34 protein-coding genes and 1 rRNA gene (1 of these 35 running past the window's edge) are annotated in these 57,671 nt (G+C 40.2%); 21 read left to right on the forward strand and 14 right to left on the reverse strand.

All coding sequences use genetic code 11. From position 1 onward, the window contains the following. Positions 1–6 precede the first annotated feature (6 nt). Positions 7–118: ribosomal RNA gene (gene rrf, locus J4N25_RS19675) — 5S ribosomal RNA — on the forward strand. 453 nt (positions 119–571) lie between these two features. On the opposite strand, the gene J4N25_RS19680 is transcribed toward rrf, so the two are convergent. From J4N25_RS19680 to J4N25_RS19690, 3 genes are all read right to left on the reverse strand, one after another. Further along, positions 572–2,965, reverse strand: a complete 2,394-nt coding sequence (locus J4N25_RS19680; RefSeq protein WP_207423517.1) for a TonB-dependent receptor — start codon at positions 2,963–2,965, stop codon at positions 572–574. 80 nt (positions 2,966–3,045) lie between these two features. Beyond that, the gene (locus J4N25_RS19685) at positions 3,046–5,208 is read right to left on the reverse strand and encodes a cation:proton antiporter (RefSeq protein ID WP_207423518.1); all 2,163 of its coding nucleotides are present in this window, start codon (positions 5,206–5,208) and stop codon (positions 3,046–3,048) included. A gap of 3 nt (positions 5,209–5,211) precedes the next feature. Next, positions 5,212–5,739, reverse strand: coding sequence for a hypothetical protein (locus tag J4N25_RS19690; RefSeq protein ID WP_207423519.1), 528 nt, complete (start codon positions 5,737–5,739; stop codon positions 5,212–5,214). Positions 5,740–5,882: 143 nt separating this feature from the next. Between J4N25_RS19690 and J4N25_RS19695 the strand changes: the two genes are divergently transcribed. Beyond that, on the forward strand, positions 5,883–6,704 hold the full coding sequence (locus J4N25_RS19695; RefSeq protein WP_207423520.1) for a glycosyltransferase family 2 protein: 822 nt from the start codon (positions 5,883–5,885) through the stop codon (positions 6,702–6,704). Positions 6,705–6,821: 117 nt separating this feature from the next. Here J4N25_RS19695 and J4N25_RS19700 read toward each other — a convergent pair whose 3' ends face one another. Then, positions 6,822–8,057 carry an NADP-dependent isocitrate dehydrogenase gene (locus J4N25_RS19700; RefSeq protein WP_207423521.1) on the reverse strand — a complete coding sequence of 412 codons (1,236 nt, stop codon included), beginning with the start codon at positions 8,055–8,057 and terminating at the stop codon, positions 6,822–6,824. 151 nt (positions 8,058–8,208) lie between these two features. Between J4N25_RS19700 and J4N25_RS19705 the strand changes: the two genes are divergently transcribed. Then, on the forward strand, positions 8,209–8,673 hold the full coding sequence (locus J4N25_RS19705) for a hypothetical protein (protein WP_207423522.1): 465 nt from the start codon (positions 8,209–8,211) through the stop codon (positions 8,671–8,673). A gap of 113 nt (positions 8,674–8,786) precedes the next feature. Here the strand turns inward: J4N25_RS19705 and J4N25_RS19710 are convergent, their stop codons facing one another. Continuing rightward, on the reverse strand, positions 8,787–10,616 hold the full coding sequence (locus J4N25_RS19710) for a DNA polymerase III subunit gamma/tau (RefSeq protein WP_207423523.1): 1,830 nt from the start codon (positions 10,614–10,616) through the stop codon (positions 8,787–8,789). A 283-nt stretch (positions 10,617–10,899) separates the two neighbouring features. On the opposite strand from J4N25_RS19710, the gene J4N25_RS19715 reads away from it, so the two are divergent. Further along, positions 10,900–11,577, forward strand: a complete 678-nt coding sequence (locus tag J4N25_RS19715; RefSeq protein WP_207423524.1) for a TatD family hydrolase — start codon at positions 10,900–10,902, stop codon at positions 11,575–11,577. Positions 11,578–11,606: 29 nt separating this feature from the next. After that, entirely contained in the window at positions 11,607–12,422 is an 816-nt protein-coding gene (locus J4N25_RS19720) for a tRNA threonylcarbamoyladenosine dehydratase (protein WP_207423525.1), read from the forward strand. Between the two features lie 104 nt (positions 12,423–12,526). On the opposite strand, the gene J4N25_RS19725 is transcribed toward J4N25_RS19720, so the two are convergent. Further along, complete coding sequence (locus J4N25_RS19725) at positions 12,527–12,928, reverse strand: GtrA family protein (protein WP_207423526.1); 402 nt, start codon at positions 12,926–12,928, stop codon at positions 12,527–12,529. Positions 12,929–13,140: 212 nt separating this feature from the next. Between J4N25_RS19725 and J4N25_RS19730 the strand changes: the two genes are divergently transcribed. Next, the gene (locus J4N25_RS19730) at positions 13,141–14,481 is read left to right on the forward strand and encodes a deoxyguanosinetriphosphate triphosphohydrolase (protein ID WP_207423527.1); all 1,341 of its coding nucleotides are present in this window, start codon (positions 13,141–13,143) and stop codon (positions 14,479–14,481) included. Here J4N25_RS19730 and J4N25_RS19735 read toward each other — a convergent pair. The 3 genes from J4N25_RS19735 to J4N25_RS19745 all read right to left on the reverse strand — a co-directional run bounded on the left by J4N25_RS19735 (position 14,478) and on the right by J4N25_RS19745 (position 18,052). Continuing rightward, the gene (locus J4N25_RS19735) at positions 14,478–15,059 is read right to left on the reverse strand and encodes a chemotaxis protein CheB (RefSeq protein ID WP_207423528.1); all 582 of its coding nucleotides are present in this window, start codon (positions 15,057–15,059) and stop codon (positions 14,478–14,480) included. The two genes, J4N25_RS19730 and J4N25_RS19735, sit on opposite strands and share 4 nt — an antisense overlap. Positions 15,060–15,158: 99 nt before the next feature. Beyond that, entirely contained in the window at positions 15,159–16,550 is a 1,392-nt protein-coding gene (locus tag J4N25_RS19740; RefSeq protein ID WP_207423529.1) for a hypothetical protein, read from the reverse strand. A 245-nt stretch (positions 16,551–16,795) separates the two neighbouring features. Continuing rightward, positions 16,796–18,052, reverse strand: a complete 1,257-nt coding sequence (locus J4N25_RS19745; protein WP_207423530.1) for a PAS domain-containing protein — start codon at positions 18,050–18,052, stop codon at positions 16,796–16,798. A gap of 225 nt (positions 18,053–18,277) precedes the next feature. On the opposite strand from J4N25_RS19745, the gene J4N25_RS19750 reads away from it, so the two are divergent. Continuing rightward, a complete protein-coding gene (locus tag J4N25_RS19750) occupies positions 18,278–19,468 on the forward strand; it encodes an L-lactate MFS transporter (RefSeq protein ID WP_207423531.1) in 1,191 nt (396 codons plus the stop codon). Between the two features lie 278 nt (positions 19,469–19,746). Beyond that, a complete protein-coding gene (locus J4N25_RS19755) occupies positions 19,747–22,533 on the forward strand; it encodes a carboxypeptidase-like regulatory domain-containing protein (protein ID WP_207423532.1) in 2,787 nt (928 codons plus the stop codon). Positions 22,534–22,735: 202 nt separating this feature from the next. Here the strand turns inward: J4N25_RS19755 and J4N25_RS19760 are convergent, their stop codons facing one another. Further along, the gene (locus J4N25_RS19760) at positions 22,736–22,915 is read right to left on the reverse strand and encodes a hypothetical protein (protein ID WP_207423533.1); all 180 of its coding nucleotides are present in this window, start codon (positions 22,913–22,915) and stop codon (positions 22,736–22,738) included. A gap of 23 nt (positions 22,916–22,938) precedes the next feature. Here J4N25_RS19760 and J4N25_RS19765 point away from each other — a divergent pair, with 23 nt between their 5' ends. The 12 genes from J4N25_RS19765 to J4N25_RS19820 all read left to right on the forward strand — a co-directional run bounded on the left by J4N25_RS19765 (position 22,939) and on the right by J4N25_RS19820 (position 47,077). Beyond that, a complete protein-coding gene (locus tag J4N25_RS19765) occupies positions 22,939–26,109 on the forward strand; it encodes a two-component regulator propeller domain-containing protein (RefSeq protein ID WP_207423534.1) in 3,171 nt (1,056 codons plus the stop codon). A gap of 275 nt (positions 26,110–26,384) precedes the next feature. Continuing rightward, positions 26,385–27,935, forward strand: coding sequence for a serine hydrolase (locus J4N25_RS19770; RefSeq protein ID WP_207423535.1), 1,551 nt, complete (start codon positions 26,385–26,387; stop codon positions 27,933–27,935). A 40-nt stretch (positions 27,936–27,975) separates the two neighbouring features. Next, complete coding sequence (locus tag J4N25_RS19775) at positions 27,976–28,842, forward strand: polysaccharide lyase (protein WP_207423536.1); 867 nt, start codon at positions 27,976–27,978, stop codon at positions 28,840–28,842. A gap of 48 nt (positions 28,843–28,890) precedes the next feature. After that, positions 28,891–29,775, forward strand: a complete 885-nt coding sequence (locus J4N25_RS19780; protein ID WP_207423537.1) for a hypothetical protein — start codon at positions 28,891–28,893, stop codon at positions 29,773–29,775. Positions 29,776–29,781: 6 nt separating this feature from the next. Then, a complete protein-coding gene (locus tag J4N25_RS19785) occupies positions 29,782–30,966 on the forward strand; it encodes a chondroitinase-B domain-containing protein (RefSeq protein WP_207423538.1) in 1,185 nt (394 codons plus the stop codon). 133 nt (positions 30,967–31,099) lie between these two features. Further along, on the forward strand, positions 31,100–33,022 hold the full coding sequence (locus J4N25_RS19790) for a 7TM diverse intracellular signaling domain-containing protein (RefSeq protein WP_207423539.1): 1,923 nt from the start codon (positions 31,100–31,102) through the stop codon (positions 33,020–33,022). A 605-nt stretch (positions 33,023–33,627) separates the two neighbouring features. Continuing rightward, on the forward strand, positions 33,628–36,813 hold the full coding sequence (locus J4N25_RS19795) for a SusC/RagA family TonB-linked outer membrane protein (protein WP_207423540.1): 3,186 nt from the start codon (positions 33,628–33,630) through the stop codon (positions 36,811–36,813). A 1-nt stretch (position 36,814) separates the two neighbouring features. Then, positions 36,815–38,569, forward strand: coding sequence for a RagB/SusD family nutrient uptake outer membrane protein (locus J4N25_RS19800; protein WP_207423541.1), 1,755 nt, complete (start codon positions 36,815–36,817; stop codon positions 38,567–38,569). A gap of 29 nt (positions 38,570–38,598) precedes the next feature. Beyond that, the gene (locus J4N25_RS19805) at positions 38,599–41,646 is read left to right on the forward strand and encodes a SusC/RagA family TonB-linked outer membrane protein (RefSeq protein WP_207423542.1); all 3,048 of its coding nucleotides are present in this window, start codon (positions 38,599–38,601) and stop codon (positions 41,644–41,646) included. An 18-nt stretch (positions 41,647–41,664) separates the two neighbouring features. Beyond that, on the forward strand, positions 41,665–43,407 hold the full coding sequence (locus tag J4N25_RS19810) for a RagB/SusD family nutrient uptake outer membrane protein (protein WP_207423543.1): 1,743 nt from the start codon (positions 41,665–41,667) through the stop codon (positions 43,405–43,407). Positions 43,408–43,500: 93 nt separating this feature from the next. Beyond that, a complete protein-coding gene (locus J4N25_RS19815; RefSeq protein ID WP_207423544.1) occupies positions 43,501–45,801 on the forward strand; it encodes a glycoside hydrolase family 3 N-terminal domain-containing protein in 2,301 nt (766 codons plus the stop codon). 184 nt (positions 45,802–45,985) lie between these two features. Then, positions 45,986–47,077: an alginate lyase family protein gene (locus J4N25_RS19820; protein ID WP_207423545.1), complete on the forward strand. Its 1,092-nt coding sequence runs from the start codon at positions 45,986–45,988 to the stop codon at positions 47,075–47,077. A 1-nt stretch (position 47,078) separates the two neighbouring features. Here J4N25_RS19820 and J4N25_RS19825 read toward each other — a convergent pair whose 3' ends face one another. The 4 genes from J4N25_RS19825 to J4N25_RS19840 form a co-directional block, all read right to left on the reverse strand. Continuing rightward, positions 47,079–48,203 (reverse strand): glycoside hydrolase family 18 protein, encoded by a 1,125-nt coding sequence (locus J4N25_RS19825; protein ID WP_207423546.1) that lies wholly within the window; start codon positions 48,201–48,203, stop codon positions 47,079–47,081. 7 nt (positions 48,204–48,210) lie between these two features. Next, on the reverse strand, positions 48,211–49,419 hold the full coding sequence (locus J4N25_RS19830; RefSeq protein WP_207423547.1) for a DUF5009 domain-containing protein: 1,209 nt from the start codon (positions 49,417–49,419) through the stop codon (positions 48,211–48,213). Between the two features lie 114 nt (positions 49,420–49,533). Further along, entirely contained in the window at positions 49,534–51,414 is a 1,881-nt protein-coding gene (locus J4N25_RS19835; RefSeq protein WP_207423548.1) for a RagB/SusD family nutrient uptake outer membrane protein, read from the reverse strand. Positions 51,415–51,425: 11 nt separating this feature from the next. Then, positions 51,426–54,494, reverse strand: a complete 3,069-nt coding sequence (locus J4N25_RS19840) for a SusC/RagA family TonB-linked outer membrane protein (protein WP_207423549.1) — start codon at positions 54,492–54,494, stop codon at positions 51,426–51,428. A 616-nt stretch (positions 54,495–55,110) separates the two neighbouring features. Here J4N25_RS19840 and J4N25_RS19845 point away from each other — a divergent pair. Continuing rightward, positions 55,111–57,671: the 5' portion of a glycoside hydrolase family 2 TIM barrel-domain containing protein gene (locus tag J4N25_RS19845; protein WP_242695955.1), read on the forward strand. 127 nt of this gene lie beyond the right edge of the window; only the first 2,561 of its 2,688 coding nucleotides appear in the window; the start codon lies at positions 55,111–55,113; the stop codon falls past the right edge of the window.

Consider the following 57,671-nt stretch of genomic DNA (forward strand, 5'->3'; position numbering starts at 1 on the left):
CCTTCTTCAGGTGCCTATATCGGCGGTGTCCACCTCTTCCCATTCCGAACAGAGAAGTTAAGCCCGCCAGAGCCAATGGTACTGCAGTAAAATGTGGGAGAGTAGGTCGGTGCCAACTTTTATTCAAAAGCCCTTCAGGAAACTGATAGGGCTTTTTTGTTTTGGGGAGCTATTTGTACCATAATTTCCATGTACCAATCCAAGAAGGATATCTTCACTCCTCGAATTCCTTCAGCATCGGTCGCACATTTACTTTGTCAATATTGATATAAGTCCCTAATACTCCCTTTACCAAAACTAGTAAAAGAGTCACTGGTGACAGCCAACCCAAGTCTTTTAATGAATAGAGATTCCTTTCCTCTTGTTCGCTCGTAACAGATATAGTTTCCTTTGTATATTAATCACTACTTTAGTTTTAGTAATACTTGCAATCACTTAAACAACGGCATCGAATCTATAATTATACTGTAGTAATACCTAAATTAGCCTTTGGGCAGCGGTAGGTATGAAGACACTACATGAGGTTCAAGATGATATTCGGACACAACAGACCAGTTTTGAATACTCCTAATTAATCCTTCTTTACCCTGTTAGATTCGTCCTCTGACGCTGTTTTTCTATTCCGTTCGCCTTTTAACTTCTGATTGCCGAAGGAATAGCTAAAAGTTAGTCGGGCGTTCCGGCTTTCGTAGAACTGACGGAAGTTTACATTGATCTCCTGATATACAATAGAGCCCCGAACTTTGTCAGAAAATAGCACATCCTGGACATTCAAGCTCACCCGTCCCTTATTATCCCAGAATGTTTTCTGAATAGAAGCATTCAGGCTGCCCAGGTTTTTTATTAGGATAAACTCGTTGAGGAATTTAGTCATATAGTACCCCGATATCTCGAAGCTGATTGTCTTTGTTGGTTTATATGCTGTCTGCCAATAAGCTAACCAGTTCCATTTGCCTCTGTTAAATTCGGAACCTAAATAGTCTGCCTTGTAATGATTGTAAATGAATTGATTACCGCCGAAGCCACTTATCTTCTTACCTAGGTTCAATGGAAAATTTAATTCAAAAGCGATATTGTTAAAGGAAGCCAAATTCTCAGACGTGGTGTAGGTTAAGTTACCATTCTGTTTAGGGGCATTGTCGAAGATAACATCGTGTTTCTTGTTATAGCTGACAGAGAAGAAGGGTTGGTTATCGTAAGTAATTGAAAGCTTGTACTGATCTGCTGTTTCTGGCCTCAATTTAGGATTTCCCTGAGTATAAGTTAGAGAGTCAAGGTATTCAATAAAGGGATTTTGCTGGTTGAAGCTTGGACGATTTACTCTCCGGCTGTATTGAAGCACGGAGGCTATCTTATTATTTATATTTCTTGTAACGAACACTGAAGGAAACAACTGGACATAATTCCTGTCTAAAACCGTTCCTTTCTCGTCTTTACCTTTGGCTATGGTTTGTTCAGCCCTTATTCCAGCCTGCAGATTCCATTTGCCGAACTTCTGCTGGAAGGAGGAATAAATTGCATTTATATTCTCACTATAATCAAAATCCGTACTTCGATCCTCATCAAAAGCACCATTACTTGTATAGGTAAGGTAATTATCTATACTAGCAAGACTACTTTTAGCGCCCGCTTCTAACTTCGCATCCTTATTAATCGTTTTAACGTAATCAATTTTCATAACGCCAAGGTTTACTGGGTTCTTTACAAATTGCTCATTGTTGTACCTGCTGCCATTAGAAAGTATGTTCGTAATAATACTGTTGTTAGAACTATTGAAATTTGAATAGTCAAGATCGATGTTAAGATCTGTGCCTAAAGTATCAAAGCTGTGTTTCCAGTTAATATTTCCGGAGAAGTTTCCTCTTTGACTGTTTGTTGAATTTTCGGTTTGAAAATTACTTATCATGCTGTTATTCAGAGATGATAATTGTTCAGTAGCGTTATTTGCCCGTCGGTTACCGTCTCTTGAAAAGCCCCTTAAAATTATACCGAAAGTGTTTTTTTTATCCGAGTAAAAATCTGCTCCTATTCTGAAGTTGTGACTGCTGAATACTGTTGGGGTATAGTTAAGCTGCACAAAACGATTTGGTGAAATTATTCTGTCGAACTCGTTGTATTCGTAAAGATTTCTATGAAAGAAGCTATAGTTCCCAAACACATTTAGCTTGCCCTGACGATGATTTAGGGTAATTGAAGGACTAAGCCTGTAAAAGTTCCTATCTATGTTATAGGTGCCACGCTCATATAGTCCCATGCCACTACTTAAAGCTATCGAGCCGTTGGTTCCTAAATTGGCATTCCTTTTCAGAATAATATTTATTACTGCTCCTCCCGCCGCATCGTATTTGGCCCCGGGATTTGTGATCACCTCTATTCTATCAATATTTGCCGCGCTCAAATCTTTCAATACCTGATTGATATCTGTATACTGTGAACTGCGGCCATCGATAAGAATATTAGGTGCTCCCCGGCCTACAATAGTCAGCTTGTCATTAGTGATAATAAGGCCAGGGACTTTTTGAAGAACTTCAAACGCTGTTGATCCTGCCGATGTAGCGCTGGCATCTACATTTACTACCAATTTATCTGGTCGTTGTTCCAGAAATGGCTTCTTTGCAGTTACAGTAACCTCTTTCAATTGTGATGCTGCACCTGCAATTAACCGGATTTCCGGAACCTCAACAACTTCACCTTTTACTTCTATTACCCGTGATGTTTTTTTAAATCCTACAAACGAGGTACTTATTACATATGATCCGGGTGCGACATTGTTAAAGGTATAACGTCCCAGTGCAGTTGTCAAAGCAGACTTGACTAGTGTAGAATCAATACGTTTAGTTAACAGAACTGTTGCAAATTCGGCCGGCTTGCCGTCGGCTGTGGTTATATTGCCATTGATGATGGATTGAGCTTTAGTACAAAAACCAGCGATTACAAAAGTAAATAGGATAAAAAGCCTTCTCATTTAGTGTTAGGGTTTATGGTAAGATGAGTTTCCGGCCGGAAAGTTGCAAACTTTTGCCAATTAATAGAAAAAAATCCCTCCTATTTCCGAAATAATCGCTTGAACAGGCTACCAGCTTTATTAACAGAACCTAGCCGCTCAGACAATGCCTCGATAATTTTATAGTCGTTCGTGGTGATTCCTTCCAGGTCTATTTCGTGTCCTATTTGTTTAGGATACAAAAGGATAAAACTGTAATCGGAAAAATAATTTAATAAGTAGTACGGAAGCTTTTCTAGTACCTCGTTATGCGAAACGTTATTTTTTCTGGAGGTTACAATGAAAAAGAGGTCATCTCTTTTTAACTCGCGACTAAATATCAGGAAGTCCTCCCATCTGTCAAATGTTTTAAAGTCGGCTTCTACTGCTCTTCCCTTAAGATAAGCCCGAATAGCAAAACTAGTTTTTTGAGTGGAATAAAAGGTTACGGGAAGCGCGGCTTCTTTAGATAGCATGCTTAGGCGATGTAACCAATGTTCGAATCCTAATTCGTCTTCGGCGGAGGGAGTAACGGCAACGATAATTCTTTTTAGTGTATTTAAAGGTTGTACAGCCCTATAAATGAAAATTGATTCAAACGTTCTCTGTAAAGTTTCCTGGGCAACCACTCCAAAAAAGTTTTGTTGTTCTGTCGTTTTTTGAATACTTATTAGTACGTCAGTTATATCGTGTCCCTTTATAGTATAAACAATTCCGTTACTAATGTTACTGTCAAATCTGGTAAGGGGGATGATCTTATTTTCAGTAGCAGCAGCGTATTTAGTAACAGCATCCAGCATTTTTCGTCCCGCCACCTGCACGTTTTCGTCTCCAAGAGCATCACTAACTACATGAAGAGCATAAATAGGCACCTCACTTCGTTTTGGTTTAAGCATTACAGCCAGGTCTACTAACTGGGTTACCGACTCTGGATGAGCCAGAGAAAGAAGGATCTTTTCATTACTTTCCTCTTTTCCGTTAGATGATGTTTCCTCGTTTACAGCCATTTTTCTGGCTGCTTTCTCTACTACGACGGAGCTTACAGCGCAACTAACCAAGATAAGAAGTATTGTCCCATTCAACACATCTTCGTCTAGTAGTCTTATCGGCTCTCCATTTTCAGACTCTCCAACAATAATGTTATACCCAACTAATATAATTGCCAGAGTAGCAGCAGCGTGAGAAGCGCTTAAACCAAATATGATATTCCCTTCCTCCTTGGATAGTTTAAAAGTTCTTCTGGTAATGTAAGCTGCCAGATATTTTGTTAATAAGGCAACAGAAACAATGACCCCGGCTACTTCTAACGCTCCTGTACCCTTAACCAGTACCCGTACATCAACTAGCATTCCTACACCGATAAGAAAAAAGGGGATAAACAAGGCATTACCAACGAAATCTATCCGGTTCATTAAAGGGGAGGAATGTGGCACAAAAGTGTTAAGAACAAGTCCGGAAAAGAAGGCTCCAATAATTGCTTCTAATCCGGCAACTTCGGCCAGGAATGAGGATAGGAAGACAATAGCAAGAACAAAAATATATTGTGAAACGCTGTCATGGAAATTTTTGAAAAACCAGCGAATAATTGGAGGAAGAACAAAGAAGACAGTTGCAACGAAAGCTAAACATGAAACACTAAGCTGAACCCAAAATGACGTTCCAGCTTCTCCTTTTGCTGCACCTGCAATGCCTGCAAGGATCAGTAGTGCCAGGATATCCGTTATCATGGTACCACCTACTGTTAAGGCTACTGCACGGTTGCGTACAATGCCATATCTGCTTGCAATGGGATAAGATACGAGCGTGTGTGTTGAAAACATACTGGCCAGTAGTAAGGATGAAAGGAAGCTATACCCCAGGACATAATAGCTGGCCAGACAGCCAATTGAAAGAGGCAGAAGAAAAGTTGCAATGCCGAATACAGCAATTTGCTTTCTATTTTTCTTAAACTCTGTAATATCGATCTCCAGACCGGCGAGAAACATTATATAGAGAAGTCCGACTGTACCAAATAGTACAATACTGCTATCCCGACTTAAAAGATTAAAGCCGTAGGGGCCGACAATGACACCGGCGATAATAAGGCCGATGATATGAGGGATCTTGATTTTCTGAAGTAATATTGGGGCAAATAGAATTATGAAAAGCACCAATGAAAATATCACCACAGGATTTTTCAACGGTAGGGTAAAATCTACCTTTGAGATCAGAAAAAGGAGTTCCATAACTTATTGCTTTTCGAGTTCAAGAGAGTAAATTATACGGCATCCTTCTCTATAGATTTCTCTTCTGCCTTCCATTTCCTGATAAGATAAGGGTTTAAGACTTACAAGCATTTTTGCTTTAGTTTCATTACTATTCATTGTTGGTTTAAGAGCCAATTGATAGGCATCTCCGTTCAACACACCTTGGTACACACGCTTTAATCTATCGTTAACCTGAGCTTCTGCCTGTAAAGTTCCATTTTTTAAAGATATATCCCAACGCTCAGTTTTAATATCTCCAACGGCCGACCCTTCGCAGTCTGTTTCAATACATGTCATTGTAACCGACCATAAGCCGCTAATTGAATCATTAGCTGCCTCATTTACATTTTGGCTAATCGTGGTATCGTTTTGTAATGCTTCTTTCCGTTTCAAAAGCTCCTGTTCTTTTTTATTAAGCTCCGATTCTTTCTCCCGCAGCTTCTGATCCCTGTTCGTGCAGGAGAACGTAATAAAGTAGAAGAAGAGCCATATAAAAATAGAAAATCTCATAATACAAGACCTAAGAAAGCTATTGCCATAGGCAATTCAATATATAGCAATAAAGTGAATTATAAGTTTTGATCGAAAAGAAAATCTTTAACAGTTTTTCCTAACTATTCAGAGTTCACTTATCTTCGAGCAAAAATAATTTCATGTTTCAAAAACCTACCTGCACACTTATTATTGCCACCTACAATTGGCCGGCTGCACTTGATTTATGCTTAAAGAGTGTATTAATGCAAACCCGTTTGCCAGATGAGGTTATAATTGCTGATGATGGTTCTACCGGAGAAACTGAAGCTTTAGTTAAAGAATATCAAAAAGAATTTCCCGTGCCTTTAATTCACGAATGGCAGGAGGATGAGGGCTTTAGACTCGCGGCAATTCGTAATCGTTCTGTTTCGCGTGCAACTTGTGATTATATAATTCAAGTGGACGGAGATCTAATCCTGCACCCAAAATTCATTTCAGATCATCTGGCAGTATCTAAAGAAAAGCATTTTGTATGTGGAAGCCGGGTCATTTTACAACAGGAAGCGTCCAAATCAGTATTACAAGGCGCAAATACTATTGTGAACATCTTTGGGAATGACATTAAAAACAGATCAAATGGCATTTGGCTTCCAATGTTAAGGAATTATATGTTGTTACGCTATAAGAAGAAAGACAAACTTTATTTGCGCGGTTGTAATATGGCGTTTTGGAGAAGAGATCTTATAGCCATTAATGGTTATGACGAGGGCTTTAAAAAATGGGGGAGAGAAGATACTGAATTAGCTGTGAGATTACTCAATTCAGGAATAGCTAAGCAGGCTCTCAAATTTGGAGGAATTGTATACCATATTTATCATACGGAGGGTACTGGTATAACAAATGCTGAAAATGAGAAACGATTAAATGATTCAATATTGTTTGGAAGGAAATACTGTGAAAACGGAATTATTAAGAAGCAATTTAGTAACGTGATGGTATAGTTTAAAAGATAAGGGATCTTAGAAATTCTAAAAATTGTTCAAGAATCAATAAGGCCTTTGTAGATAAAAGCCCTGCCTGCAAAAATGCAGCAGGGCTTTTATATTATCGGGCTAATCTTAGTAACCTAATTTAGCTTTCAAGTTCTGGTCGATAGCTTCTAAGAACTCTTCTGTATAAAGATAGTCTGTTCCGTGTTCAACTTTAGCCTTAATAGAGATAGCTAAGTCTTTAGTCATTTTACCACTCTCAACAGTTTCGATACAAACTGCCTCTAGTTTATGGCAGAAGTCGATAAGTTCCTGATTGCCGTCTAATTTACCGCGGAACTCAAGACCTCTGGTCCATGCGAAGATAGAAGCAATAGGGTTTGTAGAAGTTGGGCGTCCCTTTTGGTGCTCACGGTAGTGGCGTGTTACAGTTCCGTGTGCTGCCTCAGCTTCCATAGTTTTTCCATCCGGAGTAACCAATGTTGAAGTCATTAAACCTAATGAACCGAAACCTTGAGCAACAGTATCAGATTGTACATCACCATCATAGTTTTTACAAGCCCAAACAAAGTTACCATTCCACTTAAGAGCAGAAGCAACCATGTCATCAATTAATCTATGCTCGTAAGTTAGGCCATTAGCATCAAATTGAGTTTTGAATTCGTTTTGATAGATTTCTTCAAAGATATCCTTGAAGCGACCATCGTATTTTTTAAGGATTGTATTTTTAGTAGAAAGGTATAACGGCCATTTTTTCATTAAAGCCTGATTGAAACAAGCACGTGCAAAACCTTTGATAGACTCATCAGTATTGTACATCGCTAAAGCTACCCCGTCACCTTTGAAATTAAATACTTCGAATGATTGCGCTTCACCACCATCTTCTGGTTGGAAAGTGATCGTCAATTTACCTTTTCCCTTAGTTAGGAAATCGGTAGCACGGTACTGGTCACCAAAAGCGTGACGACCGATGCAGATAGGAGCAGTCCAGTTAGGAACTAAACGAGGAACATTGCTCATAACAATTGGCTCACGGAATACAGTACCATCAAGGATGTTACGGATAGTTCCGTTTGGAGATTTCCACATTTGTTTTAAACCAAACTCTTCAACGCGTGCTTCGTCTGGGGTAATAGTTGCACATTTAATACCAACACCATATTCTTTGATCGCGTTAGCAGCATCAACTGTAACCTGGTCATTAGTCTCATCACGGTACTCGATACCTAAATCGTAATACTTGATATCTAAATCAAGGTAAGGAAGGATCAATTTGTCTTTAATGAACTTCCAGATGATACGGGTCATTTCATCGCCATCAAGCTCTACAACCGGATTGGCAACTTTGATTTTCTGTATTGACATGCTTTGAATTTGTTTTTTATGTTTATCTGAGCGTCGCAAAGATATAAAAATTGCAAAAAAGCAGGTGTTTGATTCTATTTCAAATTCTACCTTGGTGTAAAAACATTTGTAAGCGATTTTTTCTTTAGTAGATATAGTAAAAACTAATCTAATGGGAGAGAAAAATTCATTTTATCCAGGTTCCAATGATGAAAATCTGGATAGAGATAAGGAAATGAAAGAACAATTGGGCGGAGAGATAAGTAAGGATGATCTTTCTTATAACGAAGATACAGACAGTTTCGAGTTGGATGTTGACAGTACCGACGAAGATTACGACCATCCGGATCCATATAATACAGCTGTAAAAAGCGGAAGTGATTTCGACTCTGATTATGATGAGGCAAACATAACAGCAGTAGACGAGTACCGCAGAGCTAATGATGTTGAAGTTGTTGACCCGGCTATTGAAGAATTTGGGATGCACATCGACAGCGGAAAGATCGTGGAATTGGATCCTATTGATGAAGAATTAGCACATACCCCTGAGGATGATCGTGATGATTTGGATGAAGAAGGTTATCCGAAGAATGACGAAAGTCCGGATGATCTAGGGGGGAATGAGTATTTGAAGTAATCCCAGCCTCCTAAAGGGCTAATGAGGAAAATAGATTATTAATTATTTGTTGAGGTAATAGAAGCAGAAGTGCTTTTTATTACCTTTTTTGTTGAAAGGGCTTTTCGCGGAACTTATTCGACGCTCAGGTTGAACCTTCTTTTAAATTCTTCAAGCATAGGATTCTTTTCTGCCAAAGCCTGATACTTCTCAACAGAGGTATATAACCTTCGTTTTTCGTTCTTCTCTATCTGCCTGGTAACGATATCAATATCGAAATTTCGGAGCGTTGTACGCAGGTAATTCAAAAGGTCAACCTTTTCCACCGAAAGTGTCATCTCCTGTATTTTGTTCTCAATAATAACCTCTATCTTATAATTATCTAAAAGATTAGGGGCATTTGAGGTCATCAGTGTATATAGGTTAATCTTACTTTCTCGGTTCGCTTTATCAGCATATTTCGCCCATTCCTGAACAAAAGTTTGCTGACTAAAATGTTCGCGACTGTCGCCAGTAACATATTGAGGTCCTTTATCTTCTTCTTTAGCTGCGCTGCTACCAGACAAGTCGTTCAAGCTTGGAATGATCGAAGGAATAGCTGAAGGAGGTTTAATCGAAATTTTCGGACGTGCAGCCACAGGAGCAGGTGCTGCTGAAGATACTGGTGATGCCGAGGGCTTGCCTGCAGGGTTATTTCCAGGAGAAGGCGGAGCAACCGGAGTTGAAGAGACCGACTGTGGTGCAGCATTGACTGGTTCTTTTACACCTACCACCGGAGCTTGCGGCGAATTTGCAATAGCCGGGCTGCTTACTGTGGTATCAGGTTTTTTTTTTACCGCTTCAGACGATGTTGAAGAGGTTAAACTTAGTGCAGAAGGAATATGGCATATTTTTATGAGTGCCAATTCCACCTGAAGCCGCTGATTTTTACTGTTCTTATAGTTCAGATCGCACTGGTTAGCAATGCTCAGTCCCGATAACAGGAAGGAGGCACTTGCGGCCTTAGATTGTTCCAAATACTTCTGACGAATACCTTCACTTACTTCGAGTAATTTCAACGTTGCCTGATCCTTTCCTACCAGAAGATTTCTGAAGTGCGATGCAAGGCCGGTGATGAAGTTGTTTCCATCAAACCCATTGGCAAGGATCTCATCGAAGATCAACAAAGTTCCTGCAACATCTTCTTTTAAAAGGGAATCGGTTACTTTGAAGTAGTAGTCGTAATCGAGGATATTTAAATTATCGATCACCGACCTGTAAGTAACGTTACGGTTTGAGAAGCTTACGATCTGGTCGAACATGGAAAGAGCATCACGTAAGCCTCCGTCTGCTTTTTGAGCAATTAAATGAAGCCCGTCAGCATCAAACCCGACGCTTTCTTTTTTAGCTATCGATGCTAGATGGTTTGCCATATCCTCCACCCTTATCCTGTTGAAGTCGAAGATCTGACATCTGGACAATATAGTAGGAAGGATCTTATGCTTCTCGGTTGTGGCAAGGATGAAAATAGCATAAGATGGCGGTTCCTCAAGGGTCTTCAGGAATGCATTAAAAGCGGCCTGAGATAACATGTGAACCTCATCAATGATATATATTTTATACTTACCTGTTTGCGGCGGAATTCTTACCTGCTCAATTAAACTTCTGATGTCGTCAACTGAATTATTAGAAGCAGCATCAAGTTCGTGAATACTAAAGGAATTTCCATTTTGAAACGAGCGGCAGGAATCACATTCTCCACAGGCTTCAACCTGGGAGGTTAAGTTTTCGCAATTGATTGTTTTTGCCAGGATTCGTGCACATGTTGTTTTTCCAACTCCACGCGGACCGCAGAATAGGAAAGCTTGAGCAAGCTGATTGTTTTTGATGGCATTTTTTAAAGTGTTAGTAATATGCTGCTGCCCAACAACGCTTTCAAAAGTCGCAGGCCGGTATTTCCTCGCCGACACAATAAAATTATCCATCGCCGCTAAATTAAGGAGAAGTTGGCACATTGGGAAGAGGAAGTTTGGAGTTCCCTGATGTAATGTTTTCGAAAAAACGTAACCTCGATTGATTGAGAGAAGTAAAAAGGGTGTATTCAATCGGGTGATTATTAACTCCTTATTGAATATTGTTCTTGATTTTTAGGTTAATGATTTTGAAAGCGTCTTAATGGCGCTTTTCTTTTGAATGTTTGATCTGTTTTTTCGATCCTTGACTTGCATCTAACTTTTATTTGGATCTTTGTTGTTAAAGCAGTAATTCATGTACTTAAACTTTCATACTCATTTTTCCTCTCGATCACCAGAAGTTCAATCTTTGCAAAATATTATTGTAGGAAAAGATGATTTGAAAGATGTGGTATTAAGGGATGGCTACGGCTTCTCGGCAGGAATACATCCCTGGTATCTTGAGGCTGATTTTGAAAGACAATTACAGATGCTTCAGGAGCTATCCGGGTTGAAGCAGGTGCAAGTGATTGGCGAATGTGGCTTGGATCGTATAAAAGGGCCCGAATTAAGTCTTCAGCAAAAAGTTTTTGAAGCACAGATAAAGTTGGCAGAATGTGTTCGTAAACCGATGGTTATTCATTGCGTAAAGTGTTTTAGTGAACTACTGGAAATAAAGAAAAGATTAAATCCAACTGTGCCTATGGTGCTTCATGGATTCAATAATAAGGTTGAAGCAGGAATACAGATGTTCAACGCCGGCTTTTGGTTTTCATTTGGAGGAGCAATTAATAGGGAAGGTTCGAATGCAGGTGCTTTTCTTGAGCGTATACCGCTTAATAGAGTTTTTCTTGAAACTGATGACAGTGAAATAGGTATAGAAAAAGTGTACGAAGCTGCAGCAGATATAAGAAAAATCACATTAGATGATTTAAAAGAGATTATCTTTGCGAACTGGATGAGTTTACTTAAGGAAGCGCGCAACGCTCCTTAAAATAGAAATATAAAATTTGATTTTATAGTATGTCTGATTTAGGATGGCTGTCACGGTCTGCCTTATTGGTAGGCAATGAAGGTATAGATGTGTTACAATCCAAACATGTGCTGGTTGTAGGCTTAGGTGGGGTTGGATCTTTCGCTGCTGAATTTATTTGCAGATCTGGTGTGGGAGAGATGACAATTGTAGATGGTGACGTGGTAGACCCATCCAATAGAAATAGACAACTACCTGCTTTAGCCACAAATCACGGGGTTTCAAAAGCAGAAATTATGCAGGATAGATTACTTGCTATTAATCCTGAGCTGAAACTTCACGTGGTGCGGGATTTTCTAACGCCGCAAAGATGCCGTGAGATTTTGGAAACGAAGTTTGATTATGTAATGGACTGCATTGATAGCATAACTCCCAAGGTAACCTTGCTTTCCGCTGCTTTTAATTCAGGTCAGCGAATTGTGAGTTCAATGGGGGCTGGAGGAAAGTTTGATCCCTCGAAGCTTCGTGTAACGGATCTGTTCGACACCTATCAGTGTCGTTTTGCTGAATATGTTCGTAAACGCGGGAAAAAGCTTGGGATCACAGCTGGAGTTAAGGCCGTTTTTTCAATTGAGGAAGTAAAAAGGGATTCCTTAATTATGACTGATGGAAGTAACTTCAAGCGTTCGGCTTACGGTACTATATCTTACCTGCCAGCTGCTTTTGGAGGAATGTGTGCTTCTGTGGTTATTCGTGATCTGCTTGAAATCCCAATCGAGATGGAGGTACGTCCAAAGAAAATCCAGCACAAGAACCTCCAGGCGCAGAAAAAGCGTAAAAAAATTAAGGAAAAAGAGATTGTTTAGTTGAGCGCTTTACAAAATGAGGGTACCTGGTTCCAGGTACCCTCGTCTCTTATTACATCTCTTATATATATTACCCTCGGAGTTATTAAGCCGTCAACTTCACTTTAGAAAACGAAAAACCGTTTCGTAACATAGTTGAAACCAGATACCACAGCCACTGCTGAGACTTTGGAAACCTTAACATTTAAATGAAGTTTTTCAACTGTGAACCAAAGTAGAAATTGATTTAATGCAACGCCTGCTAAAGTAAAGGCGATGAATAAGAAAAACGTTAAACGATCATTGTAGCGACAAGAATCGAATACCAGTTTACGACTTAAGAAATAACTCGCAACTATCGCCACGCTAATAGAAGGAAGGTTAGCACGGGTGTATTTTACATGGAAAACATCAATAAGTAGAGTGAATGTGAAGAACTCCAGAAGAAAGCAGATAAAACCTACTATTAAAAATCTGATAACCTGCGATCGACTTAAATCTTTTACTACCGCTGTTGTTTTACTCATAAATTGTTTTTTTAGATAGAATTAAAAATAATTTTTTGGTTTACTAGTAACTATAAAAAAGGTTACTTGAAAATTAAATAACCCGGAAATTGTTTAGCAAAGTCGGTACCAATTTATTCCGAAGCTGTTTCGGGAGCATCGTCTGGTTCCCTTGATGCCCTTGTATCATCATTACAATTCCTATTTCCACTGTCTTTCCTTTAATTTGCAGCATGGAATGGGAAACACTACTTTCAGCAAAACGCTGGGGAAATGAGAAAAAAGTTCAAAGCGCAGAAGAGGCACGGTCTGAGTTTCAAATAGACTATGATCGTCTGATCTTTTCGTCTCCGTTCCGCAGGTTACAGAATAAAACCCAGGTATTTCCACTGCCGGGTAGTGTTTTTGTACATAATCGATTAACCCATAGTTTGGAAGTTGCAAGTGTAGGTAGATCTCTTGGACGCATCTTTTATAATAAAGTGAAAGAACAACAGTCGGATCTGGACAAACGTTTGCCCTTGATCAGTGAAATTGGGAATATTGTTGCAGCGGCCTGTATTGCTCATGATATGGGCAATCCAGCATTCGGGCATTCAGGAGAAACAGCTATATCTCATTATTTCAAGGAAGGAGATGGGAAGATATATAAGGACGAAGTGACGGAATCGCAGTGGAGGGATATTATAAAGTTTGAAGGTAATGCCAATGCTCTTCGCATCCTGACCCATTCGTTTGCAGGTAAAGGTAACGGAAGCTTTGCTCTTACTTATTCCACCCTGGCCTCTATTGCAAAATATCCCTGCGCTTCACTAGCAGGGCACGATAAGAAGAACATTTACACGAAGAAGTACGGTTTTTTTCAAACGGAGCAAGAAACTTTTATTAAGATTGCTGAAGAGTTGGGATTAGAGAAAGTACAAGATGACCCATTAGTCTACAAGAGGCACCCACTGGTTTATCTGGTAGAGGCAGCAGACGACATTTGCTATAACATTATAGACCTGGAGGATGCTCACCGGTTAAAAATCCTTTCCTATAAAGAAGTTGAAGATTTATTGGTGCCCCTCTGTAACAGCGAGAACTTGCCTAAACGACTGGCCGAGATGGAAGATGAGGATGCAAAAGTAGGTTTGTTACGTGCACGAAGTATCAGTGCAATGGTTAGAGCTTGTTCTGATGTTTTTTACAATGAGCAGGAAGCCTTATTAAAAGGAGACTTCAATAAGTCGCTTACCGATGCTATCCCTATTGAATTAAAGGCGGCATGGAAAAGGATTGCTGAGGTGTCGGTTGAAAAGATTTATAATAATAACTCGGTTGTGCAGATAGAGGTGGCAGGTTATAAAGTAATAGGTGGTTTGCTTGAAGAATTTATTCCTGCTTATCTCAGGAACGATTCAAGCTATCACGAAAAGTTAGTGCAGCTTATTCCAAAGCAGTTCCTGACCCGGAATAAGGATACTTATTCAAGAATAATGTCTGTCCTTGATTTTGTTTCGGGGATGACTGACATCTACGCTGTGGAACTCTTTAGAAAGATTAAAGGAATTTCCTTTCCTTCCATGAGTTAGATGGCAGTAAGTTGCTCAAGGTGCCAGTTCAATGATTCAGCAAGTTCAGCAGGTGGTAGGATGAGTGTAGGATGGTTCTTATTTACAATTTGAGAGGGCATGCCATCGAATTTCGTGGTTGCCGGATCTTGAACCAAAATCCTTCCACCTGCATCTTCAATGGCTTTTGCGCCTTCAAGTCCATCTGTCCCTGTTCCCGAAAGGATAATACCGAGAGCCCTTTCTTTGCAGTCTTCAGCGAGAGATTTAAAAAAGATGTCTACGGCACGATTAATTATTTCATCATTCCCTCTGTCTCTAAGAAGCAGCGTGCCTTTTTGTATCACCATCATTTTTCCTTCAGGTAGAACATACACCTTATTCGCCTCTACTTTAGTAGGTCCATCAACTCTGCAAACTTTCATTTTGGTTGTTCTGGACATGAAGTAGTCCAGTCTGCTACGGGCATGAACATACAAGTGTTGAATGATAACAAACGCTACCCCTGTAGAGGTGTCTACATGTTTGAAAAACTCCGTTAATGCTTGCAAACCGCCTGCGGAGGCGCCAATCCCTATTACCAACAAAGGTTTCTCCATCAATCAATCCTATTTGCTTCGATATAGCTATAACCTCTATTAGTATATTTGGTTTTGCGGGCAGGAAACAGTTTTAGTAAAAACCTGCTTAAGCATTTATCAGAGATAGATCTGGAACTGCATGATCCATTCTCCAGCCCTTTTAAATATTTTATTGTTATTATATAGAGGTCTGTCGGAATACTGAACAGTAATTTTAGCATTATGCCCATCTATATAGAAGTTTGAACCAATGTCATAATAAGAACCTGCTTCATCTAAAGCTTCCAGATTCTTCAGAGAATATGATGCCATCGGTTGAATCCTTACTTTTTTGCTAATTTGCTGAGGTAGCAATACGCCCGCCTGGGTATACCAGATGTTCCCGGTTCCTAAAACGTATCTAGCATTACCCGCACCTTCCTGAGCTTTTATACCGCTGTAGTCGGGATTGGCAACCCCGGTATTCATAGTTCCCGACGCTCTGATGTAATTAGGTCCATAGTTATACTTATAGAAGGATGTAAGGGCAGTTATAGCCATTTTACTTGCCTTACCACCGATCGGCAGATCAGCGAACGCATCTATGCAGTATATATTTATATCGTGCTTTTTCAATTCGTTATCAGATGTAAGGCTTCGTGTAGCTTCTTTGTCGTTTAGAAATCCAGCCCCCACATTGAGTACCTTTTTTGCCCCAAGATATGTTCCAACTTTAAAGGGTAGGACATTACTTTCCTGATCCAGGAATTGGTAGTCGAAGTAGCCACCGAATGAAGCCTTGGAATTTCCATTATTATCTACTGCCGGGCCCCCGGCAACAGGAGTAGTACTGGTTGCAAAGGGTTTATTGACACAAGCCTGATAGTGGATTTTGCCTAAGATACCTTTTGTATATATCCCAAACTGCCTGGTAAGCTGATCAGAGATTTCAAGGGTAGGCCAGTTAAAGCCAGGGGCATCAAGCATTAATAGATTCGAGGTACTGGCAGAGTTCTGACGGGATAGTCCGTTCCAGTAATGCAGTCCTGCACCAATGAAATTTGTGAATTTATTCGCTTTTCCAGTTTCAGGGTTTTTTGCGGGTATTAATGCATATTCATTCCAAACGTCATGATAGAAAATCTGAGGCTTCTTCCCCGCTCCATTTGCTCCTGTTCCACTGTTTCCAGAGCTTCCGTTATTAATAAATGTTTGGTTGTTAATGCCAATATGCGTTAAAATTAAATACCGGGGAGAAAGTTGAGCATAAGCAATGGTCCGGATTCTGCGAGCGCCAATGTCAAAAGTTCTGCCTGCTGCCTCATTTCCCACCATAGTTCCAGGATTATTTTGAATGCTCCTTGCCCATATTTGATTCCAAATCACAAAGCGGAGAAATTTTGAGCCATCCTGGTTGAGATTAATTTTTAATCCCTGACTATTATCGGCTGCAGGTTTAGAGGGAGCTTGAGAAAATGAGAGTTTAAAGAACAAGACAAAAACGGCAACACAAAACCTTCTGACATTCATAGAGTTTTTTGAAAAAAAGGAGGTGAGCATTACTGGTCCACCTCCTTACCTTAGAAATATAAATTATGGAAACATTATGGGCAAAACCGCGAAATTCAGTCTTTCCCGCTTTTGCCACTCCTACCTATGCGCCTGCTATTGCTGGCATGCCACAAAGAAAAGTTAATTCTGGAATTTAAAGAATGATCGGTGTCAATTTTAACTGTGATTGACATTAAGGTTGTAGGAGGTGCTGAAAAGGAAATTTAATGTTCCGTCGAGCTATCTTTCATCACAGTAACAAAATCTGAAAGCTCTCGTGTATATCTGTCTAATAAAAGGGCACAGCTTTTCATTGAATCTATAATCATGGGCAGTTCCTCTTGTTCAATCAGGGATAGTTCCATTAATTGTGCAACCCCAAGTATTTTTACTACAGGCGATCTTACCTCGTGAGAGATCTTAAACAACACCTCTTCGAGTTCTTGAATATATTGTTCTTTATACAATTCCTTGATCTTACGGTCGGTAATATCCATAGATAGAATAAAGAGACCTTCCGGTATAGGTTCGATACTTAGTTCATAATGAGCTACTTCACCATTGGGATATCGAAAGGAGTTTTCAACTTTTCTAGGAACCTTAGATTGTAAAACTTTATTCAATTCTTTGAATAATTCAGTATCATAAATATCCGGAAACAAATCGATCATTTTTAGTCCCAGCATTTCTTCCGCAGAAAAGCGGGCCTGTTTCGTCAAAGCATTATTTACATAAATATACCGCCAATCCGGATCTATAATTTGCGCTCCCTCAAGTAAATTGTCTAATACAAATTGATATTGTTTTTCCTTCTCTAATAACTGATTGGCTTTTTCTTCTACTCGCTTTTCAAGGTTCTGGTTCATTTTCAGAATAGTTTGTTCACTTTCCTTTTGCAAGGTCAGGTACTTTGTTAACGCGAAATAGGTTGAAACTAATAGTAGGAAGCCTGCAAAAAGAATACTGTAGAACAGCATATTCAATTTATTTCTGCCAGAATTATTGGCTTTTGTTCTTGCATGTAATAATTGATTTTCCTCCTTTTGTATTTCCTCGATCAGATTTGCTGAAGTGATCTTAAATCTATCCTTATTATAATTAGAAGCATTGTCGTTTACAGATCTTGTTTCGATTCTTTTTTCAACAAGGGCTTCGAGTTTTTTTATTCTGGTTTGCTGACTACTATTATCCCTGGTAAGAAATTGAAGAGCATGTATTCTGCTGAGAAGTGTATCCTGTACAGAAACTAAAAGCGATTTGTTTGTGGTGGCAAATTTCTCCTTATCAATTTCCTGCTCGAAGTCGTGCACAGAATGCAAAACTTGTTCGGCCTTAAATAAAACTTCATGAGTATGAAGAACCCACAGATTTGTATCCTCTACAGTTCTGTTAACCCTGAAGGTTAAAATGCCTAAAAAAATTAAGCCAATAAGCACAATTAAGCAAAATACACTGATTGCTTTTTCAAATGATGATTTCATAAATGTAGCCCGCGGCTAGCCCTTTAGTTGCGTGCGTTTTAGTTAGTTAGTGAACCAGTTAGTTTAGATAGTGCAAAGATAAAGCTAATTCCTTGTTTAATTTATAGAAAAAATCCATAGCCTATTAACAGTGACTATGATTTTATCAGATCACATAATGTTATGTTACAGGTCATTTTTCTCGAAGTGGGAGACGGTAATTTTGTATCGTATAATTTATCCTATATGATTCCGAAAAATAAATGGTTAATGGCAGTAGCAGGTATGGTTTTGCAACTGTCTATAGGCTCTATTTACGCTTACAGCGTTTGGATAAAACCTATAGAAATATTAAACGGCTGGGACGCCCACCAATTGAAGCTGGCTTTTAGTCTGGCTATTTGCTTTCTAGGCTTCACAGCGGCATTCATGGGCAAATTTGTGCAAAAGATAGGTCCTAAAAAAGCAGGGTTATTGGGAGCCCTATTTTTTGGCGGCGGGCTTGCTGGTGCTGGCTTTGCGAGCTATATCGGTTCGCTTCCCTTATTCTACCTAACTTATGGAATTATCAGCGGGATAGGATTAGGGTTTGGCTACATCACACCTGTTTCTATTGTAGTGAAATGGTTTCCGGATAAACCGGGTTTGGGTTCAGGACTTGTTATTATGTCATTTGCAGCAGGCTCGATACTCGCCTCTCAAATCATTACTCCGCTAACACACACACTAGGCGTTTCTAATTCTTTTTATTCCCTCGCTTTAATTTATGCATTATTGATGGTAATTGCGTCTCTTTATCTAGAAGCTCCAACCGTAACTCCAATTGGGGTTAAAGATTACCATAGCGGAGGCACACATGTTCCTGCAAGTGAGTTATTGACCGACGTGAAGTTTTATGCTCTTTGGCTGATGTTGTTTTTGAACACAACCTGTGGTATTGCGCTTATTGCAGTAGCAGCACCTATGGCAAAGGATGTTATCCATATAAGTGAAAGCGCAGCAATTGCATTTGTTGGCGTCATAGGCCTTTTCAACGGACTAGGCAGGTTAATCTGGTCAAGCATTTCAGACAAAGCTGGGAGATGGAACACCTATCTTATTTTCTTCCTTGTAGGAGCAGCTTGCTTCGTTGTACTTACACAAACCAGCAATGCCTATTTATTTCAAATATTGGTATTTGTTATTATCAGTTGCTACGGTGGAGCTTTTGCCACGATGCCAGCTTTTATTAAAGATATATATGGTGCTGATAAATTAGGACCGGTTTTTGGTTATGTCTTAATTGCCTGGTCGGTGGCAGCATTTGCCGGCCCCTGGCTTATTTCTTTAACAAATAACTATTCCACAATATTCTTCACCTTTGCCGGCTTACTTTCTCTAGCTGCTGTTATGGCCGTAGTATTAAAAAGTAAATTGCAGACCATTACGAATAACTAATATTTCAAAGCCTGTAAAACGTTTTCATCGTTTTACAGGCTTATAGTAGTCTACCCGTCCAACAAATTTCCGTGCTCCTGCTAATCCCAATCTTCCAAAATCAAAAGGATAAATCAAGCCTTACCTCTAGTCTTTCTTGTTATTGAAATTTCCTCTCCATTCTTCGAAAAATCTCAGTAGATTGGCCTTGGAATTTAACCACTTATAACATTATAACCTTATAGTTTCTATTACAGAAATGGTCTTTTTGCCATAAACACTATTTACTTATCATATCCATGAAAGAGAAAATCTCATGCTTGCTAATTTTGCTGCTATTTTTGATGAATGCAGTGAATGGGCAGAATGTGGAAACCAAGGCAGGTTCAACCAATGCTCTTTTTTCACAAATGTTTGCCGCTGTTGATACCTTTAGCTCACGCTTCCCGCAGGAAAAGATTTTTATACATACAGATCGCTCATCTTATGTCCGGGGGGATACGTTGTGGTTTAAGTCGTACCTTTTTTCTCGAAATCTTGGTTATTCGAAGCTAAGCGGGTTGATGTATCTGGAGTTAATTGCAAGTAATAACGCTTTAGTTAAACGCATTTCAGTACCTGTTTTTCTCGGGGTTTCATGGGGGCAGATATCCCTTTCAGATGGGCTTACGGAAGGTACCTATACATTAAGAGCGTATACGAATTGGATGCAAAATCAGGCCGAAGAGAGCTTTTTTAGAAAAAGGATTTACGTAAGTGATCCCGCACCTGAGCATTGGATTGTTAATCAATCGAACTTCATAGACATTGTTAACGGCAAAAAAGTTATAAAATGTTCTATACAGTTTAGAACGGCTAGTGACCAGCCTCTGGGATACAAGACCATTCAGTGGAAACTGACAGATGGGAAGAAGATTATAGTAAAGGATGAGTACGAAACCGTGAAAAATAACTTGGAGATAACTGTTCCCTTGAATAATGATGATGTTGTTAGGACCCTTTATTTGGAAGCAGAGGAAAAAGGAGGGGCAAAGCAAAAACTCAATTTCCCTTTGATCATCAAACAGGAAAAAGACATTGATCTCCAGTTCATGCCTGAGAGCGGTCACCTTGTTGCCGGATTACCATGTAATGTGGCATTTAAGGCAGTGAGTTTTAGCGGAAAAGGAGTAGATGTAGAAGGTATTATAACAAATAATAAAAACGAACAAGTTACTTCCTTTCGTTCATCGCATAAAGGAATGGGTGTATTTAGCCTAAGCCCTATAGTTGGGGAATCGTACACTGCTTCGATAAAGCTCCCAGGTGGGACAATTAAAACCTACCCCTTGCCAGTTGCCAAGGTTTCGGGGACAGTTCTACAGGTACTAAATTCACCAAGAACAGATTCATTGAGAGTATACGTTCTGTACAGTGAAAGTTTGGTCAATAATCAAACATACAAACTGGTTGGTTTTGCTGATGGACAGGTGGCTTACGCAGCCAATTTCGTAGCAAACAAGCAGAGAATTGGAGGAAAGGTTGACAAGCGCCTGTTTCCTTCAGGAATAGCTCATTTTACGCTTTTTAACGAAAAAAATGAACCATTAAATGAACGTATCACCTTCATTGATCATCACCAGCAACTAAACATCAAAGTTTTAAGTGAGAAGAGTGCTGTATCATTAAGAGATAGCGTACCGGTTGATATACATGTAAAATATCCTAATGGAAAGCCTGTGCAAGGAAGCTTTTCCTTTGTCGTAACAGATGATTCGCAGGTCAGATCAGATTCATTAGAAAACAATATCCTAAGTCAGGTACATCTGGGGTCTGATCTGAAAGGGTATATAGAAGACCCAGGTTGGTATTTCAATGGAACAGAAGAGGCTGAATCTGCAAGAGACCTGTTAATGCTGACTCATGGTTGGATCGGATATAAATGGTCGCAGATACTTAATCCTGCAAGCCAGCCAGTGTATGCGGCAGAACCCGATTTCCGTGTTACTGGAAAGGTATCTAATATTCTTAATAAGCCTGTAGCTAATTCAAAATTGTTGCTGCTAGCGTCGGGAAAATACCACTTTATCAAAGATACACTAACTAATTCTGCAGGTCGGTTTACATTTCGAAATCTTCCTCCGGTAGATACCGTTAGTTTTTTTGTGCAAGCAAGGACAGCAAGAGGTAAAAGTTTTAATGTGGGGCTGGAAGTTGATGAGTTTAAGCCAGCAGCGGTTTCGAAACATATTGAGCCTTTGGTTATCCCCTGGTATGTAAATGCAGACTCTATTTCTATAAATCTCGTGAAGAACAGGGAAAAAATAGCAGCCGAGCAACTTAAGGGACAAGGAGGCCGCATGCTTAAAGACGTATTTGTAACTGCGAAGAGAGTAATAAAGACGTCTAAGAACTTAAATGGAGCAGGTGAAGCTGATCAGATCCTTGATGAGAAAGATGCTCTTGCTGCAGGTTCGTTAAATGTTCTGCAATACATGGAGAAGTATGTGAAAGGTTTCAATCTGCGTTTGAAGGATACTGATAAATATTATTACCTGAACGAAAAGAGAGTGCGATTTGTAGTAGATGGCGTTGAGTTGAACCGCTTGTACATGCCTTCTGAGCCTCCTATATTATATGACTATTCTAACTTTATTGAAAATGCCCTTTCAAATGTTATGACAACTGATTTGTTAGGGGTGGAGGTGATGTATAACCAACGGTATGCCTCGAAATATTCATCCCAGTTCCTTGAGACTAAGGAAATGATGGACATAAATAACAATTTTGCATTTATCGAAATTACTACACGCTCAGGAAATGGTATCTCCATTAGAAGGACTCCCGGCGTTACCGTGTATCGCCCCTTGCCAATTACCTGGCCAAAAGAGTTCTATCAGCCCAAATACCCGGCAAACTCCTCTAAACTTCCCGATTATAGAACTACAGTATGTTGGGTTCCAAATATAATTACCGATAGCTCAGGAAAGGCGAAGGTGCATTTTTATACAACAGATAAAAAAGGTACTTACACCATTTTGTTGCAGGGGGCCGATCTTATGGGTATGGTAGGGTGTAAGGTGCTTAAAATTAAAGTCGGAGAGTAATCCGATGGTTCGCACTACAAAATTATTGATGGTGACTTAACCGTATTAAATCTCACTTCTGCCCGACTATATTCTTGCTAATACTCAGGTAAATAGTACTTCTTTAGCGTGATGTTAAAGCGTATTATTTATTATTTATCTTGTTGATTTTCAATTATTTGTTATTTTTTTGTATTGATCTGATGCCTTATTTCCTTTAGCTTTATCCTGATTTTATCCATATCCATATCCAAATTGAATACCTGGAATGGAATTTTGGGTTATAATTAGTATGATACCAATTATTCATTAGTCTCCGTGCAGCAGGATCAAGCAAACCGTACCGTCTGGCATACAAGGCATCATAAGCCTTTTTATTTATGCTATAAGCTGAAAATTCCATCCAAGATATCATGTTTTAGTATTTTGTTTAGGACGCTTTTCTGGGTCCTCTCATTTCTTTCCTCTAATTTGACCGCCCAGGAAAAGCTTTCGTTTGAACATTATACGGTAGCTCATGGCCTTTCCCAAAATTCAGTTCTTGCCATTACTCAGGATCCAACTGGATATATATGGCTCGGTACCCGGTATTGTTTAAATAAGTACGACTCGCGAACCTTCAAAATATATAAAAGCAATTCTCAACTAACAGATTCCCGAAGGTCTAATGAATATGTGCATGCCTTACTTACAGATTCTAAAGGGAGCTTATGGGTTGGAACAAGGGCTGGATTGAATGTATATCAAGCTTTAGCAGATTCCTTTATAACTTTCAACAAATTCAATGGCAATACTCCTGGAGGCAATTACATTAACTGCCTTTTTGAAGATCAGAATAGCAATGTATGGATTGGTACAAATGAAGGACTAGCAAGGTTAAGCGATAGAAAGAAGAAGATTTTTCAGAACAGATTTATTTATAATGGGAAAGGCTTCAGTTTTAAACACTTCAAAATAAACGCGATTTTTCAAGACCACAAGGGAGTTATCTGGCTCGGCACGCACCTAGGCTTGCTAGGCGTTCAATTTAAGGGCAATGTAATTACAAGTATCAGGCATTTTAAAAAAGGGATTGGCGGCTTGACAGATAATAATATTACAGCGTTGAACGAAGATAAGCAGCATCGCCTTTGGTTGGGAACTTTGAAAAAAGGCTTATTTCTGTTCAATAATGAAACAGACTCCTTCTCTAACTTTTCACACAGCAGTTTGGATCCGGGTTCAATCGTAAACAATTATATCCGAAAGATCTTTGTTCATAAAAGTGGTAAGTTATGGCTGGCTACTCAAGAGGGGCTTTCGATTTTTGATCCTCAAAGTAAAAAAGCGGTTTCTTATCAGAACAATCCACAAGACCCTCACTCCTTAAATCAAAATTCAATCTACGATATTTATGAAGATTCAAGCGGTTCCATTTGGCTTGGTACTTACTATGGTGGGGTTAACGTGACCCATTTTTACAATACTCCTTTTAATACTATTCGGTCAGGGAAGAAGGCGAATGGCATTAGTAGTAATGTTATCAGTTCAATGTGCGAGGATGCCTCCGGCAATTTATGGATAGGTACGGAAGCGGCGGGAGTTAATTACTTAAATGTTAGCACTGGAAACTTTGTAACCTATAATGATACAGGTGGAAAAAACGGGATCAGTTCAAACCTGATCAAGTGGATATACAAGGATAGGGATAATAAGATTTGGCTCGCAAGCCATCAGGGTGGGATTAATTATTTTGATAAAGAGCGAAATTGTTTCGATCACCTTCTGCATAACGATAAAGACAGAACCTCTATCCCCTCAGACGATGTTACCTGCTTATTAGAAGACTCTCAGCGAAGGTTCTGGGTGGGGACTGAGGATCAGGGATTGTGTTTTTTTAACAAGGATAGCCGCACCTTTACTTTGCTTCCTCCTGCTTTTGGTGTACCTGAAAGTTGCAAATATATCAACTGGATTTACGAGGATTCGGCTAAGAATATTTGGGTTGGTGCAAGTAATGGTACTTATGTCTTGTTTAAGGGAAATAAGCAGTTCCTTAATTTTTTCTCTTTCATAGAAAAAAAAGATACACCGCCATCGAACATCATTAACTCTTTCAGGGAAGATAGTAATGGAAACTTGTGGCTGGGCGCTTACTTTGGTGGACTTTATAGCTTCAGCCTGAAATCTAAAAGGCTGAACGTTTATACAGTAAGAGATGGTCTTCCAACCAATAACATTGTTGGCATATTGGAGGGAAAAGATGGAATTCTGTGGTTAAGTACAGATAATGGTCTTTCTCGTTTCGATTCTCGTAGGAAAGAGTTTATCAATTATAATACGTATGATGGTTTGCCCGGAAATGTATTTAGTTATAATTCAGCTTGTAAGGCAAGGAATGGGAAGTTTTATTTTGGAAGTCATAGTGGCTTGGTTAATTTTTATCCGGATAGCATCAGGAAAAATACTATAACCCCCAAGGTTGTTTTCACAGGTCTTTCACTCTTTAATAAAAAGGTGATCGTTAATGACAGCACCGAACTTTTGAAGCAAGACATTAGTCTTACTAAAGAACTGAAGTTTGATTATGATCAAAATAGTTTTTCCATTGATTTCGCTATTCTCAACTTTATCAAACCTGCAAAAAATAAATTCGCTTATCGCCTGGAAGGTTTTGAGGAGCATTGGAACTTCTTAAGCACTCCTTCTGCCAGTTATACCAACCTAAATCCAGGAACTTATACTTTAATCGTTAAGGCCACCAATAATGATGGCGTTTGGAATGAAGCAGGTAGAAAAATCAAAATAATAGTAACTCCGCCGTACTGGATGACCTGGTGGTTTAGAATTCTTGTTGTATTGATGATATGCCTGGGAGCATACTTGTTTTATTGCTACCGGATCAACCGGGTTAAAAAACAAAAGATCGTTTTGGAACGACTAGTTGCCAAACGAACATCAGAAGTAGTTGAAAAGGCGGATATCATTACACGGCAAAATGAAGAGCTTTTCCACATCAATAATCTACTGAAAGAACAGGCTGATGAAATAACGAGGATGAATGTTTTGCTTGAGCGAGACAATAAGGAGCTTTCAGTGAATATTGAAAAAGTAACCAGAGCTAGAGTAATGTCTAAGGATGTTGATTTTGAGGAGTTCTCGAAGATTTATCCTGATAAGGAAACCTGTTTCAAATACCTCTCGGATCTTAAATGGGATAAAGGTTATAAGTGCAGGCGTTGTTCCAATGAGCACTACTTCTCAGGTCATTTACCTTATAGCAGGAGATGCACAAAGTGCAGGTATGAAGAATCTGTGATAGCTTATACCATCTTCCAAAACAGCCGTATTGCCATAAACAAAGCCTTCTACATGCTCTTTCTCGTTTATTCTTCAAAGGGGAAAATATCTTCACATAAATTATCTGAGATTTTATCGATCAGACAAAGTACCTGCTGGTCGTACAGCAGTAAGATGAAGAAGGTGCTTGATGAACGAAAAAAGGAACTGAAAAAAGATCCGGACAAAGGTTGGACCTTGCTTATTCTTGATCATGATGAAAATTTAAGAACGGTACGATCAGCGGAACGTGACGAGGAGGCGGAAGACAATAAATAAACTCAAAAAAAGAAAAAAAATGTGGTGGATTTTAGCGTATCAAAAGTTTTTTTTCAAACCGAACTATGCCTTCATAATCAACAGGATATAAAAATACCTTAGGACTACTAAAACGTATTGCTTGTTTTGTAATCCACTGAAAAACAAGAAGATCTGATATTTTTGCTATTGTTTTTTTCATTTAAACCCTTGTTATTTGTGTTGTTCTACCGAAGGATATCAGCCCTTCACCAATTATAAACAGCCCTAAAGGCAAATAAACAACCAAGAAGAGTATGACCATTAAAGTAAAGCGAATGGCAATGGGCTTTCTATTATCCGCACTATTGCTTTTGGTTCTAATCGCGTTTTTAACAAAAGACAAACCGCGTGACACCGCTACTTATTCATTTACAGCGAGACGGCAGCTAGAGCTCACAAACTTTGTGACTCAGTTGAAGCAAGACTTTCCTGTACCTGGAATAGGGGTAGCATTAATTTCAAATGATTCGGTTTTTTATACTTCGGCCGGGCTTCGTGATCAGGAGAGGCAAGCCTTTACAGTTAGCACGCCGGTGTTTTCCGGCAGTTTATCTGAGCCTTTACTGGCAACTGCCATCCTAAAATTACAAGAGCAGGGGAAACTGGATCTTGATGATGCAGTAATTAAATTTTTGCCATACTTTAAAATGGGGGGGAAGGCTTATCAGGATGTTACCATCCGCCACCTTCTTACTCATACTTCGGGGATCGATAAATATGAGATGATATGGGATACGCCTAATCTCAAATCTAATGCCCCTGAGATTACAACCCGTAGTATCGCTTCGCAGTTACCCCGCTTCGCTCCTGGAACGAGAATATACAGGTCTCCTTACAATTATGATATTCTTGCAGATGTCATCAACAAAATCACTGGCAAACCTTTTGAAGAATTTACAGATAAGGAAATATTCAGCTCCCTGGGGATGTCAACATCCACCTTTCTGAGGCCTAGGGAACAATATGCAAAACCGTTCAAGATTAGCAACTGGTTACAATACAGTTATACACAGGATACTCTTTACCCCTATAACAGGGAAAATGCTGGCAGTAATGGTTTTCACACGAGTACAAGGGATGTTTCGAGATGGATTCAAATGATTTTAAATCAGGGCTGGTATCAGAAGAAGGAGGTGCTTAGCACGGCTTCTCAGAAAGAGCTAACCAAAGTCCAGTTTTCAAGCGAAGGGAATAAAGGAGTAGCCTTTGGCTTCGACGTCTTAATCAGGGATGGGGAAAGAGTGCTGATAAAAAGTAGTCATTATGGCGGATTTAATTCTGAGATGATTCTGATACCGGAGAGAAAGATTGGCGTTGCTGTATTCAGTAATATATCTGGTTTCTTGAATATTTCTTCCATTAGTAGTCAGCTCGCAGCATGGCTGAAAGGCGAACCACTTGTATATCCAAAGATCCCCGTTGGTATTGCTTTAGGAAAAAAGCTTTATCAGAACAGGAAGCTGGTGGATGTATTGAAGCAGTATGAAGTGTTGAAGCAAGATTCTTCTGTAAAATATGACTGCAGTGCAGAGGCCTTAACACAGTTTGGACAAAGCTTATTGTACAAAATTGGAGATCGTCAGAAAGCCATCCAGCTATTTCAATATTGCACTATGAAATTCCCATCTTCTGTGTTGGCGCACTTGTATCTGGCGGAAGCTTATGTACAGAATAAAAACCTTAGCCAATGCAAGAAGAGCTTTGCAAAGGCAAAAGCACTCGCTGGTAGCAAGGGCCTCAACCAGCAACAGGCAGCTTATATCGAGGAGAATATTTTGGTTCTCGAAGAGAAAAAGCAGGGCTAAATTCCGGAACTCAACCATTGTAAACTAATAAATTAAACTTATGAACATCACTTTGAATTCTAAAAGACTACTCGCATCAGGTATGATGCTTTCACTTCTAACCTTAGCAAGCTCGTGCAAAAAGAATGTTACCGCAGATACGCAGATAGTTGACGAGGATACTAGCCCAAGAGCCATCTACAGTAGCAGGTCAGTTAGCTTCGACAGGGCAGATGGTACCTACACGTTATCCCAGGCAAACGGAGACTTTGGTAATATATCTGGCACCTGGAAAGAGGCAAACGCTTCTATTTACAGTAATCAGGCTCGGATCCGTATTCCAGCCAATACGCTTTCCAATGGTAATATCGTAAACATTGATGTTTCAGACGGATCTGAATACGAGCTTACTTTCAAAGTTCGCTTCGGTCCTAACTTCCAATGGAGCCGCGGGGGTAAAGTCGGTTTTGGCTTCGCCATCGGGAATGGGTTTACAGGTTGTAATCCAGCCTGGGATGGAACAGGAGGTACAGCGCGCCTGATGTGGTATAATCCAACTAATCAGAAAGATAACAGCGGTACCGATAACCCTTATTTCAGACCTTATGTTTACTACAGGGACATGCCTCAAAGCTGCGGTGATAGTTTTGGCAAACAGAGTGTGAGATTGAATAAAGACCAGTGGTATACGGTAAGGATAAGAGTTAAAAGCAATAATGGCAGTAGTTCAGACGGCAGTGGTCTTTATCAGGTCGATGGGGTAACGCTCCTAAGTACTTCTTTAAGATGGACTACGAATGATACATACAGAAAGATCAGAGAAATAACCTTCCATACTTTCCGCGGAGGAAGTGATACTTATTGGCAATCTACTTCTGATGGCCTTATTTATTATAACGATTTAAGCTGGACCAGAATAGCAAGCTAAAAATATACAGGGGGTATCTTGGTTGAGGGATACCCCTGTATTCATGTTATGAGACTAACAATCGTCGTAATTTTTGTGGTTCAACTTAGCATCCCTTTAGCTGCACAGCAAAGGGATATTGGAGTTTCTGGAGCTAACATTACCCTGGGTACAGGTTTTTTTAGTGATAATCTGGATTGGTCTATAGCAGGAAATAGCAATGGAGAAGATCCGAATATTCTTTCTGAGTTAAAATGGACAAGGCAGGAAGGACCTCTGGCTGAAATTGGAGTACAAATTGGTGTGAGAAGTTTCTTTGCAGAATCAGGTTTTACTTATCAAAGGACTTTTTGTGGCCAGGTGAGTGACTCCGATTTCGGCGAGGATGACCGGGAAAGGAGAGTATTTAATATAGTTTTACCAACAAGAAAGGGATCTTTATACTCTACGAGCTTAGGAGCTGGATATTACCTTCAATCGGGAAAAAAAACCGGCTTTAAACTATCGGCAGGCGTTAGCCGAAGATCAATGACCTTATTTTTATCAGACCAAAGTTCTAATCTTAATAGCTCATATGCCCCTGAATGGAAAGGATGGTACTTGAAGGCCATTCTGGTAAAGCAATTGGGTAAAGTTTATTATTTGAATATTGGTATAGCTTACCACCAACAGATATACACGGCGAAAGCCAACTGGGATTTAATCGAAGAATTTGAACACCCTGTTAGTTTCAGGCATAAGGCAAAAGGCTTGGGATTTGACTGTAAACCATCGTTAAATGCCTGGATAAGCAAGAAGATAAGCTTATCGCTTAGTGCGGAAGCTTATTTATGGCAAACAGGAAGAGGGACTGATGAGCTGTTTTTTAAAAATGGCAAAACGGCCATAACACAATTAAATGAAGTGAACTTAAAAGGCTTCACTATTAAAACAGGTTTCAATTATATTTTTTAAACGTTAATGAAAAAAGCACTCAATTATTTCTTATTACTAGTTTTTTCACTCTCTACTTCCGGTATAGTATCGGCTGCAGAGTACAAGGTAGGTTCGCAACAAGAGTTCGAAGCAGCTACTGGAAAGGCAAAGCCGGGAGATATAATAACAATAAAAAATGGGGAATATCGTGGATGGGGCACCAAGGTAGATTTGAGTGGCAGTGAGAAGATGCCCATTATTATCCGTGCTGAAAAGGACGGAGGGGTTGTCTTTACAGGCGAGTACTCTGCTCCAATATTTCATCTTCGGGCAAAACATACTATTTTCCGTGATATAAACTTCAAGAATTGCATTCTTTCTAAAGCTAATGGCAAGAGCGGACTCTTGATTGAGCTGGAGGAGTCTGAAAATTGCCGGGTAACTTCCTGTGTTTTTGAGAACAATAGGGTAATTGTTCAAAATATGTCCCTAGTGGTTATTTCTGGTAATGGAAAGAATAATGAAGTAGACAGCTGCAGATTTTTAAATAATAAAGATGCCCAGGATTTAAAAGTTCATATAACCCGCACTACGTGTCCTCAAAATACGTTGATCCAACATAATTTATGGCGAGACAAGGAGAAGGTAAGTTGGAAGAACCTGAACGGTGGAGAGTGTGTACAGATAGGGCAGGAACCTGTTCTTCTGGGAACAATTAAGGCAAATACTATTGTCAGGGAAAATACCTTTATAAGATGTAATGGGGAAGCTGAGGTGATCAGCAATAAGAGCTCAAACAATAAATATATCCGGAATTATTTGGAAGATTGTGATGGAGAGATCGTAATGCGAGGTGGACACAATTGTTTAATAGACAGTAATGTTATAAAAGGTGGAAACAGTGGAATACGCCTGAATGGCAGCGAGCATGTAGTTCTGCATAATGAAATATCAGGAGTAAAAACAGGCATCAGGCTGCTTTATGGCGCGGCAAAAGGTAAGTTGGAAACAGGTTTTTATATAGCTCCGAGCAAATGTGTAATCGAGTCAAATCAAATAAGGGATTGCGAAACCGGTATTTTAGTGGGTGATAGCAAAAATACTGATTTGACGGGGCGATTTGATCCAGCTAAGTATCCTTCTCCCTTACAACAAAACATAGCGCCTTTTGATAACAGGATTGAGAAAAACAAATTTAAGAATGTGAAGAAAGAGATAGTATGGAATTAAAAACTATTAAAACTTTTACTTGCTTCTGATCTGCAAAAATCTCTACTTTAGCTTCCGATCGAATTAACCAATTCTTGAATCATAGGTAAGGGTAATAGCCCATCAAAGACATTTTAAGGGATAGAACGAAAAGATGCGTGAGTGTTATGTATTTAAAAAAAATGCAATAGGTGATGTTGTTCAGTTGGTACTGTGTCTTTTACTTGTTTGTGCTACAGTTTCCGGCTCTTCACAGCCAGCTGTTAGAATAAACGACTCCTTTCCTCAGCATATCTTTTCCTACAAGGAAATTGAGCAATTGGAAGATCCATCAACTGTACTTCAAATTGAGGATATTGTAAAACTCGGTGATAAGTTTAAACCTAGTTCAGTCTACACCCCGAAAGCCTTCAATCTGAATTCAGCATACTGGTATCGGATAAAGATAAGGTTCTCTCCCAAATCCAACCAGCATTGGTTGCTGGAGTTTTTTGACCAAACCATTGATGATATTACCCTTTTCGAACCTATTCCTGGCGGGAAATTTAAAATATCTCATTTTGGAGACAAGTACAAATTTTCTAAGAGGCAGTACACTCATAAAAACTTCACTTATAACCTTTCCAATACTACATCGGAAGAAAAAACTTTCTATATAAGAGTTCAGTCAACCCAGGCTGCCAGTGTTATTGTTGTTTTGCGCAGTTTCAAATGGTTCTCTGAATATGCCACCGAGGAATACCTTTTTTTTGGACTCTTTTATGGCATGATCGCTGTTTTCGGCTTCTACAATTTACTTATGTTTTTTGCGGTAAAGCAGAAGCAGTATTTGTATTATGTTTTGTATAATCTGAGCATTGGATTATATGAGATGTGTGTAGACGGCATTGCTTTTCAATACTTATGGCCTGATAGTCCGGCTATTAATAATTACTCTTACGGCATAGCCCTGTATCTAAGTAGCGTTTGCGGCCTCCTTTTTACCTTAAATTTCCTTTACCTAAAAAGTAAGTCACCCGGCCTTTATAAAACTGTACTTGTTGTTATTGGCTTGCGTACCTTGTTTCTAATGGTATGTCTTTTTAATACCCGGCTGTTTACCTATAAAATAGTTGAAATTGTGCCCTTGGTGGTAGCGCTTTATGCAGGAATAACAGTTTGGAGAAAAGGATATAAGCCGTCGAGATTTTTTGTTATCGGCTACAGTTTTCTTCTTCTAGGCTTTATTATCAAAATACTTGTTCTGCTAAATGTTAGTTGGCTGCCTTATGGTCCGGTTACCCATTATAGCCTTAGTTTTTGTTTTGTTGTTGAAATGGTTTTAGTGTCTTTCGCTATCGGCGACAATATCAGGCATCTAAGAAAGCGTAAAGACAAGGCCCAGAAAAGAATGATCTATCAGTTGCAAGTGAATGAGAAGTTGAAGGATACGATGAACAGGGAACTAAGCACTTTAGTGGATCAGCGCACCCGGGAAGTGGTAGAAAAAGCCAAGATCATTGAGCAAAAGAACTCGGAACTCTCAGCAGTGAATGTTCTTTTACAGCAACAGGCTGAAGAAATATCGAGAATGAACCTTCTTCTTGAGAAGGATAATCAGGAATTAACGGTTAACATAGAAAAGGTTACCAGAGCCCGTGTAATGTCGCAGGATGTAGATTTTGAGGAGTTTTCAAAGATTTATCCCGACCGGGAAACCTGCTTCAAATACCTCTCCGATTTAAAGTGGACTAAAGGGTACAGTTGCCGCAAGTGCGGTAATACCAATTATCATGAAGGACAATTGCCCTATAGTAGGCGCTGTACTAAGTGCCGTTACGAAGAGTCTGTTATCGCAAATACGATATTTCAAAACAGTAGAATTCCAATAAATAAGGCCTTCTACATGCTATTCCTTGTGTACTCCACCAAGGGGAAAATATCCTCACATAAACTTTCAGATATACTTTCTATCAGGCAAAGTACTTGCTGGGCCTACGGCAGCAAGATGAAAAAAGTTATGGAGGAGCGAAAGAAAGAGCTGAAAAATGCCGGAGAGAAAGGCTGGAGTAAGCTTGTGCTTGAGGTGATTGAGTAATAATAGCATTAGGTACATTTTTCCTTGCTAGAAGCCCTGGATATTGAAATCCGGGCTTTGCTTTTTGTAGGCCATTGGGAGCTTATTTAAAGAATACCGGTTTCTAAGAAAGCGCGGTTTATCATATTCAGGACCTGATTTTTGTCTTTTTTGTTTGAATGATCGTGTTTGTGGGGGCTATATTAAAATATTTAAAAATAGTTGAAAATTCTTTAGTGCTACCTAAGCGTATCGCATCCTCTGGTTGCATTTCCTTGTGTATAATATTTGTCGCTCGAAATCAAGCCATAACATAAAAACTGTTCGGTTATTTAAGCGTATCGTTTTTATTGTAACTATCTATTTATCAATTACTTATATTGTTTTTTTAATTTAAATCCCTTTAACTTTACGGCACCAATTAGAGTTTAAGAACAAGCATTATTAAAATGAGGATCACCTAAAAGGAGAGGGATACAGAAGCTGAAGACGGTAACTAGGTTACTGTTTTCAAAAAATAACACACTTATTCAAAACCAATTATTACCGTTCCGGAAGTATTAATATCTAAAGTCAATCCGCTTTATTAAATCCTGGAATTGGTGCAAAAACAAAATCATTATTATATGGACAAACTTTACTATTCTCTAGGAAAAGAATCCGCTAATAAGTTCAGGTATTTCAAACAGTTCAAACGCTTTGTTTTGCTGTTTCTATTTACCACAAGTTTTATACTTTCAGCTTTAGCTCAGAGTATAATAACAGGTACTGTTACAGATTCAAAAGGAGAACCTCTTCCTGGTGTTAGTGTGAAAGTAAAAGGCGCACAGACCGGAGCAACCACTGATTTAAATGGTAAATTTACCTTACGGGGCACTACGCCTTCTAGTGTTGTAGTTTTCAGTTTCATCGGTTTCAAACCGCAAGAGTTAACCCTTGGAGCTAAAACAGTACTCGATATAAAACTTACGGATAACACAACAGATCTGGAAGAAGTAGTTGTTGTAGGTTACGGCACACAGAAAAAGGCTACATTAACAGGAGCAATATCCAGCATTAATAGCCAGGAAATCTTAAAGTCTCCTACTGCCAACCCTACGAATAGCCTTATTGGGAAAATGCCAGGTTTACAAGCTATTCAAACTAGTGGTCAGCCTGGTGCAGACGCAGCTACCTTACGTATTCGCGGTATTGCGACTACCGGAAATTCAAATGCTATTGTTGTTGTTGATGGTATTGAACGCCCTGGTTTTGGGGATATTGACCCGAATGAAATCGAGACCATTTCAATTCTGAAGGATGCATCTTCAACTGCTGTTTACGGTATTCGCGGAGCTAATGGTGTAATAGTTATTACAACAAAAGGAGGAAAAATCGGTACTCCCCGGGTGTCTTATACCGGAAATGCTAGCTTGCAAACTTACACAGGCATCCCGCGAGGGTTAGATGCATATAATAACGCATATCTCCTTAACGAGGCGTATGTTAACGACCAAAAACCTGCACCTTTCACAGAAGAGGAATTACAGAAATTTAAAGATGGTTCGGATCCCTATGGCTATCCAGATATCCAGTGGTTTGATTATTTGACCCGCAAGTATTATCCTCAAACTCAACATAACGTAAATATTAGCGGTGGAACTAAAATTGCAAAGTATTTCGTTTCCGCAGGATATCTGTTTCAGGACGGAATTTTCAAGAAATTTGATTCTCCCTATGGAATTAATACCGTTCCAAATTACAACAGGTATAATTTTCGTTCAAATATTGACTTCAATTTAAGCAAGGATATAACATTCGGAATAAAGCTGGGCGGTCGTTTTGATAAGCGTTACCAACCTTCGGGCTTACGTTCGAGTTCGGCCTTCTCTTATGATACCATGGAAGGCATGATTTCAAGGATTCTTCAAACTCCTTCGTATGCATTTCCGGTTACTCTTCCTGATGGAAGAATCGCGCAGAACGCAGACGTTGGAACAAATATCTGGAACCCTTATGCTGTATTAACCCGATTTGGTACAAGAACAGATACCCGGAATGCCATTGAAAGTACCTTTAACATAAACTGGAAGTTAGACAAGCTTACCAGAGGTCTTTCCTTTAAGACAAATTTTGGTTATGATGCTTATTATTTAAATACAGCCAGAAGGAATGCAAACTGGGCTGCTTATAGATGGGACCGCCGTACGGGACAAGTAAGTTTGTCAACAGATACTCGTCAACGGGATGAGCCATTGGGAGCTATTGTAACAAATGATTATACGCCTATTTCCGGCGACATAAATTCTAATTTACAAGTAGGATTTAACTACGAAAAAAGTATACAAAAGCATAGCCTAACCGCTTTACTCTTAGGTACAAGGCAGCTTTTAAGAACAAATACTGGAGCTGATATATTTCAATCGCCGCCAAGGGCAATGCAGGGGCTGGTTAATCGCGTGACTTATAACTACGCTGATAAATACTACTTTGAATTCAATGCTTCTTACAATGGCTCCGAGAACTTTATGAAAGGCCGTCAATACGGTTTCTTCCCAGCCGGATCCTTCGGTTGGACGCTAACAAACGAGCCTTTTATGAAAAAAGTTGAGTGGCTCAGTTATTTAAAAGTCAGAGGAAGTTACGGGCAAGTGGGTAGCGATAATATCGGTGGCCGACGCTTCTTATTTCTGACAAGCTATACGAATGGAGGAACAAATTTCGGAGGGCCAGGTAATTCCGTTCAATTTGGTTCCCCGCAGTCACCTACTAATTACCCAATTACATGGATCTCTCCAGATAATATTGGTAACGAATTTTTGACATGGGAAAGGAGTACTAAACGGAATATAGGTTTAGAGAGCCGATTCTTCCAGGGGGCATTGAAATTTAATGTCGACATCTTCGATGAAACAAGAAAAAATATCCTGATTGAAGCAAAAAGAGGGCTACTTTCTTTCGGTCATAAATATCCTTTACTAAACAATGGGGAGGTTTATAACAAGGGATATGAGGTTGAATTGGATTATGAGAAAAAGGCAGGTGAATTAACGCTCGGTATTAATGGTCAATTATCGTTTGCTAGAAACGTGGTTCGAAACTTTGACGAACCGGAGGGAACGCCAGATAGATTGAAAGTCGAGGGAAAGCCGGTTAATCAGTTTATAGGATACGTTACCGATGGTTTTTATACTTCCATAGAGGATATTAATAATTCAGTAAAACCTCAAGGGGCTGTTCCCGGACAAAGTATAATACCAGGCGACTTGAAATTCCGTGATCTGGATGGTGATGGAGTTATAACCTCAGAAGACAGACAGCCTATCGGATATTCAAGTAACCCTGAATATATATATAGCTTTACTCCCAGATTCGCATGGAAAGGTGTAACTCTTTCTGTTCTATTTCAGGGGGCTGCTCACGTAAGTTCTAATTTAATCCTGAATGAGCAAAATAATGGCCAGCAAATGTACCCCTTTCAGCTGGAACGGTGGACTCCAGAAACCGCGTCTACTGCTACATGGCCAGCGCTACATTCTAGAGGCTACACAGGCTTAAATTATGCCCTTAACAATTTTATCCTTCAAAATTCAGCTTACTTAAAAATAAGAAATGTTGAATTAGCATGGACTGTACCAGCCCGTTGGACCGACCGGATGAAGATCAGGGGTGTTAGGATATTTGCGAACGGACAGAATCTCTATACATGGACAAAGTTTAGAATGTATGTAGATCCGGAGAATCTGAACACCGTTAATCCGGCGTTCCCATTGCAAGCGCTTTATCCTTCCTCACGGGTGTACAATTTAGGTGTAAACATTAATCTTCAATAGGATGATTTTTAGAAAAAGATATATAGTAGCTCTTCTGGCACTTGCTTTAGTTCAGGGAGCATGCGAGAAAGATTTCTTGAACAGAGCTCCTGGAATTGAGCTAAATGATGAGAAGGTTTTTGGAGATGCGGTGCAGGCTGCAAGATATGCCGACGAAGCATACAACTATCTTATCAATGATTATGTGCGTTTCAATTCCTACCGGGGTGCCACATCTCAGGCTTCTGATGAAGCCGTAAGCGGAAACTCAGAGAATACAGTCGTTACATTGAATAAAGGTCGTTATCATGATCATGCTGTAGCAGCTTCACTTAACGATATAAGGGACGTTTGGGAAAGGTCATATCAGGGTATCGCTATAACTAATAAGATGCTTGAGAATATAGACAAGGTACCTCAACAAACCCCAGAACAGCAGAGGATTTTCAGGCCAAAGAGAGTGAGAGGGGAAATGCATTTCATTAGAGCTTTATGCTATTTTGAGCTATTAAAACGCTTTGGTGGAGTGCCGGTAATAGACAAAGTGTATACGGTAAATGATAACGTGGATCTACCAAGGGCAACAGTCGATGAGACCGTAAATTTTATCCTTGCTGATCTAAAAATAGCCGAAAATCAACTTGGCGTTGATACAGATCCTGAATACGGCTCATCAAATTACGGACGTGCTACAAAAGGAGCTGCTTCAGCATTGGTGTCAAGAGTGCTATTGTATGCTGCAAGTCCTGTAAACAATCCAACTAATGATAAGGCAAAGTGGAAATTAGCCGCAGATTCTGCCAAAAGTCTTATGGACAAAGGCTGGTACTCTCTCCAGTCGAGCTATAGTAACATATTAAATGTTCCAGAATCTCCTGAATATATAATGATCAAGGTTAGAGGAAATCGTCCTATCGCCGGTATGTTCCAGGATTTTTCCATGTCTCCTGCCTCTGGAGGGCAGCAAGGACAAATGAATCCCACGCAAAATCACGTCGACATGTATGAAATGGTCGCAACTGCGAAATTGCCGGGCGAGGCAGGGTCAGGCTACAATCCGCAGTCTCCCTATACTGGCAGAGATCCACGGTTCTATGCAAATGTTTTGTATAACAGTGCCGACTGGCAGGGTAAAAAAATTGAAACTTGGCGTCAAACGACGATTGTAAATGGGAAGGAACAAACAACCTATGGTAAGGATGCAGGTACGGATATCAAGTTTACGGCTACCAGTTACTATTGCAAAAAATACTGGCCTGAGGTTTATTCAACAAATGGAGGAACACAAACCTTGCTTAATTATATCTACTTCCGTTATGCAGAGATCCTACTTAATTATGCGGAGGCACTGAATGAAGCAGAAGGCCCTGCATCTGATGTCACTAAGAACAGTATCCTTGGGGCGATAAACCAGATCAGGGCGAGGGTAAACATGCCAGCATTGCAAACCGATAACCCTGCAGTTGTGGGATATGTTGAAAGGACTCAGGAGGCCTTCAGGGCTAGAATAAGACATGAAAGGGCCATCGAGCTTGCATTCGAAGATCATAGATGGTACGACATTATGCGTTGGAAAATTGGGGTTGAAACTATAAATACCCCCATGTATAGAATGGATGTTGTGAAGAACGCGAACGGATCATTTACTTATACGAAGGTGCTTTTAGGTGACGCTTTCCAAAAAATATTTGAAGACCGTCAACACAGGTACCCTATTCCCCGGACCGAAATCTATAAAAGTAAAGGTATCCTTAAGCAAAATCCTGGGTGGGAGTAGTAATTGGTAAAATTAGATCAACATTCTTTATGAGACTTAATCTAAAATTTTTAGGCCTCCTGTTATTTATATTCGCAGGAACCTTATCTATATATGCGCAGAAGCCGGATCAGAACCTGACCGTAAACGGGATAGTGTTAGATCAAAATAAAAAGCCTCTGGCGGGAGTAAATATTTCCGTACAAGAGGCAAAGAGCAAGAGTACAAATACAGGAGCGGACGGTGCGTTCAATATTTCTTGTACAACCAGCGATGCCATTGTTTTTCAACTTACAGGGTATAGTACGCTGATAAAGCCTGCGGCCGAACTTAAGGGCGCAACAATTGTGCTTGAGCGAACACTATTGTATGCAGGCGACCAGGATAATGTTTATATCCCTTTTGGCGTACGTAAGAAAAGGCAAGTGAGTGCTACTATCAGTTCTATCGACGGCGATCAACTGCCTCAACTTCCTTCATCGTCTTTAAATACCGTTCTCTCAGGCCGTGTTTCTGGGCTTTACATTTACCAGAATGGTTCTCAGCAACCCGGGTACGATGTTTCATCATTTATGATCCGCGGTCGCTCTTCCTATAATAACAACCAGGAGCCACTGGTTCTTGTAGATGGAGTTGCGCGTGCTTTTGAAGCCATGGACCCGAATGAAATTGAAAGTATTAGTGTTTTGAAGGATGCGGCTTCGTTGTCCTGGTATGGTATGTATGGAGCAAACGGTATTATTTACGTTAAGACCAAACGTGGCTCCGCAACTCAAACCAGGGTTACTGTTGATGCTCAAAACGGCTGGCAAACTCCCATGCAAATAACTAAGCCACTCGATTCATACACTTTTGCAAATTTATACAATGAAGCTCAGGTGAACAGTGGCACTACTCCAACATATAGCGATGCTACACTTGCAGCTTACAGGGATCCTTCCTCTAATCAGTATTTGTATCCTAATAACAATTTTGTAGACAGGTTTACTAAGGATATCACTCCTGTGCAACGTTATATTGGTACTGTCAGCGGAGGAAATGCTTTTATCAAGTACTACACGATGATCAGCTACCTTAACCAGGCAGGTTTTTACCAGGGAGCAGAAAATCCTCTTTATGACGCCAATACAAATTTCAAGCGGTACAATTTAAGGACTAACCTCGACCTCCATGTAAACAAGTCCCTCGACGTAAGTTTAGACGTGGGAGGAAGAATAACTAATCTTCGCTTTCCAAGGGTAGGAACATCAAGTATTCTTTCTGCTATTTATAGCACCCCTGCAAACGCATTCCCTGTATTAAATGAAGACGGTACTTACGGTGGGACTTCAAATTTTCAGGCAAATAACCCCTTAGCAATGCTTCAGGCAGGTGGAGTAAGTACCGATGTGGGACGAAACATGCTCGCCACAATTAATGTTCGTCAGAAGCTCAATTCTTTAGTTGAGGGATTAAGTTTAAATGCATTATACTCATATGATGTAAGAGGACTTTTCAGGCATGGTTTTACTCAAAGCTTTGAGGTTTATCAGCGTAATGATAATGGTAGCTATTCTCGTTTCGGTAATGCAACCGTGGCAAACTATTCCGCAAACGAGTTCAGGGAGAATTTTAGGAACAATGAACTGTGGATTGGATTTGATTACGACAAGAGTTTCGGAGACCATAGTTTTAATTTTTCAAACAGATTCACGCGAGGCGTTGCTACTACATTCCTGGCACTGGATGAAAAAAGAGAGGGGATTTCTAATCGACTAACTTATGGATTCAAACAGCGGTATTTTGTTGATCTTATAGGTTCCTATTACGGTTCTGAAAACTTCAAACCAGGTAAACGATATGGTTTCTTTCCTGCATTCTCTGCTGGCTGGATAGTTTCAGATGAAAACTTTATGAAATCTGCCGCTTTCCTTAACTATTTAAAGTTAAGAGGAAGTTATGGATTGATGGGCAGTGATGCCTTGGGACTTTCCAGAAGATTCTCCTTTAACAGTACCTGGAACAGAGGGGGAACAGGATACAATTTTGGTACGGGCTTCAATGGAGCAAACGGTTCAACAGAGCGTACGCTGGGTAATGAGAATTTGACATGGGAAAAGGTTAAAAAAGCAAGTTTAGGTTTTGATAGCCAGTTCTTCAAAAATGCTATATCTCTTTCTGCTGATTACTTCTACGAGAATCGTTCTGATCTATTGACAGGATCACTACTGCCTAATATACTTGGACAGTCTTTAGTTAATGTAAACGAAGGTGAAGGTGAATACAGGGGGCTGGAAGCGGATATCAATTTTAACAAAAAGATAGGCAACTTAAACTTGAATATCTTTGGTAATTACACTTATACCAAAAGTAAAATTGTTTCAATTAATGAGAGTGCGGGATTGCCAGAGTATCAGAAAAGAAAGGGGCGTGCGATTTCCAGTGTTATCCAGGGGAACTCATATGTTAACTCTTTCTTAAAGTCTGAAGGTATTTTCCAAACTCAGGCAGAAATTGATAATGCCCCTGTACAACGTTTCTCAAGAACAGTTAAACCAGGCGATATAAGATATAAAGATATTAACGGCGATAATGTTATCGATAACCTTGATTTCTCTGTTACTGATTACAATTTCGTACCTAAAGCTTTCTTTGGTTTTGGCGCTAATGCATCGTTCAAGAACTTCGACATTTCGTTTCTTTTTCAGGGAACAGAAGGACGCACCATCTCAATTAAAGATTTGGTTAATGCGGGTAATAACAATACCGGATATGTTAACCAATTTAGTGTAAACCGTTGGACTCCTGAAACAGCGACAACAGCAGAATACCCACGCCTAGCAATCGGGGATCGTGATAATAATACCCAAAATTCAGACTTCTGGCTTCGTTCAGGGGACTATTTACGTCTTAAAAATGCAGAATTTGGATATACATTACCCTCCTCTTTGACTAGTAAAGTAAAGCTTTCCACTTGCCGGTTTTTTATCAGCGGACTGAATCTGCTAACTTTTGACAAGCTTAAAGGTCTGGACATTGATCCCGAGTTACCAGAAGCTGGGTATTCTTCCTATCCCTACATGCGCATTTACTCGATGGGCTTAAATGTTAAGTTTTAATATTAAGGATTGCAAAAAATGAAAACGAAGATATTTTATACTCTTTTACTGGCAGTTGGAATTCTGGCAGTTTCCTGTAAGGATGACTTTCTACAGGACGGAACTATTCCGGCAGATGGGGATGTAACAGAGGAGCAGTTTTGGAACCACCCTGACTGGTCAAGGAACTATCTGAACAATATTTATTCTCATGTAGAACATAGGTTTAACGTGTTGGGTGAATGGTCTCTTTTAGCCAACGCGTCTGATGAAGCAATAAGCTCTAATCCAAACAGCGATATCAGTATTTTCAATAATGGTACCTGGGGGCCAGTTAGAACTGTTGATGATGTTTGGACAGATATGTACAGCGGGATCCGTAAGACCAATATTTTTCTTGAGAAAATTAAGACTGCGAATATCGTTCCTATGAATGGTCTTACTTATGATGAGGATGTTAAAAGAATGCGCGGTCAGGCATTTTTCTTAAGAGCATTCTTTTTATTTGAGCTGGTTAAGAGATACGGAAGTGCGGTTATTATAACAAGGGAGTTAAGTCCAGGTGAAAATCTGAATTTGCCAAGAAATTCATTCGAAGAATGTGTTCAGCAAATCACTCTGGACTGTGATTCTGCAATTGCAAGGTTGCCGCTTTGGACAAGAGACTGGATGATTGGAGACCCTAATAATAGTCCAAACACAGCTAATTACGGTAGGGCAACGCAGACCGCCGCAATGGCTTTAAAATCAAGAGTTCTGTTATATGCAGCTAGTCCTTTATATAACCCCGCCGGAGATCAAGCTAAATGGCAAAAGGCTGCGGATGCAGCAAAGGCGATTATTGATGTGAATAAACACAGCCTTTTTAATAATTACGGTAATATCTGGATGTGGAATACGGCTGCGAATCAATATAATAATGAGGTTATTTTCGCGACACAAACCTATAATGCGGCCGAGTTTGACCGCCAAAATGCTCCGGTTAGTTATGAGGGAGGTCTTGGACGCACAAATCCAACTCAAGAGTTGGTAGATGCTTTTGAAGTGAGAACCACAGGCCGTCTTATATCTGATCCTTTGGCTGTCTATAGTGATGCAAATCCTTATGCTAACCGTGATCCGCGGCTTGCATTTTCCATTTTGTTCAATGGACAAACCTATAAAACTACCACGCCAGCATCAGTTGTTGAAACCTTTATCGGGGGGAAAGATGGAATTGGGGTGAATGTTAATGCGACAAAAACTGGTTATTACCTTCGCAAATTTATGGACCCGGCTGCTTCATGGAATAGCAATCCGGTTGTTAACCGTCGTCGTCCTTGGATTCTATTCCGTTATGCTGAAACCCTTTTAAATTACGCAGAAGCCTTAAATGAAGCACAAGGAGTTGCGTCAATGACCCAGGTACTGGCAGCCATAAACCAAATCAGGGCAAGAACAGGTGTTGCCATGCCAGCGCTCCAAACTACAAATCCAGCAGGAAATGGTTATGTAGCTCCGACAAAAGAAGCTATCAGGGCAAGGATACGCAATGAGAGACGTGTGGAGTTATGCTTTGAAGAGCATCGCTTCTATGATGTTCGTCGATGGAAAGAAGGGGAGATCTACTTCAATAAGCCAATAACCGGTATGCGTATTACAAAAAATGCAAATGGCACTTTCAATTACGAAAGATTTAATGTTGAGAATAGGGTGTTTACAGAGAAAAACTATCTGTTCCCGATTTCCCAAAGTGAACTGAACCGCGCTCCTGCGTTAGGTCAAAATAAAGGATATAACTAGTGTGTGTTTGAGGCGGGGCCATTTAAAACAATTTGTGTCCCGCCTTTCATTAATTCTAAAGCAGGGGAAAAATGTCCCTGATATTTTACAAATATGTTTAAAATAACCTTCACGGGCCACGGCTCAAAAATTGGAAAGGGAGTGTTTAGAAGGTTCTTCCATGCCTCAGGAAAAGCTCTTTTGGGAACAGTTGTTTTTTTTAATCAGTTATATGAGCCTTCCTTTGCACAGGTAGGGCTGAATATTGATGCTAAAGTTGAAAACCTTCTCGCTAAAATGACCCTCGAGGAGAAGGTAGGGCAGTTGAACCAATACACGAGTGATCGATTAGCTACAGGTCCTCTCACTGAGAATAGCAGTAAATACAACGAAATTAAGGAGGGGAAAGTTGGTTCTATGCTTAATGTACGGGGGGCTAAGGATACGAGGATGGTGCAGGAACTTGCGTTGCAGTCGCGACTGAAAATTCCTCTTTTGTTTGGCTTGGATGTGATTCACGGCTATCGCGTTACCTTCCCTATCCCATTGGCCGAGGCTGCAAGCTGGGATCTGAAAGCTATAGAAACTTCAGCAAGGGTTTCGGCAGCAGAAGCTGCTGCGGCTGGTATTCACTGGACATTCGCCCCAATGGTGGATATCTCCCGCGATCCGAGATGGGGAAGAGTGATGGAAGGTGCCGGAGAAGATACTTATCTTGGTTCTTTGGTCGCCAGAGCAAGGGTAAGAGGTTTTCAGGGTAAAGGATTGGGCAATACTGATGCAGTAATGGCTTGTGTAAAGCATTTCGCAGCTTATGGAGCCGCCATAGCCGGTCGTGATTACAACACCGTTGATATGAGCGAAAGGCTGTTATGGGAGACTTATTTACCACCATTTAAGGCTGCTGCAGACGAGGGTGCCGCAACCTTTATGAATTCTTTCAATGATTTGAATGGCATTCCGGCCACGGGTAACAGCTATCTTCAGCGAGATATTTTAAAAGGGAAGTGGAACTTTAAAGGCTTTATAGTAAGCGACTGGGGTTCAATAAAGGAGATGGTTCCTCACGGCTTTGCCAAAGACAATTACGATGCGGGGCGGCTGGCAATAAACGCTGGAAGTGATATGGACATGGAAAGCCGCAGTTATATTACCAGCCTGCCAGGCCTGGTTAAAGAGGGTAAGGTTTCCGTGGCCCAAATCGATGATGCGGTTAGAAGAATTCTTCGGAAGAAGTTTGAATTGGGCTTATTTGAAGACCCTTTCAGGTTTAGTAATGAAAGCAGGGAAAAAAAGATCCTTAATTCAGACGCTAATAGAAAGGCCGCGCGTGAAGTAGCAGAAAAGAGTATCGTATTATTAAAAAATCAGAATCAGCTGCTACCTCTTTCTAAAAGCCTTAAAAGCATAGCTGTAATAGGCCCCTTGGCTAAGTCGAGCGAAGATATGAAGGGTTTCTGGTCGGTAAAATGGGACAATGACCACCTCGTATCTCTATACGAAGGTCTGGAGAACAAAGTGGGTAAGCAAACCAAACTTCTGTATGCCAAAGGCTGTGGTATTTCAGATACTACTTCTGCTGGATTTAGTGCGGCTGTAGAGACTGCCAGAAAGGCCGATGTGGTGATCATGGCAGTAGGAGAGGCTTTCGATATGAGTGGAGAAGGAAAAAGCAGGGCTGAGATTAAATTGCCCGGATGCCAGGAAGAACTTATCAAAGCGGTAAAAGCAACTGGAAAGCCTGTGGTGGTTTTGGTGATGGCAGGGCGTCCTTTGATATTTAACTGGACGGCCGACAATGCTGACGCTATAATGTATACCTGGTGGTTAGGTAGCGAAGCCGGAAATGCTATTGCAAATGTGCTTTATGGCGATTATAATCCTGCAGGAAAACTTCCCATGACTTTTCCTCGCTCTGAGGGTCAGATCCCTCTTTTCTACAACTATAAAAACACTGGAAGACCATCTTTAAACGAGAACGATAAAACGTACAGGTCTGTATATATTGATTTGCCTAATACTCCGAAGTATGCATTTGGCTACGGATTGAGCTACACTTCTTTTGCTCTGAGCGATTTGAAGCTTGACAAACAAAGGTTGAAGTCGTCAGATTCTCTTACAGTAAGCTTTACCCTTAAAAATATTGGTAAATATGCAGGGGAAGAGGTTGTTCAACTTTATATTCAGGATCTCGTAGCTAGTGTTACCAGACCTATTAAAGAGTTGAAAGATTTCCGGAAACTAATGTTAAATCCGGGAGAAAGCAAAACGCTCTCTTTTACCATTAACAGGGAAAAGTTAGCCTTTTACGATCAGCAGATGAATTGGAAAGCCGAGCCGGGTGAGTTTAAACTGATGATCGGCTCTGCCTCAGATAATTTACCGCTTCAAAGCAAGTTTGAACTGGTAGAGTAATTAATCAATACGAATTACCACAAGGTTCAGAGAGGGACACAAAGTAAAATGAGTAAATTGGTTCAAAAAATGCTTTCTTAGGATAAGCAAATCTGTGCCCTTTCTGATCTTGTTGGTGATTATGCTTCAACTCCCGGATCAAAGCCTTTGAAGTCCTGATTTAGAAATAATATATAGTCATTTGATGAGAAATATCTTAGCACTATTACTTTTATTCCCTTTAGCTCAATTGAATGCTCAAGATGTAAGTTTTAGAAATGCCGAACTAAAGTTGTTGAAGAAGGAATTGAAGGATAATCCCAGAGCCAGGGATATAGTTAAGGAATTTGAAAGCAGGGCTGAAAAAGCATTAGCGGATGAAACAGACCCCATCAAACTGATTCAATCCCAGGGACTTTTAATGGGGAATCCGGACAAGATGGCTAGTTTGAAATCATTGGGTGATGTGAATAAGATTTTTGCTTTCTCGCTTAGCTACAGACTGAAAGGTGAAAGGAAATATCTCAATAAGGCAACTGAGTTTTTGAAAGCCTGGGCGCGGGAAAATAAGCCCGACGGAAACCCGATCAACGAGACTAAACTCGAGGATCTGGTTTTTGGATATGACATGATCCGAAAAGATATTGCTAAGAAGGATCGCAGCGAAATTGATGCATGGTTAGATGCAATGGCGACCGCGGAGGTGAATCACCCCTCAGGGAAAGGAGATAAGGGCACTGCTGTTAATAACTGGAATTCACATCGTATAAAGATGATGACGATGATCAACTATATTCTTAAAAATGGAAAGTATGATAAGATAGTTGAGACCGAGTTAAAAAGGCAGTTGGAGGTAAATTTGAATCCCGACGGCTCAACCCATGATTTTTACGAACGTGATGCACTTAACTATCATATTTTCAGCGTGGAGCCTTTGCTGAAAACGGCCATAGTAATAAAAAGAGCCTCAGGGAAAAATTACTTCACAGTAGAATCCTCAAAAGGTGGCTCGATAAAGAAATCTACCGATTTTCTGGTACCCTTTATGACAGGTGAAAAGACGCATAAAGAGTTCCAAAATAGTAGAGTTGCTTTTGACAGACAACGCGCCAGCAATAACGAAAAAGGTTTCATGGTTGCCAATTTTATTCCTTCTAAAGGAATTGTGGCCCTTGTTACAGCCGAGTATTTTGATCCAGCTTATTTGGACGTGATAAAGAAGGCATCCGGTGATGAGAATTACCTGGAATGGCAGTTGTTAGTAAATAAGGTACGAAGAATGGCTGAAGAGAAATAGATCATTTCCCCAGCACCTTGTTTATCTCATTTAATAAGTACCCTTTTTCATCATTGTCATACTCCCAGAACATTACTCCGGCCATACCCTTCTCCAACACGTAGTCACATTTATGTTTTACAGACCATTCATTATCATAGGTCACAAATAGGTGAATTTGTTCATTATATAAATAGGGCGCCTTTGCATCCTCGTCACGATATTCTTTAAAGCCATTTTTGTTTACCAGGCTATCTTTTATCTTCGAATACCCATCTCCAAAACTCTGAGAGATTATTTTACCTCCAAGTCCGGTTTTACTCTCGTCAGAGACCTTCATGTTCCTGCCGTAAAAAGCAATTCCCATTACTAGTTTACTAACCGGTACTCCCGCGGCCATGTATGCTTTTACAGCATTATCTGCAGAGTTATTAGAAGGGTTAAGTGAAGATGAATAGAGGTTGGTATGATGACCTGCTAAGGTACTCGAATAGAAGTCGTAGGTCATAATATTGATGTAATCCAAGTATTGCTGGGCCTGGCTCAATTCAGTATTTTCAAGAAAAGAGGAAAACCCTCCGGTCGCAGTTGTAAGGAGCAAATCTTTTTTGCTTAGTTTTTCCAGGTTATCCAGTTCTCTTCGTAATTCGGCAAACATCAATGTGTAGTTTTGCTTATCCTCAGGGCGATATACATTTCCAGATTCTCCAGCCATTCCCGGGTATTCCCAATCGATGTCCACCCCGTCAAGTTGATATTTCTTAATAATGTCTACTGCACTTTTGGCGAAGGCTTTACGGGTAGTATCAGTAAAAACTGCATCAGAAAAATTTTCGCTCCAGGACCAGCCCCCAATAGAAATGAGGATTTTTAAGTCCTTGTTTTTAATCTTTAAGGCATTAAGCTTCCTAAAATTGATAGTGTCTGTCTTTTCATTTTCCAGGTAGGCTTTACCATCCTTGATGTTGACAAATGCATAATTGATATGGGTGATTTTTTGAGCTTCAATTATGGACGTGTTGATCAGCCCCTTGTATCCACCGGCATAGGCAATAATAACAGGTTTATTTGCTTTTTTCTGAGCATAAGCCAGCTGAATTGAAAATAGGATAGAAAGGGCCAGAAGGCGCAGTATGATGACTTTCATATTTTGTTTAAATTTTTAAAGTGATACCTTTCTTTTCGATGTATCCAACGAAAAGAATAACAAGAAATGCAATGGATATGGATCTAAAGACCCCCGGAACACCTGAATTCAAAAGGCTGGGATACCAGAAATGAAAAATCTCGAAACCAGAGTATAGCAGGTAGGGAATAAGATAGCAAGTAAGTGTACTAGTTCCTGCGGGTTTGATAATATTAAACCATTTCCCTTTTCCCTTCCGGTCAATGATGATCGCGAATAGACAAAAAGCAAGAATACTTAATCCAGTACAAATAAAGACCCAGGCCGGAGTGGAGTTTATTTTTGAAATACCACCTGATAGAGGGGAAAGGATTATTCCTATGGTAATGGATAAAATAGCAGCAATTGGAAAGTAAAGAAGCCTATCAGGCCTAAGTCTGTTATAGATGGGTATCGTAAACATTCCCGACATCATGAGTACTATACTTGAAGCATCATTAATTATAGGAATACCGAAATGAATAAGATTTAAATGAGAAAGAATGTTGATAGCACAAAATACAAAGAGCAAAAGGCCCTGGCCAATGATGTTGTACCTGACCGTCAAAAATAAAAAGGAAGTAACCAGGTAAGCCCAGCCGATTATTCCTAGAATTCCCCACCAGGAGGTCTGCATCCCCACCAGTTTCCCATCGCTTTCTCCCTTGTAAATGTAACAGAGAATAAGCAGAATAAATACACCCCCCGCTCTTATGATAAACCGGAGGTTTTTAGACCAGGTATTGGGATACTTAAGCCAGATCATGAAAAAGCCAATAGTAGCCAGAATAATCCACACTGATCGAGGAAGGATTGCAGCCGGACTATAGGTTTCAGAGTTAACATGAAAGAATCCCATCACGATTAATGCAGCAGCTCGTGACAAAATATAAAGGGATATGGATGTAGAGGATTTCCCTTTATTTATTCTATTTGAAATTGCCAGGGGAATGGACAGGCCTGCGATAAAAAGAAATGCAGGGAAAATTGTATCTGCGAAACCTAATCTGCTCTCATTTATGTCGGCGTGCTCTACCCAGACAGGTATGTTTGAAACGCTGCTTATGTCGTTTACAAAGATCATTAGGAACATAGTGACTGCTCTTAGAACATCTATTGATTGCATTCGCGTTCCTACATGTTTTGGTGCAGATTCAGAATAAGTTGCTGTATAGATGTCTGGGATAATATGAGTCATAGGTTTTATTGCTAAGAAAAAAACACGGGGCTATTGAACCCCGTGTGTAACCAATTTATATAATTCCGGAATGATGAGAAGGATTGATGAATCCTGCCGGAGAAGTGAGGCAAATTATTCTGTTATTTTATCCAATGGCGCAACGTTATTTTCCCAACCCGAATAACCTTTGTTTTGGTTGATCCGGCCATTAGTATTAAAACGTTGTGCATCTGCAGGAACTGGCCATAGAACGTGGTAGGGTGCTATCCTATATTTAACACCTTGTACTGTAGGTACCTCATTCTTATAGAAGTCATTCTTCTCTATAATTCTATCATAGAAGAAGTTGTTGTCTGAGAAAGCCGCCGATGTATAAGTTTTACCATTGTAAGCAGGCTTACCTGTAGAAGCAAAGATGTAGGCAATACGTGTAAGCTCTGTCTTTCTCGGTTCTTCCCAATAAAGCTCGCGTGCTCTTTCATCAAGTATAGTACCTATGTTTACTTTTGATGCATCTGTTAATAATTGAGCTTGAGCACGTCCTCTTACTGCATTTATATCTGCCATTGCAAGTCCGGGGTCACCTTTCCAATAGTAGGCTTCAGCTCTTAGCAACAATGTCTCAGCTACCCGGAAAACATACCAATCTGTATTCGTACCTCTTGGCGGAGTCCAATAAGGATCGTTCGCATATTGGTTGGTAGAATTGATGAAGACTTTATAGTGGGGCCAACCAAACCAATGGCGAATCGTATCAAAACCTCCATTAGTAAACCTCTGATTTAAGTTAGAGCTAGAGTATTCCTGGAGTGGCTTCCCGTAAAGAGCCTTATCTGCTGGATCATTGGAGGTTTTTAAAGCGGGGTTATTATATACCAGGTCGGTCATATCCATCCACATTCCTTTCGCATGGCGTAAGTCTGTGTTATCCGTCCAGATATACTTGGTGCTGTATGGCGTCCCACGGTAGCGGCCAATACCCCGGCCATACATTCTTGTAAGTGGAAATTCTGCAGTTACAGCATCTACGATACCTTGTTTCCCGGTAGGTGTTTTTAGGTTGGCAAAATGCCATGCAGGAACACAATTCCGCATTACCTGGCTTCCGAAAGGGGTAAATCCGGAAGCTAGGTTGTCCCGGTCAATAACCAGGAAAAGAGCTTCTCTGTTGGTACTTAAGGCTTTATTATCCATCCTGTGGAGGTCCCAAACCACATTTTTCGTGGCGTCGCCCGCAGTGCTGCCAAACCTTTGCGTCATCAGGCCATAAGGAGACCCATTTATAACACTTGTTGCAGAGGCAATAGCATCATCAAATTTTCCTAGCGCGAGGTTAATTTTGGTTAAAAGATGGTTTACTGCTCCTTTTGTAACTTCCCCCTTACTTACGTTATCTGATACCCAGGTTTTGGCCAGGTCCAGGTCTTCTTTCATCTTTTGCAAGATCACCTCTCGCTTTGTAGAGTAGAAGTCTTTCCTCGGCTCAGACAAGTCTTTCAGGATTAGAGGTACGTCTCCAAACTGATGCACCAAACGGTAGTAGAAATAGGCTCTGTAGAAGTAAGCTGATCCCAGGATTGCATTTTTTTCTGCATCAGAAGTATATTTTGGGCGGTCGATGTTTGTGATTATAGTGTTAGCATACCGTACTCCCCTAAATCCCTCGTCCCAATAATATCCAATCTTGTTATAGTCATTATTGTTCAGTTCGGCATCAGGCGTAATTCTGGTGATTAGATCCTGAGCAGGAGTGCTTTTATCAGTAGTACCTTCTACGGCAACATCGGAGAATATAGATTCCGTCAACATCGGAGCTGAGTCCCCAAAGTATTCTCCACGTACTTGTAAACCACATTGATTTAACATTGCTTTCATTGCTGTTGCATTACCAAGGGAGGTTTCAGGAGCATAAGTAGACAACTGATCGGCGTCTAAATAGCTTTTTTGACAGCCGCTTGTCGCCAAAAGGGCTGCGGATAGGAAAAATATGCTGAGTTGTTTTCGAGTATTCATCTTCATAAACTTTATAGGGTTACATTAAGCCCAAGCGTATAGTAGCGTGGGGTTGGTCCGTTGTTTTGGGGGTCCCAATAGTTCCAGGTAGGGGCGTAAAGACCAGCATTATTTACATTCACATAAAGCTTAGCACTTTTTAACCTAACTTGGTTCACTAATTTATTAGGGACAGAATAAGCAAGTGCAACTGTGTTTAGCCGGATAAAAGAGTTATCACGATAGACACCGAAGTTTGTTCCACTTAATCCGGAATTTAAACGAGCGAAGTCATTACGTTGATTTTCAGGGGTCCAGTAGGGAAGGACATAGGAAGAAGAACGTCCAAATCCAACGCTTCCTGGCTGATTTTTAGCCTGATCGAACCGCTTTTTCTGTCCCCAATTAGAAAGCAGCTGGAAGGAGAAATCGAAGTTTTTAAGAATATTAAACTCGTTTCTCATCGACCATGTGAATCTAGGACTTGTATAGCCAAGGAACTGTTTATCAAGGTCATTGTAGACATAGTTCCCGTCCACGTCTTGTAGCTTAAAATCGCCTGCTTTTATTCCCTTATTAAATTTTGCAGCTTCTGTAAGCTCATTCTCCTGCCAAACGCCTAAGATCTTATAATCCCATATCACATCGATATCTTTTCCGATAAACCAGCCATTCCCAGGGTCGTCTGTAGGGCTTGCTAGCATTATAATCTGGTTTCGGTTAAAGAAAAGATTGAAGTTTGTATTCCAGTTAAAATTGTCTTTGCGGATGTTTTTGGTATTTAAGCTAAACTCGAAGCCACGGTTTGAGACTTTGGCGATATTTGAGAATACGTTGTTATACCCGGATACTCTAACAACCGATTCCCTTATTAATAGATCGGAAGTCTGTTTGTCGTAAACTTCTATAGTTCCCCCAATTCGGTCGCGAAGTATAGAAAAGTCAAGGCCGGCATTGAAGGAAGCCGTTTGCTCCCATTGTAAATTCGGATTAGGCATTCTGGCATTTAAAGCTGCGGTATTTGCTTCAACGGCTGTTCCGCTTGGTGTTACTAGCTGATATTTTCCTGTATTTAAGATTGCTAGCGCAGCATACGGGTCAACAGTACCATTGTCTGGATTTCTCAAATCTCTATTGCCGTTTATCCCATAAGAAACCCTTAACTTTCCGTAATTAAGCCATGGAAGTGATTTCATGAAGGATTCTTCTGTAAAAGTCCAGGCAAGCGCTGCTGCCGGAAATACAGCTCTCTTGGATTTCACACCGAAAACAGAGTAACCATCCCTTCTTACCGATAACGTTAAGTTATAGCGTTGCATTAGGCTATAGTTTAACCTACCCATTAAAGCATCGCCGGTATAAATCTTATCTTCAGAATTTACTGCAGGTTTAACTCCGCTCGATACATTATGGTAGGATAGGAAATCACCGGGTACAAACCCTTCATTGTATGCCGATGTCCACCATGTTTGATACTTCTCGGCATTTGCAAGGAGCGTTACATCTACATTGTGGATCTTGGCAAAAGTTTTGTTCCATTTTAGAAGATTGTCTATTTGCCAGTTGTAACGGGTTTCCTGAGCTCGGGTAACAGAACCTCCCGGAGTCGTTACATTGGGGTTCAAGGAAGAGGCGTGATTGAAAGTTCTGAAGTGATCAATTCCCGGACTAAAGTTAAGTTGATAAGATATTCCAAAGGGTAGTGCAACCTTTGTAAAGAGGCTTCCAAATAGAGTGTTTTGTCTATCAAATCTGCCGTTATAGGTCATGTCAAGGAAGGGGTTCCTTGCATTTAGTCCGTTATCATCTGTTGGAATACGACGCAGTGTCCCATCTGCGTTGTACATGTCACCGTATGGCGATAAGTTGACGAGCTGACCCCAGTCTGCCTCAATAGCTCCCTCATTTCTGTCGGCATATTGCAGGTTAAGTCCGAGGGTAAGAAATTTTGCAGCCTTCGCCTCTAAATTAACACGGGTACGAAAAGTGCTGAATTGGCCACCCTTGATTAAGTTCTCATTTTTCAAGTAGCCAAGAGACATATAGTAGTTCACCTCGTCTTTTCTTCCAGCAATACTTACTGTATGATCTTGTCTTTGTCCTGTTTGGAAAATTTCATCGTACCAGTTTGTGGTCTTTCCCGCCTGATAGTTAGCTTGCTCATTTGCAACCAGGCCAAGGCGGTCAAGCCAGATCTTAGTGAGATCTCCTGAAACGCCGTTTCGCCATTGCGTCTCCGTAATGCCATCAGGTAAATTGTTAGGGTTATTGTAAAGATAGGCAGGACTAGTAGCACCGCTTCTCATAACGTCTGCCCGCCAGTCTAAAAATCCCTGACCGTTGTAAACATCCTGGTCTCTGGCAAGCTTCGCCAAACCAATGTTGGTATTAACAGTAATGGTAGGAGTGCTGCTTTTCCCTTTTTTAGTAGTAATTGCTACTACTCCTGTTGCTGCTTTCGCTCCAAATACCGCAAGTGAACTTGCATCTTTAAGGACGTCTACTGTTTCAATGTCGTTAGGATTAATATCCGAAAGCTGCCCGTTATAGATCACTCCGTCCAAAACAATTAAAGGGGATGTACCCGCACTTAAAGTTGTTTTTCCGCGAACGAGAAGATCTCCTCCGCCTTTTGCGCTGGTATTTAAACCTACGTTAAGCCCGGGAATATTACCTCGAAGGATATCAGAAACACTTTGAGGGTTCTCATTTTCCAACTGTGTAGCTTTTACGCTGGAAACTGCCCCTGTTACATCTTTTTTAGTTGCTGTGCCATACCCAATAACAACCACTTCCTGTAGTTGTGTATTGTCGGTCCGAAGCGTAACATTTACTGTTGCTCGATTATTAACGGGCACCTCCTGCATAGAAAAGCCTATACTGTTGAACACCAAGGTTGCCGTTGGAGGAACGGAGATGGAATATCTTCCATTTGCATCGGTGGCCGAACCTCTGCTTGTTCCTTTTTCTTTTACAGATACCCCAGGCTGGGTTTCCCCTTTACTGTCTTTCACAACTCCTGTTACAGTAATGTTCTGTGCCCTCGCACCTGCGATGATGACAAATAAAAACGCAATTAGTAGCGTAATTTTCTTTCTCATAATTATTGGTTAGTAATAAATTGAATAAACATTGCATTAACGGGAGGCTAAGGTATATGCAATAATTGAATTATAAAGCATGTAAATAGCTGTTAATCAAACACTTAAAATGTTTTTAATGCGTTTGGTTAACAATCGCCATAACTCCTAAATGCTTGATAAACAGCATGGTCTTTTTCTGATATCACTATGGTTTGATACGCAAAAAGAGCAATTAAAAAAAATTAAAAAAATTGGTAAAGGTCTTATATAGATCCTGTAACAAGCGTATTCACTGAAAATTCCGAAATTTTAATCATTGTGTTTTAAACGTATCAGAAGTAGAAATTCAAGAACATTGCACTTAATCTTATCGCATATCTATCAACGAAATAGCTAATTGTGCTGCTGGGATTTAAGCGTATTGTTTTTAATTTAATACTTTGATTTTCAATATTTTATGTAATTTTTTTCTTGTTTGATTAGAGAATTCTGCACTAACTTTACGGAACCAATTATAGACAAAGGCCATGTCAACCTACTTTTAAAAGGTTCTGATGGTAGATCATCCGGTTTTAAAAAAGGATAAGTCTGTAGGAGATGAATAAAAGCGGAAATGAAATTAGAGTGTACTTTAATGCGATTCAAATTTAGAAGAACCTTTGCCGGACTAAAATTTTATGGAATGGTTGCTTGCATAGCTGCCATGTTTAATATTTTTCCCGCAACTGCTCAGCAAGGCAGATTAATTGTAAACCTGAATCAGGGATGGCACTTCACAAAGGATTCTGTTATTCCGGAAGAAACAGGTGTAAAAGTCAGTTGGAAGAAGGTAAACCTTCCTCACAGCTGGAACTCGGAAGATGTAATGGACGACAAGCCTGATTATTACAGAGCAGCCTGCTGGTACCGGAAGGAACTTCCCATTAACGAGTCTCTCAAGGGAAAAAAGCTCCTTCTTCAATTTGATGGGGCCAATCAGGTTAGCGAGGTGTATATAAATGGCCAACATGCTGGAACTCACATAGGAGGTTACACAGCCTTTAGTGTTCCGGTTGATGAATATATAAACTTTGAGGAGACCGCTATAAATACTCTTCTTGTTAAAGTAGACAACAGTCATAATGATAATATTCCGCCGCTTTCGGCCGACTTTACTTTTTTCGGAGGGATTTACCGCAATGTAAATCTTATCGTTAATGATCCTGTTCACTTTCTTCAATCGCGCGGAGCAAGCAGCATTTTCATTACTACACCGTCTGTGTCAGAAAAACAAGCTTCTGTTCTAATCAGAAGTGTTGTTCAAAATCAATCTGCTACATCCAGGAAAATACTTCTTCGAAATACCATACAAGACGCTTCCGGAAAGGTTATCAAAGAAAAAAATACATCAGTTTCTTTGAAGGCAGGAGAGCGGCGGGAGTTGAGCCAGGTTACAGATAATATTCAAAATCCTTCTTTATGGACACCCGAAAACCCCTACCTATACCGGGTATTTACTCAAATCAAGGATGCTAAAACAGGGGAGATTTTGGACCAGGTGACAAATCCTTTAGGATTGAGATGGTTTAAGTTCGACGCAAACACAGGCTTTCATCTTAACGGGAAGCCGTATAAGCTCATTGGAGCGAGCCGTCACCAGGATTTTAAGGGCATGGCAAACGCGATCCCGGATAACTATCATTACAATGATGTTAAACTGTTGAAGGATATGGGTGCAAATTTTTTACGTGTAGCCCATTATCCTCAAGATCAGACTGTACTTAATGCTTGTGATGCTCTTGGTATCCTTACATCAATAGAGATTCCAGTGGTTAATGCTATAACTGAGACCGAAGAGTTCTATAATAATTGCCGTAATATGCAGGTAGAGATGATCAGGCAGAATTATAATCATCCTTCTGTTATTCTTTGGGGCTATATGAACGAGATCATGTTACGCCCTAAATTTATTGGGCAGGCAGAACGCCAAAAGGTGTACTATGGAAATATTACGAAACTGGCACAAACTCTCGATAGCCTTACACGGGCCGAAGATCCCACTAGGTATACTATGATCGCGCATCACGGCGACTTTAACAGGTACAAACAAGCCGGCCTGATTGACATACCTCAGGTAGTGGGCTGGAACCTGTACCAGGGCTGGTATTCAGGATCAATTTCGAATTTCTCGGACTTCCTCGATCGATTCCATAAAGAGTATCCAAACAAGCCCCTTATGGTTACAGAATATGGAGCAGATGCTGACCCTCGTATCAGGTCTTTAAGCCCTGAACGTTTTGATAAGAGTATTCAATATTCTTTGAATTTCCATGATGTCTATCTTAAAGCGATGTTGGAAAGGCCTTTTGTTGCAGCTGGGATGATTTGGAACCTGGCTGATTTCAACTCAGAAACAAGAGAGGAAACAATGCCTCATATTAATAATAAGGGGTTGCTTACGCTGGAAAGAAACGCAAAAGACCTATACAGGTTCTATCAATCCCAGTTGCTGAAGAGGCCTTTCATAAGCATTTCAGACTGGAGAAAGCGGAGCGGAATAACTGATTCTGCATCTTCAGTTTGTACACAAGAACTAGATGTTTTCTCTAATGCAACAGAGGTGGAATTATTCAAGGATGGTGTATCGCTTGGAAGCAGAAAGCCAATGAACGGCCGGTTCACCTGGCTTGTACCTTTTAGCAATGGGCAGAACCGGGTCGAGGCACGATGTCTGATTGAAGGTAAAGAGTATCGCGATGTTGCCCATCTGAACTTTGATATTCAGTCCCGGGATAACATTCAGCATCTGAACGTGCTACTTGGAGCCAGACGCTTTTTTGAGGACGATAAAGGCCAGGAGTGGATCCCTTCGACCCAATATAAACAAGGCTCATGGGGTTATATTGGAGGTACTCCGTTTAAAGCGGGAAATACAAGGCAGAGTTATGGAACTGATCGTAATATTAAGGAAACAGATAATGACCCTATTTATCAAACACAGGTTACAGGAATACAGAAGTATAAACTTGACGTAGCCGACGGTGAGTATTCACTCACACTTCATTTTGCCGAATTAACCACATCGGAAACGAAGGAAGCTCTTGCTTACAACCTGGACAATTCTGTGCAGAAGAATAAAGCAGAGGAGAGAGTTTTCAATATTTCCATAAACAAGGTACCTGTATTACAAAAGCTAAATATTGCCAAACGTTACGG

The organism is Desertivirga brevis (genome assembly GCF_017355835.1).

Excerpts from the sequence above, each read along its gene's own strand:
- J4N25_RS19680 (WP_207423517.1), bottom strand. The coding sequence starts at position 2,965 with ATGAGAAGGCTTTTTATCCTATTTACTTTTGTAATCGCTGGTTTTTGT.
- J4N25_RS19685 (WP_207423518.1), bottom strand. The coding sequence starts at position 5,208 with ATGGAACTCCTTTTTCTGATCTCAAAGGTAGATTTTACCCTACCGTTG.
- J4N25_RS19690 (WP_207423519.1), bottom strand. The coding sequence starts at position 5,739 with ATGAGATTTTCTATTTTTATATGGCTCTTCTTCTACTTTATTACGTTC.
- J4N25_RS19695 (WP_207423520.1), top strand. The coding sequence starts at position 5,883 with ATGTTTCAAAAACCTACCTGCACACTTATTATTGCCACCTACAATTGG.
- J4N25_RS19700 (WP_207423521.1), bottom strand. The coding sequence starts at position 8,057 with ATGTCAATACAGAAAATCAAAGTTGCCAATCCGGTTGTAGAGCTTGAT.
- J4N25_RS19705 (WP_207423522.1), top strand. The coding sequence starts at position 8,209 with ATGGGAGAGAAAAATTCATTTTATCCAGGTTCCAATGATGAAAATCTG.
- J4N25_RS19710 (WP_207423523.1), bottom strand. The coding sequence starts at position 10,616 with ATGGATAATTTTATTGTGTCGGCGAGGAAATACCGGCCTGCGACTTTT.
- J4N25_RS19715 (WP_207423524.1), top strand. The coding sequence starts at position 10,900 with ATGTACTTAAACTTTCATACTCATTTTTCCTCTCGATCACCAGAAGTT.
- J4N25_RS19720 (WP_207423525.1), top strand. The coding sequence starts at position 11,607 with ATGTCTGATTTAGGATGGCTGTCACGGTCTGCCTTATTGGTAGGCAAT.
- J4N25_RS19725 (WP_207423526.1), bottom strand. The coding sequence starts at position 12,928 with ATGAGTAAAACAACAGCGGTAGTAAAAGATTTAAGTCGATCGCAGGTT.
- J4N25_RS19730 (WP_207423527.1), top strand. The coding sequence starts at position 13,141 with ATGGAATGGGAAACACTACTTTCAGCAAAACGCTGGGGAAATGAGAAA.
- J4N25_RS19735 (WP_207423528.1), bottom strand. The coding sequence starts at position 15,059 with ATGGAGAAACCTTTGTTGGTAATAGGGATTGGCGCCTCCGCAGGCGGT.
- J4N25_RS19740 (WP_207423529.1), bottom strand. The coding sequence starts at position 16,550 with ATGAATGTCAGAAGGTTTTGTGTTGCCGTTTTTGTCTTGTTCTTTAAA.
- J4N25_RS19745 (WP_207423530.1), bottom strand. The coding sequence starts at position 18,052 with ATGAAATCATCATTTGAAAAAGCAATCAGTGTATTTTGCTTAATTGTG.
- J4N25_RS19750 (WP_207423531.1), top strand. The coding sequence starts at position 18,278 with ATGATTCCGAAAAATAAATGGTTAATGGCAGTAGCAGGTATGGTTTTG.
- J4N25_RS19755 (WP_207423532.1), top strand. The coding sequence starts at position 19,747 with ATGAAAGAGAAAATCTCATGCTTGCTAATTTTGCTGCTATTTTTGATG.
- J4N25_RS19760 (WP_207423533.1), bottom strand. The coding sequence starts at position 22,915 with ATGGAATTTTCAGCTTATAGCATAAATAAAAAGGCTTATGATGCCTTG.
- J4N25_RS19770 (WP_207423535.1), top strand. The coding sequence starts at position 26,385 with ATGACCATTAAAGTAAAGCGAATGGCAATGGGCTTTCTATTATCCGCA.
- J4N25_RS19775 (WP_207423536.1), top strand. The coding sequence starts at position 27,976 with ATGAACATCACTTTGAATTCTAAAAGACTACTCGCATCAGGTATGATG.
- J4N25_RS19780 (WP_207423537.1), top strand. The coding sequence starts at position 28,891 with ATGAGACTAACAATCGTCGTAATTTTTGTGGTTCAACTTAGCATCCCT.
- J4N25_RS19785 (WP_207423538.1), top strand. The coding sequence starts at position 29,782 with ATGAAAAAAGCACTCAATTATTTCTTATTACTAGTTTTTTCACTCTCT.
- J4N25_RS19790 (WP_207423539.1), top strand. The coding sequence starts at position 31,100 with ATGCGTGAGTGTTATGTATTTAAAAAAAATGCAATAGGTGATGTTGTT.
- J4N25_RS19795 (WP_207423540.1), top strand. The coding sequence starts at position 33,628 with ATGGACAAACTTTACTATTCTCTAGGAAAAGAATCCGCTAATAAGTTC.
- J4N25_RS19800 (WP_207423541.1), top strand. The coding sequence starts at position 36,815 with ATGATTTTTAGAAAAAGATATATAGTAGCTCTTCTGGCACTTGCTTTA.
- J4N25_RS19805 (WP_207423542.1), top strand. The coding sequence starts at position 38,599 with ATGAGACTTAATCTAAAATTTTTAGGCCTCCTGTTATTTATATTCGCA.
- J4N25_RS19810 (WP_207423543.1), top strand. The coding sequence starts at position 41,665 with ATGAAAACGAAGATATTTTATACTCTTTTACTGGCAGTTGGAATTCTG.
- J4N25_RS19815 (WP_207423544.1), top strand. The coding sequence starts at position 43,501 with ATGTTTAAAATAACCTTCACGGGCCACGGCTCAAAAATTGGAAAGGGA.
- J4N25_RS19820 (WP_207423545.1), top strand. The coding sequence starts at position 45,986 with ATGAGAAATATCTTAGCACTATTACTTTTATTCCCTTTAGCTCAATTG.
- J4N25_RS19825 (WP_207423546.1), bottom strand. The coding sequence starts at position 48,203 with ATGAAAGTCATCATACTGCGCCTTCTGGCCCTTTCTATCCTATTTTCA.
- J4N25_RS19830 (WP_207423547.1), bottom strand. The coding sequence starts at position 49,419 with ATGACTCATATTATCCCAGACATCTATACAGCAACTTATTCTGAATCT.
- J4N25_RS19835 (WP_207423548.1), bottom strand. The coding sequence starts at position 51,414 with ATGAATACTCGAAAACAACTCAGCATATTTTTCCTATCCGCAGCCCTT.
- J4N25_RS19840 (WP_207423549.1), bottom strand. The coding sequence starts at position 54,494 with ATGAGAAAGAAAATTACGCTACTAATTGCGTTTTTATTTGTCATCATC.